Below are 57,671 nucleotides of genomic sequence, written 5' to 3'. Positions count from 1 at the left end.
TTGTCATTCGGCGATATTTTTCATCTTTTTTGATCACATAAAGTGTCTCCATGATTGCAACAACGACACCAGTTCCGATCGAAAACGGTACAAAGAAAAAGTGAAAAATCGTCGTCATCGCGAACTGGATTCGTGCTAATGTTACAATATCCATTTTACATCCCCCTATTTCTAAAAAAATACATTAAAATCATTCTAAATAAAGAAAAATTCCAAATACGAATATACTCCTCTCTTAAGTAAAAAAGAAGCAACTTGCCTACTATTTTTATTTTTTAATCGCTTACTCTCCATTCTTTAAAATTGAAACGTTTTCACAAACAAAATGCTCTACATTTCTATGTTTTAATCTTATCACCATCATATGGTAAAGACCAATTATTCGAATAGATGAGGGGAAACAATTTTTCATACTCCGTTCTCTTACTTCTTTAATCGGCTCGAAATAATTTTTATTAATCCAAACGTTCTAAGAGAAACTCATCCGCTTCACAAAATAGAGTTGCTATTTTCGAAAATATTGCATTTGATGTAACTATCTTCTGTAAAAATGCTTCACGTGAAACATTTCAGAAGAAAACCACAACGCCCTTCTAAATTTGCAAAATTTTCCATATCATCAAAAATATGTTGGTCCCCTTTTAGTTGGAAAGAAAGAGTCAGCCATTCTTGGAAAATTTAGTTTTATTCCGCTTACCAAGTGCAATTATTAAAGTTTTTCTGATTAAAATTTTTATGATGTGTTATCTATTATTTTTAGATTTTTTACTCTATTCAGACAATCTATTTTTTCAGCAAAATAACCGCACAACGATAATCCGTGTTGTGCGGCTATAAAAAAACGAGTATTAATCTTACGCTAAATCTTCTCCATTTGAAGCAATCACTTGTTTATACCAATCGAAGGATTTTTTCTTTGATCGATCCATTGTGCCATTGCCTTCATCATCAAAGTCCACGTAGATAAAGCCATAGCGTTTGCTCATTTCTCCGGTTGACGCGCTAACGAGGTCAATACATCCCCATGGTGTATATCCCATCAGGTCAACACCATCTTCAATCGCTTCACCCATTGCTTCGATATGACGACGTAAGTAATCAATGCGGTAATCGTCTTCGATTTTGCCATCTTCACTAATAGTATCGATAGCTCCTAAACCATTTTCCACGATAAATAATGGTTTCTGGTACCGATCATACAATTCATTCAACGCAATGCGCAGTCCTTCTGGATCGATTTGCCAGCCCCATTCACTTGCTTCCAAGAATGGATTGCGGACACCACCCAACAAGTTACCTTGTACTTCATCAGCTTCTTCTGTTGTGATATCCACTGCAGAAGACATGTAATAGCTAAATCCAATATAATCGACGGTATACTTAGCAATCAATGCTAAATCTTCTTCGGTAATATCAAGATCTTCCTTCTTGACCCCATGCTCTTTATACAAGCGATCAGTAAATGCTGGATATTTCCCACGTACTTGCACGTCGGCACAGTAGTAGTTGAAGGCTTGGTTATGGATCATTGTTGCTACTTGGTTGACTGGGTTTGCATCAATGCTATAGGTCGTTGCATAAATGATCATGCAACCAATTTGTAACTCAGGATTCAATTCATGCCCAATTTTGACTGCTTTACTGCTGGCAACAAATTGGTTGTGCCACGCTTGGATCACGTTTGTAAAGTCGCTAGCACCCGTACTGTTGACCATTCCTTGGCTCAATGCGGAGAAATGGAAAGCTGAATTGATTTCATTGAAAGTCATCCAGTATTTGACTTTACTATGGAAACGTTCCAAAACGACTTTTGCAAAACGCTCATAGAAATCGATTAATGCTCGATTTTTCCAGCCACCGTATTCTTTGGCTAAATGCAAGGGCATTTCATAGTGGGAGATCGTAACCACTGGCTCGATCCCGTATTTCAAACATTCATCAATCAACGCATCGTAAAATGCTAAACCAGCTTCGTTCGGTGTCGTTTCATCACCTTTTGGAAAAATACGTGTCCAAGCGATTGAAAAACGATAGCTCTTGAAGCCCATTTCCGCAAACAACGCAATGTCTTCTTTGAAACGGTCATAATGGTCGATCCCGCGATGATTTGGGTAGGTGTATTTGTCCTCATCGATCGTCCAATCAAACGTATCACTGCCTAAAATCGCTAAACGCTGTTTGCCGCCAGGCATTGCATCCGCCACTGACAAGCCTTTGCCATCGCGATCGAACGCCCCTTCTAATTGATTCGCTGCGGTCGCGCCGCCCCATAAGAAATTTTCTGGAAATTTTGCCATTTGCTCGTTCTCCTTTGCCTAATTTATTTTAACAAAGTCATATGTTTGCAAGTAACTGAAACAATAACTTTGCTGCTTAACATTCTAAGAAATACCCGAAAAAAATAAAAAACCTAAATAAGAGCCGCTACAAAGAGCGTTTTCTCATTTAGGTTTTGCCTGATCGAGTCAGTAACAATCCAACTTGGGTTTTTCTGTTTTTACTATAGCATTAAGCAGTCAGATTGTCATCATAAAATCGGTTTCTTTTAAACCGTTCATGTTATGGTCCACCTGTACTTCTCTCATAACAGAAAATTATTCCTATCGCTTTATAAACATTCGTAATGGTTGTATTAAAATCCATTAAATATGGATTTTAATACAATTTAACTTTCTTCTTAATTTAAAAATTTTAAAAATAAAATAACTATTTAGCTAAAAGTAAAAGACTTTTGGCAGCGATGTTGATTTCACCCACGATCTCTCCACGTGGCTCTATACCTGCTCCAAAATTATCTGCAACGATCCACCATTTCTCTTGCTTGAATTCTTCCCTATTTACCAAAATGTCTTTATTGCTGCTGTTCACCAAAACAGCTAATGATTGCCACGTATCATTGTAACCATTATTCGGAATAATATATGCAAGGAAATTTTCATTGTTACTCTCAATAAACTGAATACTTTCAGCTGTCCGAATCGTGGCATCTCTTAATGGAGGATAGAATTTACGGATCTGCCACATACCTTGATAAAATGACCGCAACTCATTAAAAGTTTGTGCGCGTTTCCAGTCTAGCTGATTAATTTCTATCGGTGAACGGAAAGAATTTTCGTCTCCTTGTTTGGTACGGCCAAACTCTTCGCCTGCTTGGGTCAATACTGCGCCTTGACTAGTAAACAAAATGGCTGCTGCTAGTTTGTTGCGGGCTAAAAGCTCAGGATCAAAATCATAATTTCTTTCCTTCGCTGAAGCCTGCATGGTTGCCACCAGTTTGTCCCATAAGGTCAAATTATCATGGACTGAAGCATAGGCGATCACTTGGCGGGGAGATTTTGCCCAGCGCTCGGCGCCTTCTTGTTCAGCAACTTTCGTATTTCCTTGAATCGCCGTTGCCAAATTTGCCGCATAAAAGGTTTGCTTGACTTGCGGTTGACCATTCATTCCTTGAATAAACGCTCCGTCTGTTTCTTCAAAGACATCACCTTTGATACTGTCTCTTAAATCATTGCTAAAAACCGCAACGCCTTCTGACAGTGCCCAGACATTACTTTTATTCGCTGGGATGTTTGGCTGGATGATACGATTGCTGCCGGCATCCCATGGTTCTCCGTATAGAATAACATGAGAGAAACCTTCCGAATCCAGACTTGCACGCAGTTGATTCATCGTCTCCACATCGATCAGTCCCATCAAATCAAAACGAAATCCATCAATTTTGTACTCCTTAGCCCAATAAAGGATTGAATCAATAATAAACTTGCGCATCATTTTACGTTCTGAGGCAATTTCATTGCCACAGGCAGAGCCATCAGCGAAATTTCCTTCTTCATCCTGACGGTAGTAATAGTTTGGCACAGTCTTATTAAACCAAGAAGATTCTGTGACTGCAGTGTGATTAAAAACGACATCCATTACTACACCAATAGATTCCTCATGGAGAGACTGAATCATTTGTTTGCATTCCCGAATGCGGGCTTTGGGATCCTTCGGGTCTGAAGAATACTTTCCTTCTGGAACGTTATAATTCTTAGGATCATATCCCCAGTTGTAGGCTGTAGACAGCTCGTCATTATCAAAATCAAAGATTGGCAACAGATGAACATAGTTAATCCCCTGTTCTTTCAAATAGGCGAGCCCTGTTGGCTGCCTTTCATCTCCTTCAAGATGCGTATTCTTTTCAGTAAACGCTAGATATTTTCCACGATTTTTTTCTGAGATGCCGCTAGTTTTAGAACTACTGAAATCTTCCACATGTAATTCCCAAATGTAAGCGTCTGTAATCGTATCTTGGCCAACACATTCTGTCTGCGACCATCCCTCAGGATCCGTTTCTTTTAAATCAACGATAGCCCCACGATCCCCATTGAGACCGACAGCTTTCGCATAAAGATCAACCACTTCAACCTTCTCTTGTCCTCGCTGGATTTCAAACGTATAGAACATTTCTTTGACTTCATCCGTAACTGTGACCTTCCAACAATTATTTTCTTGCTTCATTGGAACTGTCATCACACGATCCTTGTCTTTAACCTCTCCGCTTTGATAAATAATGACTGAAACTGCATCAGCCTCTGGCGTCCAGCATTTAAAGGTTATCGCATGCTCTTGAAAGGTTACGCCAAGGTCGTTTCCTTGGTAAGTATGCTCTTCCAAAAAACAGATTCGCTGATCGATTTGAGCTTTTTTATCTGAATAATTATCTGTTTGACCCATCAAGATTCCTCCATCACTTGTTTCTTTTTAGTCATAAAACACCTTACTTTTTGCTAATTCTACCTTCTCATATTTCTTGAAAATTGCCAACAATAAACCCATACTATTCGTTTACAAGAAAATGAATGAGCCAAGAATTTTTATAAAGCAAGAAGCCTATCAAGTAATGAAAAAAATCAAAAAACAGTTTATTGTTATTTTAAAAACCAGCTTCGATGACTGATTGTGGTAATATTTCTCGATAAATATACATAGGATCAATCAGTGTACGATAAAAATAGTCTTTAATATCTTGTAAAAATTCTTCTATTGCTTGCATATTCTCTCCCCGTACATAAGTAAGAACGAGACCAGAAAAGAAAATCAAACTTTCATTATGCAATTTTTCAATGTCTTCGCAATTTGCTTTTTGATATACTTCGGATTCAGCCATTGTCTCTATAAACAATGACAATGATTGATCTCTTAAATAGGAACCACACCCTATATCATTCAAAAATAACGCAAAAAATAAGTTCCTATTTTGGCTGGCAAACAAATAATAGTTAAGCCAAAACGTATACAATGGATCATCCTCTATCTCCTTTTTCAAAGAAAGCTCGTGAATCTCTGCCAAAACATCATCAATCATTGCCTGTTTATAATTTTGCATATTCGAAAATTGCAAATAGATCGGTTGTGTAGAAATCTTTGCATATTTCGCAATTTTTCTAACAGTGATGGGAGTATACAAATATTCTTCTAAATGACTGCGTAACCTATTGATTAAATATTTCTTTGTGATTGTTTGTTTTCTCATTATTAACTCCTTTCCTGATAAACACACACTCTCTTACTAACTTCTTTCGTAGCTGGACTGAGTATCGTGTGTTTTTTATCAAGCAACTTTTCCAACAGCAATTACCTAACACAACAACTATACGTTTGTCTAAAACCCTAACAACTTTTTATTAGTAATACTTTACCAAAAGAATCTAATATAAAATAATCAATATTTTCACCGTACGATGAATTTTAAGTAAGGAAAAATGACTGGAAGCAAAAAAAAATAGGAACAACCTGGAAGTTACTACGTCTTGAGACTGATTTCCACAAATCGACTTGCAAAACTATACTATGTTTTATATAGTATTATGTATAAGGTGGTGTAGTCATTGGATAGTCAATTGAAAAAAGGGATTATCGAATTCTGTGTGTTAGCTTTTTTACAAAGAGGAGACTCTTATGGATATGAAATCGTTAAAAATATTTCTCCTCTATTGCCAATCTCTGAATCAACTTTATACCCTATCTTGAAACGCTTAGAGGCAAATAAAAAAGTTTCGACTTATTCAAAAGAACATAATGGCCGGCTGAGAAAATATTATCAAATCACTGCTCATGGTCAAAATAGTATCCATGAATTTTTGACTATTGATTGGCCTCATTTAGAAAAAATTCATCATTATATTAAAGGAGACAATTGACATGGATCGCATAACATTTATTAAAAGTTTAGCAGCTGAATTAGCCTATAAGACCAAACCAAGTGAGATTCATCATCTTATTGATTATTATGATGAAATGATCCAAGATTTGATGGAAGAGGGACTCTCTGAAGTTGAAGCTGTAGCCAGATTAGGGACTCCTCAAAGTATTGCTCAAAGTGCTTTAGGTGCCGAAGAAATTGTCGTAAAAGTTCCTCGGCGTTTTCATCCATTCTTATTAGTGATAATTTTTCTAGGATTTCCTCTATGGGGAAGCTTACTGTTAACCGTTCTATTGTTGATGCTTAGTGGTTTGATAGTTATTTGGTGCCTTCCATTCAGTACAAGTGTTATTGGCATAACTTCACTGATTGGCGGCATTGCAAGTGTTGTTTTAAGCCCTTTACTACTATCTCAAGGTCTTCACTTTTCTATCACCCAGCTAGGTCTAGGCGTCACGATGTTCGGAATAGGGTTAGTATGTATGATTTTTACTTATATGCTTAGTAAACCCATCTTAGGTTGGACGCAACAGTTTATTCATTTGCCTAAAGCGATATACAAAAACTTTCAAAAGCAGGTGGTAAGATGATCAAAATAAATAAACGTTTGCTACTAATGATAGGCGGGGCATTCATTTTTCTAGGGCTATTCATTTGTTTTTTAGGGTATGCATCATCAGGTTTTTCTCCTGAAGCATACATCGTATCTGACCGTCCTTGGTACCAACTTTTCAATTTTTTACAGATTAAAATATGTTCAAAGCAATGATTTCACCGAGCAATGAAATTGTTGAACTATACTTTTCTTCCTATGCATACTATTATGTAAGTACATCCTGTATCCTATTTTATAGGGTAAACAAGAAACGCCATACCATCCTATGGTGTTTTTTGTTTGTTATTTAACAAATATATTTAGATAAAAAGCCACTTCTGAGTTCAACCTCAGAAGTGGCCCTTTGTATAAATTCTATTGAATTTCTTGTACCGTACCTATGGGAAATAATTTTCTAAATAATCGTCGTACAATTGGTCCGGCAATCAATAATTGTAACGGCAAAGCAACAACTACATTCTTACCAATATTAGATAACCATGTCATTAATAGTCCTTGATTTACATTCGGATGCATTACAGCACCAAAAAGTGACATAAAGAAAACCATGCCGGCAATCATCATTGATGAGATTAGACCAATCTTTTTCCAAGCTGGGGTATCTTTTTCAATAAAACGGAAAGCAAATGCTTTCGCAGGACCTGAGACAATAAACCAATCTAAAATAAACGCAATACATATAGCAAATGGCAGTTCATTCCAAGCCAATTGAAAAGCTATTGCAGTAATTCCCACCTCATACATTAAATTGTAGACACTCATGAAGTACACCATAAAAAAACACATAAATGTCGTATAGATCAAACTTTCTTTTTTGTTAATCGGCATTTAAAACTTCCTTTCTTTTTTACATACTTGATTATTCTAACAAAATAAAAATTTTGGTGTAAGAATTTTTTTGAAAAGTTTCAAATAAAATTCAGTTTTATTTTTCAAACATTTCTATTGACTCTTCAAAAAGAAGTCAGTACAATAGCTTTTAGATTAAATCGTACAGATAACAAGCAGTAATGCTTGTCGAGAGAGAGGCGGTTTCTATTTATTTAGAAACTGGCTCTTTTTTTATGAATTTTTTTAGAGGTGATAATATGGAGAAAAAAATAAAATTGTTAGGCGCTATTATAGCAACCGGTATTATGTCATTTGCTGGGGTATTGATCGAAACAGCTATGAATGTAACATTTCCGACTTTGATTAATCAATTCAATCTTTCTACTTCAAATGTGCAATGGGTTACAACAATCTATTTGCTGGTGATATCGATCATCGTACCAATTTCTACTTTTCTTTTGAAACAATTTCAAATTCGAACATTATTTTTGGCTGCCAACGGGTTGTTTTTAGCAGGATTACTGATTGATTTCCTCTCCCCTTCCTTTGCTATCCTATTACTTGGCCGTTTACTTCAAGGGGCAAGTACAGGAATTGCTTTACCGTTGATGTTTCATATCATCCTTACGTACTCTCCTTTGGAAAAAAGAGGAACTATGATTGGAATCGGAAATTTAACTACTTCAATTGCACCGGCGATTGGTCCTACTTACGGAGGTTTATTGACTTCTCTCTTGAACTGGAACTACATTTTCCTCTTCTTAATACCCGTCTTATTGGTCTCATTGGTTTTAGGTCTTTATTCAATACCTAAAATTGCAATTGAAAAAACTGGTCGTCTGGATTTGTGGAGTGTTTTGGGTATCACTTTTATGTTTAGTGGCTTTTTGCTTTTCTTAAACCAAATTGGTTCTCTTACGAGCATATTTCCATTAGCACTTGGCATTTTAGGTGTAGCTCTTTTCTATAAACGTTCCTTGCAATCTGAGCCTTTGATTCGCTTATCTGTATTCAAAAATCGTTCTTTCCGATTATTCTTATTCGGATTTCTTGTCTGCCAGTTTCTTTTACTTGGAATCTCATTTGTCTTGCCAAACTTTGTTCAAATAGTCCTTGGTCAGGACGCATTCACTGCTGGATTGGTTATGTTGCCTGGTGCGATTGTAGGTGCTGTTCTAGCTCCTCTTTCAGGCCGTATGTTGGATAGCATCGGACCTAAAAAACCGATTATGATTGGTCTTGTATTGATTACTTTTGGCTGGTTAGCGTTGGCCTTGCTATTGCACCTGACGTTTTTGTGGGCGTTTATTGCTGCCCATGTCTTTTATATGATCGGAATCGGTTGTTCGTATAGCAATATGATGACTATGGGGTTAAGTAAAATTGACCAACATTTGGCCGCCGATGGAAATGCCGTCTTCAACACACTGCAACAATTTTCTGGCGCTGTCGCAACAGCTTTAGTTGCGACAATGATCGACCTTGCTCAAAAAGTAAGTCCCGATTATATTTCCGGAACAATTTTAGGGTCACAAATCGCTTTATTCTTCCTATGGGTGCTAGTATTGCTAGTCGTATTTCTAACTTTGCGCTACTTTTATAAAGAACATGTACGCCAAACAAAATAACCCTTTAAGAAAAATAAAACAAAAAAATACGGCTCATGAATGGAATGATAGCTTCCTTTCATGAGCCTACTCTTTTTTATTTAGCGGACTTCAGCAGCCCCTACTCGATCATGCGCGTGTACACTGCCGGTTTTGTTGATTGTCAGCTGATTGATCTTTTCAGCGTTCGTAAGAACCGTAACAACATCTGTTTTCTTTCCAGCTTTGGTAACAGCTTCTAGATCCATCTCAGCAATCAATGTATCTACTGTGACAGCATCACCTTCCGACACTTTGACAGTGAATGGTGCGCCTTTTAATTCAACGGTATCTAATCCCATATGAACTAAAACCTCTGCCCCACCAGGAGTCAAAATTCCAATTGCATGTTTTGTTTCAAAAATACTTGAAACCGTCCCTGCAACAGGAGCATAGATTTTTCCGTTACTTGGACGAACTGCATAGCCATCACCCATCATTTTTTGTGAAAAAACAGGGTCTTCCACTTCACCGATTGCAATGATTTGACCATCTGCCGGTGCATAAAGCATTTCCTCAGTTACAGTAGTTGCTGCATTCGCAGAAGAAGTCATTGGGTCTACTGTTGTCGCTGTATCAGTAACACCTGTGTCTGCAAGAGCCAGTTCTGGTTCCAACTTATTTAAGACACTAACTTTTCTAAATATAAAAGTAAAGATGAACGTTACTACAATAGTCACACCCATCGAAAGGAAAACCATTGGGTAATCTTTAATTTGGAAAGATAAGAATCCTGGAAGTCCCCCGACACCAATACCTAGTGCTCTTGTATTTGTAGCAGTGATCAACATTCCGCCAAATGCAGAGCCAACCATAGCTGCAAGAAATGGATAGACATATTTCAAATTAATCCCGAACATAGCAGGTTCTGTTACACCCATATATGCAGAGATTGTTGCAGGTACGGATACTTGTTCTTCTTTTTTATTCCCACGATGAAGGAACCAAATAGCTAATACTGCTGTACCTTGGGCAATATTTGATAGCATAATCATTGGCCAAAGATTCGTTGTGCCATAATCTGCTACTAATTGTAAATCAATTGCTAGCGTAGTATGATGTAAGCCTGTGATAACGAGCGGCGCATAAAGACCACCAAAAATAAAACCAAATAACCAGTTTAATGATGATGTTAAACCAGCATTTACTACCCAGGAGATTCCTGAACCAATTTGCCAGCCGATCGGACCTAAAATCATATGAGCTGCTAAAATAGTTGGTAACAATGAAAATAGAGGAACAAAAATCATAGAGACTGCTTCTGGAATCCATTTTCTAAAGAATCTTTCCAAATAAACCAATAGGAACCCGGCTAACATAGCTGGGATAACTTGAGCTTGATAGCCAATTTTGTCAATTGTGAAAAAACCAAAATCCCATGTATAATTTTGAGCGATCTCCGCAGCACTGGTTGAACTTACAGAATAAGCATTTAATAATTGCGGTGATACTAAAGTAATCCCCAAAACGATCCCCAAAATTTGTGTAGCTCCCATTTTACGAGCAATACTCCAAGTAATACCTACAGGTAAAAAGTGAAAGATTGCTTCACAGGGTAACCATAAAAATCCATTGACCCCATTCCAAAAAGTAGAGGATTGCGTAATTGTTTGTCCACCTAAAGCCTCAAGAGGTACACCTTCTAGAAAATTTCTTAAACCCAACATTAAACCACCGACAATAATTGCTGGTAATAATGGCGTAAAAATTTCTGCTAATGTGCCAATGGCGCGTTGAACAATATTTTGGTTATTTTTTGCAATCGCTTTACTTTGTTCTTTAGAAACTCCTTCAATCCCAGATACCGCTGTAAAATCATTGTAAAACGTTGGAACATCATTTCCGATAATCACTTGAAACTGCCCAGCATTTGTAAACATCCCTTTAACACTTGGAATATCTTCAATGGCTTTCTCGTTTGCTTTCGACTGATCATTCAGTACAAATCGCATCCGCGTCGCACAGTGAGTCACAGCTGCAATATTTTCTTTACCGCCTACATACTCCAGCAATTTTTCAGCATCATCCCGATACTTCCCCATAATAATAAACCCCTTCCATTTAAACTTGTATATATATGTTTTTATTTCATGCTAATCATAACTTTATATTTACAATATTGCAAGCGTTTCATTCTATATTTTTTTCACTAAAGACATTTGTGAAAAATAATCATTCAGAACACGCTTTATTTTTGTTGGTACAAAAGGATTTTCATTCAAAAAGATAAACTTTGAGCAAATAAAAAAAACAAATCACTTTCATTTAACTTTACACAATAATTTAAAAAAACAGCCTTATTAAATTGAAAAAGCTTACAATATCGGTTATAATCATTTTGCCTGTATAGACAAGTAGAAAGGAGAGAATACTGTGAACAAAATTGAGATCACTAATGATCAATGGCTATTGGCCGACCACATGGGTGCTATATTCACGTTTACAGGGACCACCAATGAACGAATAGCAGCATTAAAGAAACAATTGGAAAAGAATCAAGAGGGAGGAATCCTTTCCGACTCATTCGTCTTTACTAACGAAGAAGGAACCTTTTCATTAGATCAATGGTTAACCGAAAAATTAAATCGAGCGTTTGTATGTGGAACTGAAGAAAGCTTTGAAGAGAAGCGTTTGGAGATTCCTTGGCAATTAGAATATTATGGCTATACTCCTGGCAAAGATGAGTACTCCGTTGAATCACTATTGACAGTAGGAAATGGCTTTATAGGGTTGCGTGGTACCACACCAGAAATGGAGATTTCCGATGCCAATTATCCTGGGCTTTATTTAGCAAGTCTCTATAATACGGCGGAGTCAGAGGTGTCTGATCGTACCATTACAAATGAGGACTTCGTCAATGCACCAAATCTGCAAAAAATTTATTTAGTCATTGACAACGAAAAAATCGATATCGCACAAAATACACTTTTATCTTTTAAGCGTCAATTAAATTTAAAAACTGGATTATTTACCTCCTTCGCTGAAATCGAAACACAAACTAAAAAGCAATTACGAATTGAAACACAAAAAATTGCTAATATGGAAAATAGTCATCACTACTCCATCCTTTACCGCTTTACTCCACTTAATTTTACCGGAGAAATCGACGTGATAAGTGAAGCAGATGGTTCGGTCTACAATTATAATGTCGCACGCTATCGAAGCTTGACAAACAAGCACTTGACCATTCAAACAACGGAGTATTTTAAGAGCAAAGCTCTGCTCATTGCCCGTACAAATCAGTCTGACATTACGGTTTGCCAAGCATCACAATTATTTTCTGATGACTTTTCTCTTGAAACATTAAAATCAGAAAAAACGGCAGAAAAAGTAATTCAAAAATTAACAATTTCTGCGGAGAAAAATAGAACTTATACTTTAGAAAAATCAGTTACTGTTGCTAAATATCAAATGGGAGAACAAACAACTACTAGCAAGCTGGCACTTCTTTCACTACCACGGTTTAAAGAAATGTATGCTGAATCCAAAGAAGCTTGGCGCAAACTATGGGAGAATGCAGCCATTACCATTGATGGGGATCTCATGTCACAAAAAATGCTGAATCTTCACACATACCATCTATTAGTGTCAGCAGCACCCAACGCCTATGAGCAATCTCTTGATGCTAGTATCACAGCCCGTGGTCTCCATGGCGAGGCTTACCGTGGTCATATTTTTTGGGATGAATTATTCATCATACCTTTTTATATTCTTCATTTTCCTAAAACCGCCAGAGAGATCTTACTTTACCGCTATCAGCGCTTAACGGCAGCCAAGAAAGCAGCCAAAGAAGCCGGATACCAAGGCGCAATGTTTCCATGGCAATCTGGTTTAGATGGAACAGAACAGTCACAAGAACTTCATTTGAATCCTATCAGTGGTGAGTGGAAAGAAGACCATAGCCGATTGCAACGTCACGTTTCTTTAGCGATTGCCTATAATGTATGGCAGTACTGGCATAACGTTCGTGACCGATCTTTTATGGAGCAATACGGTTTAGAATTAATTTTAGAAATTGCTCATTTTTGGCAGAGTGCTGCTACTTTGAATTCTGTCACAGGCCGTTACTCAATCGAAGGTGTCATGGGACCGGATGAATTTCATGAAAGCTATCCCAACAGTCAAAAAGGTGGGTTGAAAAATAATGCATATACCAATATGATGGTAGTGTGGTTGTTTGAAGAAGTGGAAAAATTACGCAACCAACTTTCACCAGAAATCTTTCAAAGTGTAGCAGCTAAAGTGCAGCTTTCAGAGGACAATTTCTCACAAATGACCGATATTCGTAAAAATTTAAGTTTAGAAATTAATCCCGAAGGAATTATTGCACAATTTGAAGGCTATTTTGATTTAAAAGACTTAGACTGGGATCATTATAGAGAAAAATATGGGAACATTTATCGTATGGATCGTATTTTAAATGCTGAAGGAAAAAGCGCCGATGCATACAAAGTTGCCAAACAAGCTGACAGCCTAATGATTTTTTACAATTTTTCAACAGCGCAAGTGCATCAAATCTTAGATGATCTTACTTACCGCTTACCCGAAGATTATGTAGAAAAAAACTTGCATTATTATTTGGCCAGAACTTCTCATGGCTCTACACTCTCTCGAGTTGTACATGCTCAATTGGCAGCAATGGTTGATCAGCAAGATCTCGCTTGGTCTTTATATCAAGAGGCTCTCTATTCAGATTACCGCGATATTCAAGGAGGAACCACCGCCGAAGGAATTCATGCGGGTGTAATGGCGGCAACTCTCTATATTCCGCTAACGACATTTGCGGGAATCGATTTTCGGGAAGATGTGATGCGTATTGATCCAAATCTGCCTAAGCAATGGCAAAATATTCAATTTAATATTCAAGTCAGAGGTATTAATTATCACTTTAATGTTACACATGAAACATTGACAGTTGTAGCTGACCAAAATACAACGATCATTCTTTCTGGCGCTACTCATGAATTAAAAGCCAATAAAGAACAATCTATCAACTATTAAAGGAGAGTAACATAATGAAAAAAGGGTTTGTTTTTGATTTAGATGGTGTGATTACAGACACAGCCAAATATCACTATATCGCATGGAAAGAACTAGCCGCTGAAATCGGTATTGAAATCGACTTAAAATTCAACGAACAACTAAAAGGGATTAGTCGTATGGATTCCTTAGAGCGTATTTTAACATTAGGAAATAAAAATGATGCTTATAGTTCAGAAGAAAAAGATGCTTTAGCAAGCAAAAAAAACACTCACTATGTTCAATTACTTCAAAGTCTGACTCCGGATGACCTTCTTCCGGGTGTCAAAACTTTTCTAGAAGAAGCAAAACACAAGGGGATTCCTTGTGCTATCGCATCGGCATCTAAAAATGCGCCATTTATTTTAGATAAATTGGGTGTCATGCAGGATTTTGATGTAATCGTTGACCCAGCCACACTTTCTAAAGGTAAACCAGATCCAGAAATCTTTATCCAAGCTGCAAAAGGGCTGAACATTAAACCTAGTGATGCAGTTGGTTTTGAAGATGCCCAAGCAGGTATTGATGGCATTAAGGCAGCTGGCATGTATGCAGTTGGTGTCTATTCTGGTGAAGAACTGCATGGAGCTGACACAATCGTCGAAAAACTGACGGATCTTTCAATTGATGAATTATTGGCCAAATAGCCGATTGCTTTTCAAAAATGCCCTCGCTATAATAGGCAAGAGGAGGCAATCCCATGAATAAATTCAAAGAGATATTTTTGGATCTTGAACAAAAGATACTGTCAAACGAATACCCGCCACACTCTCTTTTACCTAGTGAGAACCAATTAATCAAAATGTACAGTGTTTCTCGTGAAACGGTTCGAAAAGCCTTGAATCTTTTAAAAAATGCTGGCTACATTCAAAAAAAACAAGGAAAAGGTTCAATCGTTTTAGATCTGAATCGTTTTGACTTTCCTATTTCTGGTCTAACTAGTTTTAAAGAATTACAAGATACTCAACGTATTCCTAGTGAAACAAAAGTAGTTGAAATTCGTAAGATCGCCGTTTCACCAAAATTACATGGTATTACTGATTGGCCAGTTGCTTCTGAAGCTTGGAAATTGGTACGTCAAAGAAAGATTGATGGTGAAGTTGTCATTCTAGATAAAGATTATTTAGATGCTTCGATTATTGAAGAATTGCCTGAACGTCGAGCACAAGACTCGATCTATGATTACTTTGAAAATGATCTTGGACTTGAAATTGCCTATGCACAAAAAGAAATTACCGTGGATCCAGTCAATAAAGAATTAAGAGATTTAATGGACCTTCATCCTGATGATCAACATGTTGTTACTGTACGTAGTTTGGTTTATCTTGAAGACACACGCTGTTTTGAATACACTGAATCGATACATCGCTTAGATAAGTTTCGATTTGTAGACTTTGCGCGCAGAAGAAAAATCTAACCTCTCTTAAGTACTAGGCGGCTTTGATTAATTTTAATCCTGCTAACGAGGGCTAAACTATTTGATAAAAAAGAACCTTGGCTTTAAAAGCCAAGGTTCTTTTTTATGCTATTTAGCGTAATCAGTTGCTCGCGTTTCACGAATAACCGTTACTTTAATATGTCCTGGATAATCAAGATCATCTTCAATTTTTTTACGGATATCACGTACTAGACGAACCGCATCTAAATCGGAAATCTCTTCTGGCTTAACCATAACTCGTACTTCTCGACCTGCTTGTACAGCAAAACTTGAATCTACACCTTTGAAGCCATTCGCAATATTTTCTAAGTTTTGTAAACGACGGATATAGTTTTCCAACGATTCGCTACGTGCACCTGGTCTAGCAGCGGATAAAGCATCTGCTGCAGCTACCAGCACAGAGATAACTGAAGTAGCTTCTACGTCTCCATGGTGGGATGCAATTGCGTTAATGACTACAGGATTTTCTTTATATTTGGCAGCAAGTTCAGCACCAATCTCAACGTGTGAGCCTTCAATTTCATGATCAAGTGCTTTTCCAATATCATGCAGCAGTCCAGCACGTTTTGCTAACTGAATGTCTTCACCTAATTCAGCAGCTAGAACACCCGAAAGTTTTGCCACTTCAATTGAGTGATTCAATACGTTTTGTCCATAACTGGTTCTAAAGCGTAAACGTCCCAATATCTTGATCAAATCAGGATGTAGGGTATGTGCACCGACTTCAAAGGCTGCTTGTTCCCCATATTCACGGATGTGTTCATCCATTTCTTTGCGGGATTTCTCAACCATCTCTTCAATACGTGCAGGATGGATCCGTCCATCTTGGATCAGTTTCTCTAATGTCATTCGTGCAATCTCTCGACGGATTGGATCGAATCCTGATAGTACAACTGCTTCTGGTGTGTCATCGATAATCAGATCAATACCGGTCAATGTTTCCAATGTCCGAATATTGCGTCCTTCTCGTCCAATGATTCGACCTTTCATCTCGTCATTTGGTAATGATACGACAGATACTGTTGTTTCTGATACTTGATCTGCAGCACAACGTTGAATTGCTAGTGACAATAAGTTTTTCGCTTTACGATCTGCTTCTTCTTTTGCACGTTGCTCTGATTCTTTTACCATAATCGTTAATTCATGATTCAACTCTTCTTCCGTTGATTTCATGATCAACTCTTTGGCTTCCTCTCTAGACAAAGCCGCAATACGCTCTAATTCTTGCTGTTGCCCATCGATTAGTTTTTCTACTTCTTTTTCTCGCTCGTCAATTAATTGTTGTTTCTCACTAAGTCTGTTTTCTTTTTCTTCCAGTGAGTGCTCTCGTTTTTCCAAAGAATCATCTTTGCGATCAAGTACTTGTTCTCTTTGGAGCAAGCGATTTTCTTGTGATTTTAAATCAAGTTTGCTTTCTTTCAACTCACTTTCAATCTCTGACCGATAACGCTGATTTTCTTCCTTAGCTTCTAACAATGCTTCTTTTTTTAGAGTTTCTGCTTCTTTTTTAGCGCTTTCGATAATTCCAGTTGCAGAATTTTGCGCGCCATTGATCTCTTTTTCGTGACGAGATTTGGTCACAAAAACTCCTAATCCAAGACCGACAATTAAACCGATGATAGCGAGGAGAATGTAAAGTAGTTCCAATGAATCCACCTCCATACTATCTTTTACAATATTTTGTAGTTTTGATAAACAAATTAAAATAAATTATCAAGTTGCCTACTGCTATGTGGAAACCCACATAAGTTTATTCTAATGTTTGTACACAAGAGTGTCAACTTTAAATCCTATGTATATCACCTCCTGTAGGTTTCATTTTAACGTGCAGTTTTTATGAGCAGATCTGTTATTACTGTACAAAAAAAGCCAAACACTTGAATGTTTGGCTTCTTCTTTATCGTTAAACGATCTTATTCGTCTAATGGTAGTTCTTCTTGCGCATCTTCTGTTTCAATGACCGTTTCTCCGGTACCAATGCCGTACGCATCGCGAACACGAGCAGAAACTTCCATCATCATTTCTTGATGTTCACGCATATAGTTTTTCGCGTTTTCCCGCCCCTGACCAATGCGATCTCCTTTATAAGCATACCAAGCACCGCTCTTATCAACAATGTCTTGCTCTACTGCCATATCAAGCAACTCTCCCTCTTGAGAGATTCCTTGTCCATACATCATGTCTACTTCAGCAACTTTAAAAGGTGGCGCTACTTTATTTTTGACAACTTTGATTTTTGTCCGGTTTCCGATAATGTCTGTCCCGGATTTTAATTGTTCTGCACGTCGTACCTCTAATCGAATCGTCGAATAGAATTTAAGCGCACGTCCACCAGGAGTTGTTTCAGGATTACCGAACATGATCCCAACTTTTTCACGAATTTGATTGATAAAAATCGCAATTGTTTTGGTCTTATTGATTGATCCAGATAATTTACGCAATGCTTGAGACATCAACCGGGCTTGAAGACCAACGTGGGTATCACCCATCTCACCATCGATCTCAGCTCTTGGTACCAAAGCGGCAACCGAGTCGATAACAACAATATCGACAGCTCCACTTGATACTAAAGCATCAGCGATCTCAAGACCTTGCTCACCTGTATCGGGCTGAGATAGCAGCAAATCATCGATATTTACACCCAATTTTTGTGCATATTGAGGATCTAATGCATGTTCTGCATCAATAAAGGCTGCTGTTCCGCCACCTTTTTGAACTTCAGCGATTGCGTGTAAAGCAACTGTCGTTTTACCAGAACTTTCTGGTCCATATACTTCAACAATACGTCCACGTGGATAACCACCCACACCTAAAGCAACATCCAAAGCCAATGAACCACTTGGAATCGTCGAAATTTGTTGATCGACTTTCTCACCAAGTTTCATAATGGCACCTTTACCATAGTTCTTTTCAATCTTTTTCAGTGCAGCATCTAAAGCTGCTTTACGATCATCTGCCAAACGGATAATCCCCCTTATTTTCTTCACTTTCGTGTGTCAATTACTATGTTAATAATAGTCCTTCTTTTAAAAAAATGCAAGAAAAAACGAACAAACATTCGCATTATCTTAACAATTCCTTACGTAATAGATCTAATCCTGCCATTACTGCACTATGACGAACGTATGCACGATCTCTGGAAAAATGATAGCACTTGCTTTTCACACCTTCATTGGTTGCTAAAGCAATCCAGACCGTTCCTGGGCGTTGATTCTCAAGCTCATCTGGTCCAGCTACCCCGGTAAAAGAAAGGGCATAATCCGCTTTTTCTTTGGCTTGGGCAGCAAGCGCCATCGCTTCTGCACATTCCTTGCTGACAGTTCCATAAGCTGTTAGCAAGTCTTCATTGATTCCTAGCATCTTACTTTTTGTCTCTTTAGCATAAGTCACATAACCACCAGAAAATACACGGGACACGCCTGAGATGTCTCCCAGCGTCGCTTGAAAGAGTCCCGCTGTCAAACTCTCCGCAGCCGTCACAGTTTTTTTCTTTTCTTTCAGCATATCAACAACTACTTCAGCTAATGATGTATGCTCTCCATATCCATAAAAATATTCGCCCACTCTTGCTTGGATTTGTTGTTCTAATTCATCTAGTTTGGCTTGTCCTGCCGATTCATCCGTAGTTTTCACCGTCAAACGCAAGGTTACTTCATTGGGTTTAGCGTACGGTGCGACCGTTGGGTTCTTCTGAGAATCAATTAGATCGGCAAGTTCAGTTACTAGTGCGGATTCTCCAATTCCATAAAATCGCAATACTCGAGAAATCAACTGTTCTTCTGATGAAAACTCTGTCTGCAAAATTGGACGGGCTTGTTGGATAAACATAGGTTTCAGTTCACTTGGTGGTCCAGGCAACAGGAGATATGCCGCTGTAGCTGTTCGGTAGAAGATACCGATTGCTAACCCAGTTGCATTAGGTAACGCTGTACCATCTTTGAATACCAACGTCTGTCTCAAATTATTTTCTGTCATAAAACGCTGACCATTTTTGAAAAAGGTCAGCATTTGCTCATACCCTGCTTCGTCACGAACGAGCTCTTGACCGACATGCTGTGCAACGATTTGTTTGGTTAAATCATCTTCTGTAGGTCCGAGACCGCCGCAAAATACGATCAAGTCACTGCGATTCTCGGCAAGTGTTACTAGCTCTTCCAAACGCTTTGGATTGTCCCCTACAACACTATGATAGTAAACTTCGATTCCTAAACTAGCTAATTCTTCTGATAAGAAAGTTGCATTGGTATTCACCACCTGTCCCAAAAGCAATTCGGTCCCTACTGCAATAATCTCTGCCTTCATTTCATTACTCCTTCATTATCAACTACGTTGTAATTGATTTTTTTTACAAAAAAAGTTCAGAATTCCTCTGAACTTTTAGAAATTACATTGAACCTTTAAAAACACTGGCATTTTTAATGAAATAATCGATTCCAGAATAAATTGTAAAGATCAAACATACATACAACATGATTTGATCCAATGGAATGCCTATGAGTGAAAAAGGAAGATTGTTAATAAATAAGAAAATAATGGCAACCATTTGTGTTGCTGTTTTGATTTTACCAGGCCAAGCAGCAGCAAGAACTTCACCATGATGCTCTACTAACAAGAGCCTTAAACCGGTGACTGCTAACTCTCGACAAATGATGATAGAGACTACCCAAGCTGGAGCCTTATCCAATTCGACTAACATAATAAATGCAGTCATTACCAGCATTTTGTCCGCTAAGGGATCGGCAAATTTCCCAAAATTGGTAACCAATCCTCTGGAACGAGCAATCTTACCATCCAGCCAATCCGTAATGCTTGCAACAGCAAATAGAATGGCTGCTATCAGATGTGTTGTGAGTAAATCGACGCCTCCAACGTCCAATGTTCCTAAATCGAATGGCAACGCCAAAACTAAAATAAATATAGGAATCATTATGATGCGTAATACAGTTAATTGATTAGGTAAATTCAAAAAATTTGCTCCTCTCTGACAAATATTGTACGAAAAAAACGGAAATCATGCTACTACAGCACTTGCCATAGGAACAATGTTATCTTTCTAACTAATTAATCGTTCTTCTGATCAGTTTGTTTCTTGATACTCAATCGCTAAATGCACATTTTTTTGGAGCAATTTATACTGAGGATCATCGAAATCAATTTTTTGCCCGTTTGCCGCAATCTGGATATTTTGACTTGCACCAAGTACAATGGTTGCATTGGTTGCATTTTCTGGCAATGTCGTCGATTGGACTTCGCCCGCTTGTAAAGTATATTGGTAGACATACGCATTGTCTACAAGAATGCCTACCCAACACGAGGCATCTAATCCAGTTAACTCTAATTTAATTGGATTCGCCGCATCTTTAATTGAAATGCTGATATCTGATTGGGAAGATTCCCCTTTGGTCATAGTCATTTCTTTCTCACTAGATTCTGTGCTGCTAGAAGATTGAGTCTCTGACTCGCTCGTTTCTTTGCTTGCTGTCGATTCCACCGTGCTTGAGGTTGATGTATAGGCTGAATTCTCAACCACCGGTGCCGAACTACCTTGAATCATAGGGGTTGAATGTCTGTCTTGCCAAGCCATATACCCAACAATACAGATAATAGTGACTGCTACTAATCCTAATAAAATCATTGGTAAGTAGCGGGATAAAAACGTTCCGCCTTTTTCCTCTACATGCAAAGCTTTTCTCGATCCGCTTACGGTCTCAGGTTGAGGTCTTTTAGGCAGTGGTTCTGCCAATGTATCTTTTCCATCAAATACAGAAACTAACTTATCTCCGTCCTCACCTACAGCGGCGGCATATTGACGAATAAATGCACGAACATAAAAAGTTCCTGGTAATTGTTCAAAACGATCGGCTTCGATTGCCTCCAAATACCTTTTTTGAACTTTTGTCATTTGCTGTAATTCATCTAATGAAATATGTTTATCTAAACGGGCTTGCCGTAATTTTGCTCCAATCGTAGTTTCGTTGGCCACTCGATCATCTACTCCAGTCTTTACTATTCATTTTATGGAAGGCAAACACTTGGATCGGAAATCCACTTCGTTTCTCCTTGTCATCCTTGGATTGCTTAATTGATAGGTTGTTTATTAAATATAACATTTTTACTCTTGATTTTTCATCATAAATGAAAATTGTTCAATCAGTATCATTTAAAGAATACCATAAAAAAAATTGACTGAGGATAACATTCAAACAAGTCGCAAACAAAATTTAATACTTTTTGATCTCATTACTCATTCTTCTACAAAAACAAGAGCCATCTATCAGAAAATGCATAGACGGCATCTTACACAATGACGATTAATCAGTTAGTTTTAGTTGGTAGCAAGTAAAACCGACTGAATGCTTTTTGATCAATGAATACTTTAGCAGCAGATCGAACATCATTGAGCGTGATTGAACGTATAACATCTGGCAAATCAAAGAGTGTTGTTTCGCCAAATAAGCTTTGTGTAAATTGATTAGCAATAAATTCTAATGAATTGAGAGATTGAAAATATTTACCCAGCATTTTTTTCTTAAGTAACTCAAGATTCTTCTCGTTCATTTCAGGATCATTTTCATAATTCAATAAAATTTCTTCAACCGCTTGAAGCATCTCTTCAGGGTATTCTGCATCTCCAGAAAAATCAGCAAAGTAAAAACTTCGATCCAAACTTACTTCGAAACCAAACGTATCATCAATAATTCCTTGATCATACAACCTTAAGTAATTAGCTGAAGTATTACCTAAAAGTAATTGGAACAATAAATTCAAAGATTGTTTATATCGTAGCAACTCCCGACCTTCCGTCGGACGTTTCTCCATATTCCCTTTGATACCCAAAACACCTTTTGGTCGCGTAACGGGCATCCTCATAATACTTTCTGGAATAATTTCTTGAACGGTTTCTTCCGGAAATTGACGCTTAATTTCTTTTGCTGCAGAAAAAGTTTTTTCTGCCTGGTTTTCTCTGATCCAGTTCATTGTCTCTTCTGGATCGATGTTTCCAACTATGAACAAAGTCATATTGCTTGGGTGGTAGAATGTATGGTAGCACAGATAAAGATCTTCTGCTGTGATGGCTGCTATACTTTCAACAGTCCCAGCAATATCAATGTGAAGCGGATGCTTTGGATATAGATTCTTAATGACACCAAAAAATTGTTGCCAGTTAGGATCATCATCATACATCTGAATTTCTTGCCCAATGATCCCTTTCTCTTTCTCAACCGTTTCTTTCGTAAAATAAGGCATCTGTACAAAATCTAAAAGGGTTTCTAAATTTTTTTGAATTTGATTGGTAGCCGAAAAAAGATAACTCGTTTTTGTGAAGCTAGTAAATGCATTGGCTGATGCTCCATGTTGCCCAAATTTTTGAAAGACATCACCGTCTTCTTTTTCAAAAAGTTTATGCTCTAAGAAATGGGCAATACCATCTGGTACAGTATGCATCGTTTCATTCGCATAACCAAAATGATTATCGATAGAACCATAATCTGTACTAAAAAGACCGTATGTTTTATGAAACCCTTCTTTAGGTAATAAATAAACTGTTAATCCATTGGGTAATATCTCTTTATACAAGACTTCATTTATTTGATTATAATGTTTTTTATTCATGATCAAGCTCCTTATCTAAAAAGAATACGGCTTGAAGTTCGATCTTTTGAGCAATTTTTTGAACATCTGTGACCGATACCTCTTCCAAACGCTGTATAAATTGCTCTTCACTCATTTTAGTATTCGGTACCCACTGATTAAGATATTCTGTTTCAATCAAAGACTGTGGACTATCCAACGATAACAAAAACTGATTTTTAAGCATAGCTTTTGTCTGTGCCAATTCAGCCTCTGTAATTTCTCCTCTTTGTAAACTTTGAAGTTGTTGTTCAATCAAAGTAAAGACTTGATCCCGGTTACTGCCATCAATTCCTGTTTGAACAGATAAATAACCTCGAAATGTATCCACATTACTTGATGCATAGTAAGCTAAGCTCTCTTTTTCTCTAACATTCATAAATAGTTTTGAATGAGGAAATCCGCCAAATAATCCATTAAAAACCATGAGAGAGAAACGTTCCGGTTGATTATAATAAACACCCGTACGATAACCTAAGTTCAGTTTTGCCTGAGTCACAGGCTCTCTAACGATTTTCTCGCGGATAATATTTTCCAAATCTTGACGATAAAAAACAGAAAGATCTTTTTCAGGACGATTTTCAAAGGGGAGATCCTTCATAACTTCAATTACTTGATCTTCTTCGACATCCCCAATCACAAAAATATCTACAGCATCTTCTTTAATCATAGAACTATATGTTTCTGTTAGTTCTTTTGCCGTCACATCTTCCAAATCTTCAGGACGACCAAAACTTGGAAATTTTTGATTGTCACTTTTTGAAAAAAATAATTCTTGTAAGCTTAATGAAGCAAACGCCTGTTTATCCTCAGCAATACTTCTCATATAAGCAATCAAATTGCTTTTTTCGATCGTAAAATTTTTTGATTCAAATTCATCTTGAACAATATTTGGGAAAAAAAGCACTTCTTTCAAAAAAGAAACAGCTTGGGTAAATAGTTCTTCATCAGCAACATATTTTCCGTTGACGAACGACATCGCTGCATTGACTTGATGAAGATCCCCTTTTTTATTAACATTCATGCCAAAGCTTGCTCCATACAATTCTGCCAGTTGCGTACTAAAGGCTGTTTGAGTGGGATAACGCAAACTAGTTGTCTCTAATAAACTCGTCAATAATGTGCGTTTCGCAGCCGTTTCAGCCGCTAATTGCGAAGTAAATCGAATAAAAACACGGATTGTTTTATATTTTTTAGTCGGCAAAACCGTAAGTCGAACATTTTTTTTTAGTTCAATTGCCATAATGCACCTCTTATCCTCTCAAAAATCATCTCTTCAATTATAGCATAATGCAGAATTTTTCCAGAAAAATTACTCATTTTACGGGCGTATATTTTTATAAATCATCGTTTATTCGTTATACTAAGAATAAATTTAAAGGAGGTTTGTTTATGATCAAGGAATTTAAAGAATTTATTTTGCGCGGAAATGTGATTGACTTAGCTGTTGGGGTTGTCATCGGGAGTGCCTTCACAGCGATTGTCACCAGTTTGGTAGAAGGTCTTTTAACACCATTAGTTTCGCTGGTATTTTCATTTTTCGGCAGCGAAGATGCATTTTCAGGGCTTGTTTGGGAGCCTAAAAAAAATGTCGTCTTTAATTTCGGTCAAGTGATTACTGCAATTATTACATTCTTGATTACTGCTTTTGTTCTATTCTTAATCGTTAAAGCTGTGAATAAATTGCGCAATCTTCATCAAAAACCAGTTGAAGAAGAAGAACCAGAAGTTACTGCCGAAGACTATCTTCAAGAAATTCGTGACTTATTGAAAGTACAAACAGAATCCCGTACCAATATCACAACTAATGATATAAACCGTGATCCTTTTAACTAGATAGTTTTTTAGAATGATTCGAACAATAATGGATAGCTCTTGAAATCAGAAAAGCTCTGGCAAATACATGTCAGAGCAGAGAGTTATTCATGATTTGTTCATCTTTTTTTTTATAAGTAATGACTGCTTTTATTTCTCTTTTCTCATAACCACATGTAAAATTCCATCTTCATCAAAAGGATCGGAAACAGTGACAAAATTATATTTCCCGTAAAATTTCTGCAAATGCGCTTGAGCTTCGATTTCAATCGGAGCATTTGGATAGAAACGATTTAGTTGTTTGATGATTTCTTGTAGCAATTGATCCCCATGCCCTTGTCCACGGAACAGAGGATTTACTAAAACTCGACCAAAATGAACCGTACCTTCGATAAAATATATCCTTGCATAAGAAACAAGTTGTTGCTGTTCATCAAAAATACAAAGATGTTTAGCAATCAAATCAATTGCATCTACTTCTTGATAGGGACAATTTTGTTCTACGACAAACACTTGAGTACGTAAAGCAGCGATTTGGTGAAATTCTAATCCGGTCATCTCATGCAACTCTTTTATCATAACAATCATTCTACTATCTCCTAACTAATCAATAATAAAAAATACAAAAAAAGAGCTAACATTTTGTCAGCCCTTTTCTGATCAAACAGCTTTTGTTAAAAATTCAATCTCAACCGTTCGAGTAAGAATATCCGAATAACTATAGGAAACACGTTCGAACGAATTTTCGTTTGGATCTAAATCCACGACAAACACAGAAGGGTATGTTTCTGTCAAAACACCACGGCGTTCCGTTTGACGTTTACGCCCAGTTTGAGCAACTAGCATGATTTCACTGCCTATACGACCTTCTAAATCTTTTTTGATTGTTGCTAAAGTTGTTGGCATCGCATTCACCTCAAGCAACAGTATACTATAATTTACAGAAAATTTCAAGTTTACCATAAAATAATTATTCTTTCAATAAGATTTTCTCTAAGGGTTCATAAGAAGCGCTCTCAATTTCTTTTTGCCGCGGTTGTAAGCGCTTTTAATTTGTTGCAGTGGAAGTTCTGTTTGTTCTGCAATTTGTTCAAGTTCTAATCCTTTCAAGTAATTCATTATAACGATTTGCTCTAACTTCGAAAATGGCGAATCGTATTTATTCATAGTTTCTTGAAGCATTAAATACTTCTCCGCTTTTTCAGTTTGTTCATTTTGATCGGAGAGAAAATTTGGTCCTTCATGAGAAATTTTTTCTTCAAGAGAAGAAGAATTTAATTGTGCTTTTCTTTTTTGTGCTTGTTGCAACCGTAATAAACTGCAGACGCGATTTTCAAACGAGCGTTTGAACAAAACTCCTAGTGTTGTTCCACGGTTTTCATCATAAGCTTGCAGACATTTGTTAAAAACAATACGGCCTTCTTGCATCCAATCATCTAAATCATAATCTTTGAGATAATATTTTTTGTACATAATCTCGACGATAGGGCGATACTTGAAAAACATTGCTTCAAATTCTTCTGAACTCCTACTGATTGATTCGTTTGATTTCATTTTGTTACGCTCCTTTTATGCTTAATTTTTGGTACAAAAAGAGCGTAACATATTCTTGTTCATTAGTTTCTCATTTAACGAACCATCTTTGTCCCTAACTCAAATCATGCAGTTTTTTTTCTAATTCAGCTAATTGTTCAGGCGTCCAAGGAGAGTTTCTGCGAAAATTTTCAAATTTGATGTCTGTTTGATGCTGATGGATTGCTTCTTCTGTTTTTTCAATACTTTTATAAAGCTCTCGAGCAGAAGTTCGCAACGCACCTTGAGAAAACACAACCCATTGTTCTGCTAAGTCACTCGTTGCAACTGTTACTTGAGTCAAACGGTCATTCAATTCTCCAGCGATGCGTTCGATATAGCTGTCAGCAGTTTCACCTTCTTCAGTAAAGATGACTTGTAACTGATATTTACTATAGCTTTGAGTAACACCGGGAACCAATTGCGCATCAAATACAACAATAATCTTTAATCCTTCGTATTTTGAATAATTGGATAATCGATGCAATAACGCCTCTCTTGCATCTTCTAAACGATCTTGGTTTTTTAATAAGACTAATTCAGGCCAAGCACCAATCATATTATAGCCATCGACGATTAGCAGGGGCGTTTTCATTGCGGCGCCCCATTTCGACTAGTAAAAGCTTGATACATTAATAACCCAGCTGCCACACTAGCATTCAAACTTTGTACATGACCAGTCATCGGAATAGTCAACATCTCATCAACATCTTTTTTCAATCCTTCACTCATTCCTCGACCTTCATTGCCGATAATCAATCCCGCTGCCCCTTGAGCATTCCACAAACGGTAATCAGTTCCTTTCATATCCGTTCCAAAAATCCAAAAACCAGCTTGTTTTAGTTGTTGAATCGCTTGGCTTAAATTGGTGACACGAGCAATCGGAATATGTTCTACAGCACCAGTAGAAGTCTTCACGACTACAGGAGTGATTCCTACTGCACGGTGTTTCGGAATAATGATTCCGTCTACCCCACTAGCATCCGCTGTTCTCAGGATTGAACCAAAATTATGTGGATCCTCTAAATTGTCTAAAATCAAATAGAATGACTGCTCTTTTGTTTGTGCCAATAATTCATCCAGAGATAGGTATTCATAAGGGGTGATCGCTAAAATCACACTTTGATGGACGCCTTGATTGCTCATTTGATCGAGCTTTTGTTTTGGCACCCACTTGACTGGGACAGACTGTGCACGAGCAGCTTCTTTTAACCCATCGATTTTTTCCCCTCTGGCATCCTCTGCCATAAATAATTTATTCCCGCGTCCTTCTTTCAACGCTTCAATTACCGCATGATAACCGAATACAAAATTCTCATCTATCAATTCAGTTGTTTCTTCACGAAAATTCTTTCTAGTGTGCTGTTTATTTTTTACCGTGTTTTGACGCGACGGTTTTCTTTGTTTCTTTTCCCTCATCTTCTTCCCCTACTTTCTTGATACACCAAGCTACGAGCGTGTCTAAACGATCCTGTTGCTTTGTTAAGTGTAGATACCCAATTAAGGATTCAAAGCCTGTAGCAATGCGATAGGTGGTTACATCAGCATTTTTTGCACTGGTATGGCTTTTACTATTTCGTCCACGACGGTAAAAATCATATTCTTCTTCAGTCATTATTTCTTCATCAAGCATCTTTTGGATCAATGCCGCCTGAGCTTTTGCTGATACATAGTGTGTCGCCATATGATGAAGCTGATTAGGTCTTGTTTGTCCTTGTTCAATCAAATAGTCCCGAATGTATACTTCATAGACCGCGTCCCCAATATAGGCTAACGCTAGTCCGTTCAACTGTTTGTAATCTCTCATGCGTCTCTTCTCCACCGGGTACCTTGCGCTGTGTCTTCCAAGATAATCCCTTTTTCTTTTAGCACATCCCGGATTTCATCGCTTCGGGCAAAATCTCTTGCTTGTCTTGCTTGGATACGTTCTTCGATTAGTTGTTCGATCTCTTCATCTAAAAGTTCCTCACCCACAAAGTAAATCCCAAAGATGGCTAGCCATTCCTTGAATTTTTCAACTGCAGCAGTCAATAATTCTATATCGATTGAAGCACTTTCGCTGTAAGTGTTCAACCATTTTGCAAGTTCATATACTACTGTGATACCATTTGCTGCATTAAAATCGTCATCCATTTCTTGTACAAAACGCTGTTCAAATTCTGCTAAGATGGCATGGTCGGTTCCTTCTGGGGATCCTTCTTTACTATTTTGCAAACGAAATTGTGCATTTTCTAAGGCTGTTCTCAATTTTTGCAGATTTGTTTCTGCCTCTTTCAATGTCGTTTCACTGTATTTGATTGGACGCCGATATTGGGTAGTAGCCAAAAAGAAGCGCAAAACTTGAGGATCAATTTTTTGAACCATTTCATGGACAGTAACGAAATTGCCCAAAGATTTACTCATTTTTTCTTCTTCTTCACCAATCGTGACATAACCATTGTGCATCCAATAATTAGCAAACGTCTTACCCGTTTTCGCTTCACTCTGTGCAATTTCATTTTCATGATGAGGGAAAGTCAGGTCCTGTCCACCTCCATGAATATCTATTGTTTCTCCTAAATGTTTGGTTGCCATAACGGAGCACTCGATGTGCCAACCGGGACGTCCTAGTCCCCATGGTGAATCCCAAGCGATTTCGTTTTCCTTAGCCGCTTTCCACAAAGCAAAATCTAACGGATCTTCTTTGATCTTTTGTTCTTCACCCGTTCGTTGACTGGCCCCAACTTCTAATTCATCAATTGATTGATCACTTAACTGACCATAGTGCTTGAATTTACGTGTACGGTAATACACATCATTATTTGCCATATAGGCGTAACCTTTATCTACTAATACTTGAATAAACGCAATAATGTCTTCGATGTGATCCATTACTCGCGGATTTAATGTAGCTGGTTGAACATTTAAAGCCGCAGTATCTTTATTGAATGCTTCGATAAAACGATCTGCTATTTCTGGAGCAGAAGTTTTCAATTCTTTGGCGGTCCGAATAATTTTGTCGTCAACATCGGTGAAGTTCATTACGTAATCGACTTCATACCCTCTATATTCTAAGTATCTGCGAATCGTGTCAAAAGATACTACACTACGTCCGTTGCCGACGTGGATATAATTGTAAACTGTTGGCCCGCAAACATACATTTTCACCCTACCTTGTTCGAGAGGTTGGAAAACTTCTTTTTTACGTGTTAACGTATTATAAATTTTGATCATCTTGGCTAACCTTCTTTCCTTTGATTCTTACGACTTTGGCTGGTATTCCTACAGCAGTCGCTTCATTTGGGATATCACTAAGAACCACTGCACTAGCACCGATTCTGGCGCTTTCCCCTATTGTGACAGGGCCAAGAATTTGTGCATGAGCTGAAATGAATGCCCCTTTTTTTATGGTCGGGTGGCGCTTCCCTTTTTCTTTACCAGTCCCGCCTAGTGTTACACCGTGAAATAATACGACGTCATCTTCAATAATAGCTGTTTCTCCAATTACAACACCCATCCCGTGATCGATAAAAACCCCTTCGCCAATCTGAGCACCAGGATGAATCTCGATGCCTGTCAGAAAACGCCAAAACTGGGATGTGAGTCTAGCTAGAAGAAAGAGTTTTTTTTGAAATAAAAAATGCGACCAGCGATGCCAAAACAATGCGTGAAAGCCCGGATAAGACAATACGATTTCCAGCGTTGATCGAGCTGAAGGGTCATTTTTTTTCGCTGCTGCAATTGCTTTTTGGGTCCAAGTCATCTTCTCACCTGCTTCCCCTATTGATTACTTACATACAAAAAAGCATCTTTCAAATAAGTTTCCTTATTCAAAAGACGCTCAACCACGTGGTTCCACTTTTGTTCACAGAATTTTCTGCCTTGGTGCAGGTAACGTCTGCTGCCGTTTTTGACTTGCGCCAAAACCACTCCTAGGTGCATTTCCTTACTTTTTTTAATCACTCTCACCACCCGTGATCTCTCTTCAAAAAAAAGGTAAGTACTTCGTCTATTCTTCGTGTTTATAATACATTATTTAAATGATCAAGTGCTTTTTCTTTTCCTAGTAATTCTACTGTATCCGGTAATTCTGGTCCGTGCGTTTGTCCTGAGACAGCAACACGAATTGGCATAAACAAGTTTTTGCCTTTGATTCCTGTTTCTTTTTGGATCTCTTTGATTGCAGCTTTTACTGTTGGTGCGTCAACTGTAGTCATTGCAGTCAATTTTTCTTTAAAGGCATTGAGTACAGTTGGAACAGTTTCACCCGCCAAGACTTCTTGCGCAGCAGCATCCAATTCAGGATGTTCATTAAAGAATAACTCAGAAACTTCCACAATTTGTGCAGCATAACTCATTTGTGGTTGATATAGTGAGACGATTTTTTTCAGCCATTCTCTTTTTTCTGCGGAAGGCTCTTCTTCAATTCGACCTGCTTTGATTAAATATGGCAAACACATTTCTGTCAACTGATCCAGGTCCATTTGACGCATATAGTGGTTGTTGACCCACTCCAATTTTTTAGCATCAAAAGCCGCTGGTGATTTGCTCAAGCGTTCTGGATCAAACATTTGGATCAATTCAGATTGAGAAAATAACTCATCTTCTCCTACTGGGGACCAACCCAACAATGCGATAAAATTGAACATTGCTTCTGGTAAGTATCCTAATTCACGATACTGCTCAATAAATTGTAAAATTGATTCATCGCGTTTGCTTAGCTTTTTACCAGTTTCGCTGTTGATGATCAGTGTCATGTGTCCAAATTGTGGCGCTTGCCAACCAAATGCTTCATAGATCATCAATTGTTTTGGTGTATTAGCAATATGGTCATCGCCCCGCAATACATGTGTGATTTTCATATGATGATCATCAACTGCCACTGCAAAGTTATATGTTGGCATCCCATCGCGCTTTTGAATGACAAAATCGCCGCCTACATTATCTGACTCAAAAACGATCTCACCTTTTACCATATCATGAAACTTATACTCTGTATTTCTAGGAACTCGGAAACGAATAACTGGTTGGATACCTTGTGCTTCTTTTTCCGCTTGCTCCTCTGGTGTTAGATTAGCGCATTTTCCGCCATAATGAGGCATTTCGCCACGTTCGCGTTGTTCTTCACGCTCTGCTTCTAGCTCTTCTTCTGTACAATAACACTTATAGGCACGATTGCTTGCTAGCAACTGATCAATCAATGGTTGGTACAACTCACCGCGTTCTGATTGGCGGTACGGTCCGTACTCTCCAGGGTTTGCAGGGGATTCATCCCAATCAATACCCAACCAAGCGAGATTCTCTAGCTGGCTCTTCTCACCATCTTCAATGTTTCTTTTTTGATCCGTATCCTCAATACGGATAATAAATTCGCCATCGTTATGACGTGCAAATAAATAGTTAAACAATGCTGTTCGGGCATTTCCGATGTGTAGATGTCCAGTTGGACTTGGAGCATAACGTACTCGCACTTTAGTCATCTTTTTCCTCTTCCTTCATCTGATTTGCAAACAATCCTTTGCTGTTCGGTTTTTACCTTCTAGCTTATAGGGAAAATCTCCGATAATAAAATAGTTCGCTCAGCTAGAATTGTACAATCATTAAGCAAAATAGTAAAGGCAACCGGCGTAAAATCCGCCAATTGCCATTGATTATTGCTAATTTTTTGTGTCTTCCTGATTATCGATTCCACGACTTGAATGAGCCGGTTTAGCAAATATCATTCGTCCCGCAGCTGTCTGCAGTGCGCTCGTAACAACTACTTGGATATGTTCATTCATGTAATGCTGTCCATCTTCAACAACAACCATCGTTCCGTCATCCAAATAAGCGACACCTTGTTGTCTTTCCGTTCCAGCTTTTACAACAAGTACATTCATTGTTTCTCCAGGAATCACTACTGGTTTAACTGCATTCGCAAGAGCGTTGATATTTAACACAGGAACATTTTGAAATTCTGAAACTTTGTTTAAATTATAGTCATTTGTAACCACAATACCATCAAGGATCTTTGCTAATTTGATCAATTTGCTGTCGACCTCAGAAATATCATCGAAGTCACCCTCATACATTTCAACAGCGATACCTTCTTCTTTTTGCAAAGCATTCAAAATATCCAATCCACGTCGACCTCGTACACGTTTCAAGCTGTCTCCTGAATCTGCAATATATTGTAATTCATATAAAACAAAATTGGGAATTAATAGGACCCCTTCAAGAAAACCTGTCTTAGCAATGTCGTAGATACGTCCATCGATGATAACACTCGTATCGAGAATTTTATACTTATGAAAATGATCAGCTATTTTACGATCAAGCATCTGTTGTTCTTCAACAGGTTCTGTTTTCTTGCTTTTAGAAGAAAAGATTTTTTTCCATTCTTCGATTCGAGTCGTGCCAATTTGAAAGCCAAGATATCCCAACAACGCCATTACTAAAATAGGCGCGATTCCGTTAATAAAAGGAATATCCCAATTATAAAAAGGAATCGATACAATGACCCCGATCATTAAACCAATAATTGATCCGATTGCTCCAAATAATAAATAAGTTAGACTCAATTCACTCAATTTTTCTTCAATTTTACGAATTCCAGCTGCAATATATTTCGCTAATAGCAAAGATAATAAAAAGAAAATAAGGGCTCCAAGCAAACTATTAGTGATATTATTGTTCAGCCATTCATTTTTTGATTGACCAATGGTTTGCCATGCAACAGGCATTAATGAGATACCTAAACTTGCTCCAGCAAGAACCATTAGCGCAGTAATGACTCGTTTCTGCATACACGTTCCTCCAAACTAATTTAGTACGAAGCTGAGACTCATAAACGAAAAAATCTTTTTTAGAAAGAGCTGGACAAAGATAGCACCTTCTGATGCAAATAGTTCTCAATAAACAGTCTTCATTCATTCTTGTTCTGATAATTTCGTTATTTTCGTCTCACCTTCGAATTTATTCTTTTTTTTAACTAAGACCTTATCAGAATTAACGAAAAACTTTTCGTAGGGTTTCCGATAAAGTTGACACACCTTCTACTTCGATACCTTTGGGCGGTTGCCACCCAGTAAGATTATTTTTAGGTAAATATACTTTAGTAAATCCTAATTTTTGCACTTCTTTTACCCGTTGTTCGATCGCATTGACACGTCGAATCTCACCAGTCAACCCAATTTCACCGATAAAACATTCCGTAGGACTCGTACCTTTTTCCTTATAACTTGAGGCTATGCTGACTGCAATTGCTAAATCGATTGCAGGTTCATTTAATTTTACACCACCAGCTGCTTTTAAATAAGCATCTTGATTCTGTAGAAGCAACCCAGCCCGTTTTTCAAGGACCGCCATGATTAATGAAACACGATTAAAATCCAATCCGGTAGTCGTTCGTTTAGCGTTACCAAACATAGTTGGTGTCACCAAAGCTTGGATCTCTACTAAAATCGGTCGACTGCCTTCCATTGCAACAACGATGGCAGAACCCGTAGCGCCTTCTAATCGCTCCTCAAGAAAGACTTGAGAGGGGTTGGCTACTTCTTTCAATCCGCCTGCTTCCATTTCAAAAATCCCAATCTCATTTGTCGAACCAAATCGATTTTTGACGGCACGCAAAATACGGAAGCTGTGATGCTTTTCACCTTCAAAATATAAAACGGTGTCCACCATGTGCTCTAGCATTCGTGGACCAGCAATTGAACCTTCTTTGGTTACATGTCCCACAATAAAAATAGCAATCCCGTTGGTTTTAGCCAGTTTTAGAAGTTCGGCAGTCGTTTCTCGAACCTGACTCACGCTTCCTGCCACACTAGTGATATCTGGTTGTGTCATCGTTTGTATCGAATCTATGATGACATAATCCGGTGTTAGATTTTCGATTGCCTTGCTTATCTCAGACATATCCGTTTCTGGATATAAATAAAATTCCGTATCAATGGCTCCTAAACGCTGGGCACGCATTTTTATCTGCTCTGCACTTTCCTCACCCGAAACATACAATACTTTGCCGCCAATAGCTGCAAGCTGCTGTGAGACTTGCAGTAAAAGAGTCGACTTGCCGATCCCTGGATCACCACCAATCAAAATCAATGATCCCGGAACAACACCACCACCCAAAACTCGGTTTAGCTCTGCTAGCTTGGTCTGTACTCGTGGTTCTTTCTTTGGTATGACATCAGCAATTTTTGTTGGTTGCATCCGTTGTCCCGTAAGAGTGGTCCGTACTCGCCGATCCGTTGTTTCTTGAATCACTTCTTCTACCATCGAATTCCAACTACCACAATTAGGGCACTTCCCTAAATACTTTGGTGAAGAATATCCGCAATTTTGGCAGACAAACTGACTCTTTGCTTTCTTAGCCATTGCAAACCTCCAATTCGTTATCTAGGACTGACTGCATGCGTATATCGAACAATCACAGGTCTGAGGAACCAAATCCTCCAGAGCGTGATTGACTGGTTACATCTTGATCCGCTTTTAAAAACGGCAAGAAGATCCCTTGACCAATTCGTTCACCTTTTTTGATGGTCAAATCACTGGGACCAAAATTCGTAAATTGAAACATGATATGCCCTTCATTATCAGAATTATTGTAATAATCACTGTCAATGACTCCGACACCATTTGTTAGTAACAAAAAACGTTTGAGAGGATTGCTCGAACGATTCGTTAATTGTAAATACTCTTCTTTTCCCATATATGATTTGATTCCAGTCGGAACCAGTGTCGGTTTGATTGCTTTTTGAACATCTTTAGCTGTCAACGCTTGGATGCCATTCATCAACCCCGCTTTCCATATACTAGGTATTACGACTTCTTCTGCCGCTTCAAAATCATACCCTGCCGCATGGTGTGTTGCGCGTTGCGGAAGAGCTATATCCTTATCTGCATATGTTGAAACAATTTCAAATCCACGTGTCTTCATCTTTTCCTCCAATTAATAAACATATAGTCATTTTAGCATAGTAACCCTTGTTTTCTTTAATGAAAACAAAATTAACAGAAACTCTTTATATTTTCTTCGCTTCCGCAGTCAAAAAAACGAAGAAAATAGAAAAAGGACATGACGAAAGGCTATTTTGCTAGTACAATAGAAAAAATATTATTTACTGAATTCAGAAGAGGTGGTTACATCCATGCGAGAGAAACTAAAAAAAGCGAATCGAGTCGTTATCAAAATTGGGACCAGTTCCCTCGTCTATCCCAATGGAAATATCAACTTCTCGAGTATTGATGAACTGGCTTTTGTTCTGTCCGATCTAAAGAATCAAAACAAAGAGATTATTCTCGTTTCTTCTGGTGCTATTGGTGTAGGGATGAATAAACTAAACATTCCACAACGTCCTGTAGAAATCCCCCAGCAACAAGCTGTTGCAGCCGTGGGGCAAGCCGAATTAATGAATATTTACAATCACCGTTTTCAAGTTTACAATCAAAAAACTGCTCAATTATTGTTGACTCGAGATATTATTGAGTTTCCTCAAAGTCGAGAAAATGTATGTAATACATTGGAGCAGCTCTTAGCGATGGGAATTATCCCAATAATCAACGAGAATGATACAGTTGCCATAGATGAGTTGGACCATCTTACTAAATTTGGTGATAATGATCAATTATCTGCAATTGTAGCGCAGTTAGTCCATGCGGATCTGTTGATTATGCTATCCGACATCGATGGGTTTTATACTGCTAATCCGCTACATCATAAAACTGCTAAACTTTATGATGAAATTACTGAGATTACACCTGATTTAATGAAACAAGCAACCGGAAAAGGAAGTCCGTATGGAACTGGTGGCATGTCAAGCAAATTAAAAGCTGCGGATCGTATTCTCAAAACAGATGCCACAATGATCTTGGCGAATGGGAAACAGCCTAAAATCATTTTTGATATCTTAGCTGGCAAAAAGGTTGGCACTTACTTTTACAAGGAGGAAACATTATGATCGATTTAATGCAATTGGGAAAGCAAGCAAAAAAAAGTGCGGCCTCACTTAGCTTACTAACCGCTACTGAGAAAAATCACTTACTATCAGCTATGGCCGATACACTTGAAAGAAATCGTTCACGAATTTTAACAGAAAATAAAAAAGACCTTGCTGCTGCAAAAAAAAATGCATTAAATTCAACTTTAATTGATCGCCTAGAATTAACTGATGAACGAATCAAGGAGATGGCAACTGGTATTCGAAAAATCGTTCAGCTCCCTGATCCACTTGGAATCGTGGACAAAATGTGGCGCAATAGTGATAATCTCTTAATTGGTAAACAACGTGTACCATTAGGTGTTGTGGGAATTATTTATGAAGCAAGACCCAATGTTACAACAGATGCTGCCGGTCTATGTTTCAAATCTGGGAATGCTGTCATTCTGCGAGGAGGTAAAGAAGCCTTCTACTCAAATCAAATCCTTGTAAATCTTTTGCAAGAAACATTAAGCGCCAATGGATATTCACCCTATTCTATTCAATTTGTTGATGACACCAGTCATGCAGTGGCTGATCAAATGATGCGCTTGAACAAGTACTTGGATGTACTGATTCCACGAGGCGGTGCTAACCTCATTCGTCGTGTCAAAGAAACAGCAACAGTTCCTGTCATTGAAACAGGAACAGGTAACAACCATATCTTTATTGACAAAGCTGCACAGCTTCCGATGGCTGTCGACATTGTTGTCAATGCCAAAACTCAGCGACCTTCTGTTTGCAATGCAATCGAAACGATCCTCGTTCATAAAAGTTGTGCAGCAGAATTTCTACCTTTACTAGAAAAAGAACTAAAAAATAAAGTAGAGTTGCGTGCTGATACTAACGCGCGTAACTATTTAATAAATGCGCAACCTGCTACTGAAGAAGATTGGCAAACCGAATTTCTAGATTATATTGTAGCCATCAAAGTTGTAGATTCCATCGATGAAGCAATTGCCCACATCAATCATTACAACACTAAGCATTCTGAAGCTATCGTCACGGATAACTACTTTGCCTCTCAGAAATTCTTACAAGAAGTAGATGCTGCTGCAGTATATGTCAATGCATCTACACGATTCACGGATGGGTTTGTTTTTGGTTTTGGAGCAGAAATCGGCATTTCAACTCAGAAATTGCATGCTAGAGGCCCAATGGGACTTGAAGCTCTGACTTCCACCAAATATATTATCTATGGAGAAGGTCAAATACGTAAATAAAAAAGCTGCTTGATTCCGGAGACTTCAATCTTTAAGTGATTTTCACTTTTGATTGAAAGTTTCTTTTTCAAGCTGCTTTTCTAATTGATTATGCTTGTTCAATTACAAATTCAACTGGTTCCATAGCGAAGAGTTGCTGTAAAACTGCATTTGCTTCTGTAAACAATTCCTGATCACAGGCTTTTTTCTGACAAACAATTCTTTGTTCTTTTGAAACAAATACTTGTGTAGCATCATTATCCACAAATTTCACTTCTTGATTCTCTTTTCGAAAAATGTAGCCCTCTTCTTCGTCTAATAATAGCTCTGTCTGCCAATGCTCATTTTGGATAAGTGGCATTACTAAAGATGCTACGTCCAGATTTTCTACAGAAACTTCTTTACCATTCTCTAAGTGCATCGTAAACGTTTCTAACTCAAAGGCCTGGCAAGCATTGCACCCTCCTTCCGTAATAAAATGTTTACTTTTGATAATTGCTTTCATGTTCTCACCTGCTTTTTTTTACCAGTTTACCTCACTAACATCTCTTTGACTACCGACGGAGAAAAAATTCCGCCTTAAGATGGATGTTCCACCTCTTCTTTCTTGATAAAATAAATTTAAGAAAAAGGCATAGGAGGATTTATTATGAATACACAAAGTTTGTTAGGTAAAATCGTAACTGTTGTAGCAGTTTTAGTTCTGGCTTCATTGCTCTTATCTCTCGTCTTAGGATTAATTGGCGGATTGATTGGTTTAATTTTTCGTTTTGGTATTCCTTTATTGTTAGCTGTTCTAATTGTTCGGTGGCTGACAAACGTTCGACAACGACCAAAAAAATACTATAACTAACAAAAAGACTTGGAGCATTATCTGTTCCAAGTCTTTTTTGATTATCCTAAAGCAACATCCAAAACCATCATCAGAATGAAGCCTGTCATAACACCAAAAACTGCAAAATGCCGTCGACTACTAGCTGTTTGTTGTGCTTCAGGTATTAGTTCCTCTACCACTACATAAATCATCGCTCCCGCTGCAAATGCTAAAGCATATGGCAAAACGGCTGTCATACTTGTTACCAGCAAAGCGCCTATAACACCGGCAATCGGTTCAACGATCCCAGAAGCTTGTCCATAGACAAAGGCCTTATTACGACTCAATCCTTCCTGTCTTAAAGGAATGGATACAGCAGCTCCTTCGGGAAAATTTTGGATCCCAATACCTATAGCTACTGAAATAGCTGCCAAAACTGCTGCCCGAGGATCTTCCGAGCTGGCGGCTGCTCCAAAAGCCACACCAACTGCCAAGCCTTCAGGAATATTGTGTAATGTGATGGAGAATACCAACAGAATCGTTCGTTTTAAATGGCTTGGAAAGCCTTCTGTTTCATGGTTAGGACCAAAGTGCATATGCGGTAATGTTTTGTCTGCAGCATATAAAAATAGTCCACCCAATCCAAAACCAATACTAACCACAAGCCATGGGATATCCCCATTTTCTTCCGCACGAGCGATAGCAGGGTCTAGTAATGACCAAAAACTCGCAGCAATCATTACACCGGAAGCGAATCCCAACATCGTATTCAGAACATTTTTATTGATATCCTTAAAAAAATAAACAAGTGCCGCACCTAGAGCAGTCATGGCGTATGTAAATAAAGTACCAGCCAAAGCCTGCTGCCACGGGGACAGTTGCATTAACCATTCAACCAAAACATTTCTCTCCTCCTATCTTCTCCCTTTACTCTAGCATAGGAAAACGCTTGATTCTAGCCTTTTGTTTTACTCAAAATAATTCTAAGCTCCTTGTTTGATTGTAGGGAAATCCTTGAGTTTACTTGAAACTTTCAACATTCATCGCTATAATGCTAGGAGACTCAATGTCAATATATATAAAGTGAGGAAAAGAATTGATTACAGTAAGTGATGTAAGTTTGCATTTTTCAGATCGCAAACTGTTCGACGATGTTAATATTAAGTTTACGCCTGGCAATTGCTATGGTTTGATTGGTGCAAATGGTGCTGGTAAATCAACTTTCTTAAAAATATTATCTGGAGAAATCCAACCATCTACAGGAAATGTTTCATTAGGACCCGATGAACGAATGGCTGTTTTGAAACAAAATCATTTTGACTTCGAAGAATACCCAGTTATTGAAACTGTTATCATGGGTCACAAACGATTATACGATGTAATGAAAGAAAAAGATGCGATCTACATGAAAGAAGACTTTAGTGACGAAGATGGTATCCGTGCTGCTGAACTAGAAGGAGAGTTTGCTGAACTGGATGGTTGGGAAGCTGAACCTGAAGCCGCAGTTCTCTTACAAGGGTTGAATATCCCTGATGAATTACACCATGTCCAAATGAAAGAATTAACAGCTGGTCAACGTGTGAAAGTGTTGTTAGCACAAGCTCTTTTCGGAAAACCAGACGTCTTGCTCTTGGATGAGCCGACTAATGGATTGGATATCCAATCTATTAACTGGTTAGAAGAATTTTTAATCAACTTTGATAATACCGTTATCGTAGTTTCCCATGACCGTCACTTCTTAAATAAAGTATGTACCCATATGGCAGATCTAGATTTTGGGAAGATCAAACTGTATGTCGGAAACTATGATTTTTGGTTAGAATCAAGTCAATTAGCAGCAAAATTGCAATCACAATCAAATGCGAAAAAAGAAGAACAAATCAAAGAACTGCAAGAATTTATTGCCCGCTTTAGTGCAAACGCATCAAAATCAAAGCAAGCCACTTCTCGAAAGAAAATGTTGGATAAAATCACACTTGATGATATTCAACCTTCTTCACGCCGCTATCCTTTTGTAGGATTTAAACCAGAACGGGAAATTGGGAATGACTTGTTGCAAGTAGATAATGTCAGTGTGACTATTGACGGTAAAAAGATTTTAGATAATATCTCATTCACTTTGAATAAAGATGACAAAGTTGCTTTTATTGCCAACAACGACATCACAACGACTACACTATTCAAAGTTATTATGGGCGAGATCGTGCCAGATACTGGTAGTGTACGCTGGGGTGTTACAACACAACACGCTTACTTGCCAAAAGATACTACTGGTGAATTTGATACGGATACACCAATTGTTGATTGGTTGCGTCAGTATGCTAGTAAAGAAGAGGATGATAATACATTCTTACGTAGTTTCTTAGGTCGGATGCTGTTTTCAGGTGATGAAGTCTTAAAACCAGTCAATGTTCTATCGGGTGGCGAAAAAGTTCGTTGTATGTTATCAAAACTAATGCTATCAAAAGCTAATGTTCTTGTCTTAGACGATCCAACAAATCACTTAGATTTAGAATCGATTACTGCATTGAATGATGGCCTTATGGCTTTTACCGGCTCTTTACTTTTTGCCTCTCATGACCATCAATTTATTCAAACGCTCGCAAATCGAATTATCGCCGTTTCAAATAAAGGTGTTGTTGATCGTGCAGAGACTACCTATGATGAGTTCTTAGACAACAAAGATGTACAACAAAGAATTCAAGAATTATATAATTGATCTCCAAATGAAAAAGCCAAATGCAAGAACTCTTGCATTTGGCTTTTATATTTAAGAGAAAATCAATCACTGATCAAACGTGTTTTTCCGAATGAAAAAAGTGCCAAACAACCATATCCTGTATGGCTGGCAATTGTTGGTCCTAAAGGATAATGATAAATAATTAATGCTGGAAATTGCTCTTTCAAGAGTCTTAACACTTTTTCTGCTGCTTCGTCATCACCTGCATTTGCAAGATAAACCGTCTCTATTTGAGATTCACGCAGATTCGCTACTGTTTTATCAACAATTTTTTGAATTGATTTATTTCGACCTCTCACTTTATCGACATTTTTCAACTTTCCTTCTGTATCTACAGTAATAATTGGTTTAACATTTAATAGTCCGCCAATGGCCGCTGCTGTTTTAGATATTCTACCGCCTCTTTCAAGATGTCGAAGATCATCAACTGTCACCCAAGAATCTAGAGATAATTTATGTTCTTCTACCCACTGGCTGACCTCATGAAGAGACCAACCTTCACTTTGTCTTTTTGCTGCTTCCGCTACTAAAAAACCCTCTCCCAAACTAGCAGATTTTGTATCAATGAGTGTGATTTCAGCATGAGGGTATTCTTCTTTAAGAATAGCAACAGCTTGAACAGCGCTTTGAAAAGAACCGCTCATTCCAGACGAAAAACCTAGATAAAGTATCGGTGTGTGCGATTCTACATATGGACGAAAAAATTCAACATAACGTCCGACGTTGATTTGAGAAGTTGTCGGTTGTGCATTTTCTTTTAATTTTTCTAAAAACCACTTGGCATCAAATTGTTCACCCATATCATCGATATATTCTTTTCCTTCAAGTTCAATTGTCATAGATATATATTGAACACCCAATTCAGCTAATCTTTTTGCTGGTAGATCACAACATGAATCTGTAATGATTTGATACATAGGTACACCCCCCTTGATAACCTTATTATAGCAAAAAAAGAACAAGGCAGAAGAAATCATACTTGAAGACGGGAAAATCATCGATTTTCTTCTAAAATACTCTGCCTTGTTCTTTCTACTATTCAATTCTACTAATTAATTCTACCCACTGATTAGATTTGTGCCCAAACACTCTCTAATATATTCGTTTGATTACGATCTGGCCCTACTGAAAATGTTGAGATACGAACCCCAACTAATTCAGAGATACGATGTACATAGTTACGTGCATTTTCAGGAAGATCAGCTAATGTTTTGCATCCAGTAATATCTTCTGACCAGCCTGGTAACTCTTCATAGACTGGTTTACAACGATTCAATTCTTTTAGACTTGCAGGATAATGATAAATCAATTCTCCATCTAATTCATAAGCAGTACAAATTTTTACAGTTTCCAAGCCGCTCAAAACATCAATTGAATTTAGAGACAGATTCGTGATACCAGAAACACGTTTTGAATGACGCATGACAACAGAGTCAAACCAACCAACACGACGTGGACGACCAGTTGTCGTACCATATTCACGGCCAACTTCACGAATTTGATTGCCTGTTTCATCAAAAAGTTCTGTTGGGAATGGGCCATCACCAACTCTTGAAGTATATGCTTTACAAACACCAACTACTTTATTGATTTTAGAAGGACCCACTCCACTACCAATGGTTACTCCACCAGCTACTGGATTTGAGGATGTTACGAACGGATATGTTCCTTGATCAATATCTAGCATAACTCCTTGAGCACCTTCAAACAGTACGCGTTTTCCTTGATCTAGCGCATCGTTTAGAATAACTGAAGTATCCGTTACATATTTCTTGATTTGTTGACCATATTCATAATACTCTTCAAAAATATCTTCAAAAGCAATCGGCTCATCATCAAACATTTTAACAAATTGACGATTTTTTTCTTCAAGATTGATACGTAATCTTTCTTCAAAAATTTCTTTATCAAGAAGATCAGCAATTCGAATACCTACACGAGCGGCTTTATCCATATAAGCTGGACCAATCCCTTTGATCGTTGTTCCGATTTTATTGTCACCTTTAGCATCTTCTTGTAACTGATCTAATTTGATATGATACGGTAAAATAACATGGGCACGGTCAGAAATTTTCAAATTATCTGTTATTATATTATTCTCTTTTAGATAGGCAAGTTCCTTAACAAGAGATTTTGGATTCACAACTACGCCATTTCCGATCACGCTAATTTTATCTTTATAAAAAATACCGGATGGAATCAAGTGTAATTTATATGTCACTCCATCAAACTTAATAGTATGTCCTGCATTGTCTCCACCTTGATAACGTGCAATCACTTCCGCATTTTCACTCAAAAAGTCGGTAATCTTCCCTTTTCCTTCATCGCCCCATTGGGTACCTACTACTACTACAGATGACATTTAATGACCTCTTTCTTTATATATTGCACTCCATAAGTATTGTACCAGTATTCGATCATGGATTCAATCTAAAATCGAATGATTGAATCGATTAAAATGAAAAAAAGCAGAAAAAAACGAACTATATTTTATTTATTTTTTTTATACAAAGCTAAATACGAATAAAAAAAGCGACCGGCAATAGTACCAGTCGCAACCTATCCTATGCAAACTCAACTCTTGGAGATAGAGAGGAAAACTTATTGTATTCCTTGATAAACAATAATTCAACTGTTCCCCGTGCTCCACTTCTGTTCTTTTCAATAATCACTTCAATGACATTATTGTTTTGCGGCTCTTCACCGCCATCCTCTTCGTCACCTTCACGTTGATAGTAATCGTCTCGATAGAGAAATGCAACAATGTCTGCATCTTGCTCAATAGATCCAGATTCACGAATATCACTTAAAACTGGACGTTTATCTTGGCGTTGTTCCACCCCTCGTGATAATTGAGAAAGCGCAATAACTGGAACTTTTAATTCTTTGGCTAATTTCTTCAATTGCCGAGAAATCTCAGAGACCTCTTGTTGACGGTTTTCTCTTCCTGTACCTTCAATCAATTGCAAATAATCAATCAATATCAAACCCAAATTCCCTTTTTCCTGTGCTAATTTACGACAACGTGCTCGAATCTCGGAAATTTTGATTCCAGGTGTATCATCAATATAAATACTAGCATTCGACAAACTTCCCATGGCCACGATCAAATTGCGCCACTCTTCTTCTGACAGTTGACCGGTCCGTAAATGGCTGGCTTCAATAGATCCTTCCGCACATAGCATTCGATTGACTAATGATTCTGCACCCATCTCTAAGCTGAAGATGGCGACAGAACGATCTGTTTTTGTTCCTACATTTTGTGCTATATTTAGTGCAAAAGCTGTTTTACCAACAGCAGGACGTGCTGCTAAAATAATTAGCTCTTCTTTTTGAAGTCCAGCTGTCATTTTATCTAAAGCTGCATAGCCAGTAGGCAATCCGGTAATTTCTTCGTTATTTTGCGCTAACTGATCAATATTTTCAATTGTTCGATTTAACACATCAGCAATAGACTGAAATCCGTTGCTATTTCTTTTTTCTGAAACCTCTAAAATGCTTTTCTCTGCTTGATCGACAATCGATTGAACATCTTCATCTTGTTCAAACCCCTTTGTCACGATACGACTAGCGGTTTGAATCAAGTTGCGTAAAGTCGCTTTGTCGTCCACGATTTTTGCATAATAAGCAATACTAGCGGCCGAAGGAGAAGCTTGGCTAAGTTCTGTTAAATAAGTAAGCCCGCCGATATCTTCCAGACTATTACTTTTTTCTATTTCTGCTTTCAATGTGATTAGGTCGATGGATTCATTACGATCATTGAGTTGAATCATCGCTTGAAAGATAATCTGATGGCTGCGCCGATAAAAATCTTGTGGTTCAATAATTTCCATCGCATCAATAATTGAATCCGCTTCTAAAAAGATTGCTCCTAAAACCGCTTGCTCAGCTTCAATGTCTTGAGGCGGAATTTGATTTTGCCATACTTCATTCATGACTTTCGCTCCTAATCTAGTGTTCATTTATTCTACAGGATATCAAATCAAAGCACAAGAGAACCTCGATTACAAAAATATCCGCTTAAAAAATCCCAACATTTTACTGTTGGGAAACTTTTTATTCTTGTACCGTTTGGACGGTAATTGTAGCAGTTACTTTAGAATGTAATTTGACGGGCACCTTTGTATAACCTAATGCCCGAATGGGTTGTTCTAACTCAATTTTCCGCTTGTCCAATTTTATACTATATTGTTTGTTCAAAGCATCAGCAATTTGTTTTGATGGAATAGAACCAAACAACCGACCATCTTCTCCTGCTTTCGCTTTAATTCTAACAACTGTTTCTTCCTTTTCAAGGACTGTTTTTAGTTCTTCAGCCTCCGCCAGTAATTCCGCTTCATGTTTTTCTTGTGCTTTTTGTTTTCCTTTTAATTCGGCCATGCTTTCATTATTAGCTGGTTTAGCTAAGTTGTTTTTAATTAAGAAGTTTTGTGCATACCCATTTGGTACATCCTTAATATCTCCTTTTTTTCCTTTTCCTTTAACATCTTGCAAGAAAATAACTTTCATCTGTGGTCACTCCTCATTCTCTTTCTAACTTGTTAAGTTCTTGAATTAACATTTTTTTGACTTCATCCAAGCTTTTATCCTTGATTTGAGTAGCTGCATTTGTGAAGTGGCCTCCTCCACCAAGTGCTTCCATTAAAACTTGCACGTTGATTTTGCCAGTGCTTCGAGCACTAATACCGATCAACTTACTAGGCTGCCTTGTGATCACAAAAGCAGCATGAATCCCATTGATTGATAAAAGCGTATCCGCTGCCTTAGCGACTGTCACACTGTCATATACTCGTTTATCATCAGCTACTGCGATAACGATATCTTCTTTGTAATGTTTGCTTTTAGAAACTAGTTCACTAATCATTAAATAGGAATCTAAATCCGTACTAAGCATATATTGAACAAGTGAAGTATCCGCACCTTGATTTTTGAGGTATCCAGCTATATCAAAAGTTCTACCAGTTGTTCGAACAGAGAAATTCTTTGTATCGACATAAATTCCCGCCAATAAAGAAGTAGTGATAAATTTGGGAATTTGTGTTTTGCGAGTAGAACGATATTGTATCAACTCAGCGACTAACTCTGATGCCGAAGATGCTGTTGATTCAATATAAGTCAACAACGGCTTATCTGGAAACTCATCTCCGCGACGGTGATGATCAATTACAGCAATTTTATCAAATACATCATAAACTTTTTGTGAGATTGACATAGACGGTTTATGATAATCAACCATTACTAAGACACTTTCCTCATTGGATAAAGTTACAGCTTCCTCACCTGAAATAACAATTCGTTCTAAATCAGGATATTTCTTCAATTCTTCTAATACCCGTTCAATATCCGCAGTAATTTCTTTAGGATTTAAAATGATGTAACATTCACGTTCACTCATCATTGCCATATAAGCAACTCCAAAGGCTGCACCTAAAGCATCCATATCAGGGTACCTGTGTCCCATGATAAATACCTTTTTATTATCAGCAAATATTTTTTTTAATGTAGTACTCATAGCCCGAGAGCGAACACGAGTTCTCTTGGGCGTACCATCTGTATTCCCCCCAAAAAACTGTGGTTTTGCTTCCTCATCAGCTTTCTTCAGTACCACTTGATCCCCACCACGTACCAAGGCGATATCTAAATTATTTTGAGCTACTTCGCCTATTGTCTCTAGCGATTCTTCTCCGTAAGAGATTCCCATACTAATGGTTAAGGCTAAGTCATTCTTTTCAGCAATATTACGAACACGTGTCAAAAATTCAAAATTCCCTTTTTTCATCTTCTCAATATCTTCAATCTTGGCAACAAAAAGAAAGCGTTCAGAATTAATCCGCTTATAAAAGATATGATTTTCACTGGCCCAATCTGAAATTAGCGTCGTGATCAAAGAGTTCAAGTAGGATATTTGTTTGTCATCTTTTTTGTCAATTAGATCATCATAGTTATCAATTGAAATAAGTCCGATTGCTGACATAATTTAACTCCTCAATAAACTGCTATAGAAATATTAAACACTTTTATATTTTACCACATCTTATACGAATAAGCGATTTCCTAAATAAAGTTTCACGTGAAACTTTATTTAGGAAACCACAAATCAAATACCGGCAAAGATTTTTTCGTTATTTAAAGACAGAATTAAATAACAAATACACTAAATGTTTTTAGTAATAGTATATACAAAAAAAGTTGACAACTGTCAAAAACAGTTGTCAACTTTTGAATAGTAAAAATTATTCTTCGCCTACAAATGGAAGTAATCCCATGATACGTGCGCGTTTAATTGCAACAGTTAGTTTACGTTGGTTTTTAGCCCCTGTACCTGTTACACGACGTGGCAAAATTTTTCCACGTTCAGAAATGAAACGTTTTAACAATTCTGTATCTTTATAATCGATGTGTTCGATATGATTTGCAGCAATATAGTCTACTTTGCGACGTTTACGTCCGCCTCTTCTTTGTTGTGCCATTCTATTTCCCTCCTATCAATTTATTAGAATGGTAAATCATCGTCTGAAATGTCAATTGACGAGTTTCCGAATGGATCAGAATTATCTCGATCAAAGTTAGGCATTCCTGATGGTTGAGAGGATTGATTTTGATTTGTGCTATTGTTTCCGAATCCAGAAGAACCACTAGTATTATACGAAGTATTTCCACCGCTTTCGGTAGTGCGTCGTTGTTCAGAAGCATTACGAGATTCTAACAATTGAAAATTGTCTGCTACAACTTCAGTTACATATACACGTTGTCCTTGTTGATTGTCATAAGAACGTGTTTGGATTCTTCCAGTCACACCAAGTAATGTACCCTTACGAGCATAATTAGCCAGTGTTTCTGCAGGTTTTCTCCAAATCACACAATTGATGAAATCAGCTTCACGTTCTCCACTTTGGTTCGTAAAATTACGATTTACAGCCAATGTAAAAGACGCGACGCCAGTGCCGTTAGCAGTGTATCGTAAATCAGGATCTTTGGTTAATCTTCCTACTAATACAACATTATTAATCAAAGTTCATCATCTCCTCATCGCTTTGTTTCATGTGAAACAATTTTATTCTTCTTCTTTGACAATCATGTGACGGATAATATCGTCATTGATTTTAGCAAGACGGTCAAATTCATTGATTGCACTTGCATTTGATGGAGAAGAAACTTTAACGATGTGATAGATACCCTCACGGAATCCATCCATTTCATACGCTAGACGGCGTTTTTGCCAATCTTTAGACTCGATAACTTCAGCTCCGTTATCTGTCAAGATCGTGTCAAAACGTGCGATCAATGCAGATTTTGCTTCTTCATCAATGTTTGGACGAATGATGTATAAGATCTCATATTTCGTATTTTCCATTGATTATTCACCTCCCTGTGGTCTTAGGCCCCTAGTATATTCTAGGAGCAGAGAGAGTCGCCTGATTAGACTACTCACAAATACCAATTATACTTTTTTTTCATCCATAATACAAGATTAATTTTTTGACTTTTGACAGTAAAATTGCTTGCATCAATAAGTACGCACAAAATATTTTCATTTATTAAAAAAACTCCAACAACATCGTGTTGGAGTTACATTACTATTCATCATTCTGACTTTCAGAAGATATTTCTTCTTCTGTTTCAGAAACTTCCGGATCTACAGTGGCCATCGTGACTACTTTCGCTCCGTTTTCCATCTTCATTAAGCGAACGCCTAAAGTTGCACGTCCAGTTTGAGATACTGTTTCAACGTTAAATCGGATAATGACACCTTTGTCTGTAATTAGCATGATATCTTCTTTACCTGAAACTGTAGTCAATCCAGCTAACGGTCCATTTTTCGCAGTAATATTCGCAGTTTTTATTCCTTTACCACCACGCCCTTTTATTGGGTATTCTGAACCTTTTGTACGTTTTCCGTAGCCATTCTCTGTGATAACTAATACTTCACTATCTTCTTTGATCACAGAAGCGCCGACAACATAGTCATCTTCTCTTAAACGGATGCCTCGAACGCCTGCAGCAGTTCGTCCCATATCTCGAACCAGCTCTTCTTTAAATGTAACTGAATAGCCATTGTGTGTACCAATAATCATCACATCTTGCCCATTGGTTTCTACTACATTAACTAATTCATCATTTTCGCGTAACCCAATAGCAATCAATCCATTGGCCCGAATATTGGAGAAAGCAGTAACTGATGTACGTTTTACTATACCTAGCCGTGTCGTGAAGAACAGATAACGTCCTTCTTGAGGTCCTCCAGAAGCAGAGATAATCGCTTCGATGCGTTCGTTTGAATCAATACCTAAAAGATTGATCACAGGAATACCTTTAGCAGCTCGTCCGTATTCAGGAATTTCGTATCCTTTAGCTTTATAAACTTTCCCCATGTTAGTAAAGAAAAGTAAAGTATCATGAGTTGAACAAGAAATCAACGTTTTAACAAAGTCTTCATCGTGAATCCCCATGCCTTGAACACCACGACCTCCACGACGTTGAGCCCGAAATTCAGAATTTGCTACTCGTTTGATATACCCATTATTTGTCAGCGTAATGACAATTTCTTCTTCTTCAATCAAATCTTCATCTTCAAGACTCAATACTTCTCCAACAAGTAATTCTGTTCGGCGCTCATCACCAAAGCGTTGACCTAATTCTTGCAATTCTGTTTGGATAATTTCTAAAACTCGCTGAGGATTAGCTAAAATATCTTTTAAGTCAGCAATCAATTCCAACAAACTTTGATATTCATTTTCAATCTTGTCTCTTTCTAATCCTGTTAAACGACGCAAACGCATATCTAGAATCGCTTGCGCTTGTCGATCTGATAGACTGAAACGTTCCATCATTGTGTTTTTTGCTTCATCATCTGAATTAGATGCTCTAATCAATGCAATGATTTCATCAATATGATCAAGAGCAATCCGTAATCCTTCCAAGATGTGAGCACGTGCTTCTGCTTTGTTTTTGTCAAATTGAGTACGACGCGTTACTACCTCTTTTTGATGCTCGATATAATTTTCTAAAATTCGTTTCAAACTTAAAATTTTTGGTACGCCTTTTTCAATCGCCAGCATATTAAAGCCAAAAGATGATTGAAGAGCCGTCATTTTATAAAGGTTGTTCAAAATAACTGAAGCACTAACGTCACGACGAACATCGATCACAATACGCATACCTTCTCGAGAAGATTCATCGCGCAAGTCCGTAATACCTTCGATACGTTTGTCTCGATGAAGTTCTGAAATCCGCTCAATTAATTTTGCTTTATTGACCATGTACGGCAATTCGGTGACTAGAATTCTTTCTTTACCATTAGGCATCTCAGTAACTTCAACTTTTCCTCGTACCGTAATGGACCCTTTACCTGTCTCATAGGCCCGTCGAATACCTGATTTACCCATAACTAGGCCGCCCGTTGGAAAATCAGGTCCGGGCAAAACTTCCATCAATTCATTCGTTGTTACTTCAGGATTTTCCATTAGCAGCTCAATAGCCGCAATTACTTCATTCAAATTATGTGGTGGAATGTTCGTTGCCATACCTACCGCAATACCTGTTGTACCATTGACTAAGAGATTAGGAAAACGAGCAGGCAATACTGCAGGTTCTCTTTCAGTATCGTCGTAATTACTTTGAAAATCGACGGTATCTTTATTAATGTCTCTTAGCATTTCCATTGCTAATTTGCTCATGCGGGCTTCAGTATACCGCATCGCGGCAGCACCATCACCATCGACTGAACCAAAGTTACCATGACCATCCACTAACATATAACGATAACTAAACGGTTGCGCCATCCGCACCATTGATTCGTAAATCGCACTATCACCATGAGGGTGATATTTACCCATTACATCACCGACGATACGGGCTGATTTTTTATGAGGTTTGTCTGGTGTAACCCCTAATTCATTCATTCCATATAAAATTCTACGATGAACTGGTTTTAGTCCATCTCGAACATCTGGCAAGGCCCTTGCAACAATAACACTCATCGCATAATCGATAAAGGACTCACGCATTTCACTTGTCAGATTGACATCATGAATATTTTGTTTTGCTTCACTCAAGCTATTTCCTCCTTTACGATTGGCTAGATATCAAGATTTTTAACATAATGTGCATTCTCTTCAATAAAGGCACGCCTTGGTTCTACACGATCGCCCATTAGCATTTCAAAAATTTGATCTGCTTCAATTGCATCGTCTACACTTACACGGAGCATCATCCGGTTTTCCGGATCCATTGTTGTTTCCCAAAGCTGATGGTCATCCATCTCACCTAAACCTTTGTATCGTTGAACACTTGGTTTAGGCGTTGCAGGCAATGACTCGATTGTATTCTTCAAATCTTGTTCTGCGTTTTTGCCTGGTTGGATATAATGGATATTTTTTCCTTGTTTTACCCCATAAAGTGGTGGTTGAGCAATATAAACATATCCAGCTTCAACAATTGGTCGCATATAGCGATAGAATAAAGTTAATAGCAATGTTCGGATATGTGCGCCATCGACGTCGGCATCAGTCATAATTACTAATTTATGATAACGTGCCTTAGAAACATCAAAGTCTGCTCCAAATCCTGTGCCCATCGCTGTAAATAGTGAACGGATTTCTTCATTTGCCAAAATTTTATCCATGCTTGCTTTTTCGACATTTAAAATTTTCCCTCGAATAGGCAGAATCGCTTGGAATTCACGACTTCGTCCTTGTTTAGCTGATCCTCCAGCTGAGTCTCCTTCGACAATAAATAATTCGCATTTCTCAGGATCATTACTTGAACAATCTGCTAGCTTACCTGGCAGATTACTAATTTCAAGAGCACCTTTACGTCGAGTCATCTCACGCGCACGCTTAGCTGCTTGACGTGCTTTAGAGGCTAACAGTCCTTTTTCAACTACTTGGCGCCCAACTGCTGGATTCTCCATCAAAAATTTTGTGAAATGTTCTGAAAATAAACGATCAGTTACAGTCCGCACTTCTGAGTTCCCTAATTTTGTTTTTGTTTGTCCTTCAAACTGAGGATCTGGATGTTTGATGGAAATAACCGCTGTAAGACCTTCTCGAACATCTTCACCTGTTAGATTCTCATCATTTTCTTTCATTAGCTTAGATTTACGTGCATAGTCATTGATAACCCGAGTCAAAGCTGTCTTGAATCCAGACTCATGTGTACCACCTTCATACGTATGAATATTATTAGCAAAACTTAGCAAATTGTTATGATAGCTATCTGTGTATTGTAGAGAAACTTCAACCGTGATGCCCTGTTGTTCCCCTTCAAGATAGATTGGTTCAGGAAAAATAACTGTCTTACTTGCATTTAAGTGTTCAACGTAGCTTTTAATTCCGCCGTCATAATGATATTCCTTCAGAACAGGATGTTCTTCTCGTTTATCTTCAATTGAAATTTTTAAGCCGCGATTCAGAAAAGCTAATTCTCGAACACGTGTAGCCAACTTATCAAAGTTAAAAACAGTAGTTTCTGTAAATATTTCAGGATCCGGTACAAAGTGAACAGTGGTCCCATGACGATCTGTTTCACCAATCACTTTTAGATCTTCGACAACAGCTCCCCGATGGTATTCTTGATAATAAACTTTGCCTTCTTTGAATACTTTAACATCTAATGTGGTAGATAATGCGTTTACCACTGAAGAGCCTACCCCATGCAAGCCTCCTGAAACTTTATATCCGCCACCGCCAAATTTTCCCCCTGCATGAAGAATAGTAAATACGGTTTCAACAGCAGGTCTGCCAGTTTTTGCTTGAATATCTACAGGAATTCCCCGACCGTCATCGACAACAGTAATACTATTGTCTTCTTCGATAATTACTTGAATCGCTGTAGCAAAACCAGCAAGTGCTTCATCAATCGAATTATCTACGATTTCCCACACAAGGTGATGGAGCCCTTCTGAACTGGTCGATCCGATATACATTCCTGGACGCTTGCGTACCGCTTCTAAACCTTCTAAGACTTGAATCTGACTGGCGTCATATTCTTTGGCACGTTCAACTAAACTTTTTTCTTCTTCTGTCATTCAGTCTATTCTCCTTTTATGTGTCCTTTGTCTACGTAAAAAATCTCTGCTTCAACAGACATTTTATCTTTTACATGTTCAAGTGTGGTTGTAGTAATAAATGTTTGTACTTTTCCTTCAATTGTTTCTAGTAAGTGTAACTGACGAGAATCGTCTAATTCACTCATGACATCATCTAACAAAAGAACCGGATATTCTCCCGTTTCTTCTTTCATCAAATCAATCTCTGCCAATTTTACACTTAATGCAGTGGTTCGCTGTTGACCTTGGGATCCGAATGTTTGAACATTCCTATCATTGATTAAAAAGTTGAGATCATCTCGGTGTGGACCCACTAGAGAAATCTGTCTCATTTTTTCACGTGTTTTCACTTGATCCAGTGCATCTTTGAATTGTTGTTGAACTTGTTCTAGAGATGCACTTACAGTACCAACACTAGACAAGTATTCTATTTGTAAAACTTCTTTTTCATCACTTATTTTTTGATGGAGTTGATTGGCCCAAAATGCTAATCGTTTTACAAAACGTTGTCGTGCAAAAATGATCTTGCTGCCAAATTCAATCAATTGTTCAGTCAACACAGTGAGATAGAGCTCATCATTTTGCTTTTTTTCAAATAATTGCTTCAAATACTGATTTCGCTGTTTCAAAACACTTTGATATTGCACAAGATCATACAAATAAATCGGATCAATCTGTCCAATTTCCATATCGATAAATTTTCTTCTTACTTGAGGACTTCCTTTAACAAGTGAAAGATCTTCGGGGGCAAAAAGAATTACATTCAATTGCCCTATGTAACTACTAAGTTTTTTTTGCTCAATATGATTGACTTTCGTTTTACGACCTTTTTTAGTTAAAAATAATTCTAATGGTATGGTAGAATGCCCTCGAGACACAGCTCCGCTAACTTGAGCCCCAGCTGTATCCCAACGAATCAACTCTTGTTCACTTGTAGTTCGATGACTTTTTGTCATCGCTAAAACATAAATACTTTCTAAAACGTTGGTTTTTCCTTGAGCATTCTCGCCTAAAAAAATGACAAGATTTTTATCGAAAGATAACTCCAAAGATTCATAGTTGCGATAATTATTTAGCTGAAGATTATTCAGACGCATCTGAGGCTTCCTTCTTTACCATAAAAAAAGTACCCTCATCAGGTATCTCAATCCTCATTCCCGCATATAATTTGCGGCCTCGTCTATTCTCTGGCTCTCCGTCTACAAGTACCGTATGTTCAGCTAGGAACCATTTTGCTTGTCCTCCACTGCTGATTACGCTGACTTCTTTCAACATTTGTCCTAACGTCATATATTCAGTTTCTAAAGGTATTTGCATTTTCATATTATCCCTCGATTCTATAGAAGAACGTATACCATTATTATACTCTTTTTTAAGGAATAAAACAAATTTATCCGTATAATTTTCATTCTGAGAAGTTTTGATTGTTTTAGATAAAAAATAAGCAAAAACAAAAAGAAGGGCTTAAAATCGATTTTAAGCCCTTCTAAACTATTTTTGTATTTTCAGACGTTTGTTTCATGCATTTACAATAAACATGAAAAATTCTAATTTGTGCGGACTGGTGTAATCAATTGAATAAAGCTTCCTTGACTTTCAGTTGGTTCCAAAGTGAATGGTCTGATAGCAGAAATAAAGCGAATCGTGATGCTTGTATCTCCAAAAGCTCTTAGAGCCGCCTTCATGTAATCAGGATTGAAAGAGATTTCCAATGGTTCTCCTGAAACTTGCTCGTAGGATAGATCTTCTTCTACTTTACCAATCTCAGGAGAATTCCCATATAAAATAACAGAATCTTCATTTATTGACAAACGAACAATGTTATTTCTTCCTTCATGTGAAAGTAAAGATGCGCGTTCGATGGCTGACAACAATTCTGGAACTGAAAATTCAATTTCTGTGTTAAAGCTTGATGGTATCAATCGATTTGTATCTGGGTAAGTCCCTTCTAATAGGCGTGAATAGAACTTCATTGTATTGGTTTGGAACAATACTTGATTATCCATGATACTGATTTGAATAGCTTCTTCTTCATCTGTTAAAGAACGGGACAATTCAGTCAAACTTTTCCCAGGAATAACGATGTTGAAATTCGCTTCCCCACTTTCTAATGGAATTACTCGTTGACTTAATCGATGGGAATCTGTAGCTACAGCTAATAATTTCTTATTTTCAAGAACAAAATGAACACCGGTTAGAATTGGACGACTTTCGTGCTGTGAAACAGCAAAAACTGTTTCGTTAACAATTTTATTTAGAATGTGAGCAGGAACTTCGATGCGATCTTGACTTTCGACAACTGGTAAATGTGGATAACTATCAGCATCTAATCCATTTACAGTAAAGTTAGCTTTCCCTGAAGTTATTGCTACTTGGTTATTTTCTATCACTTCCAGCGTAACAGTATTATCCGGTAAGCGACGAATGATTTCACTAAAAAATCGTGCTTGTAAAACAATTGCTCCTGTTTGTTCAATTTTCATTTGAACTTTTTCTTTCTCTACGCTTAAAAAAGTCTCAATTGAAATATCAGCATTACTTCCTGTCAGAGTTAAACCTTTATCAGTTAGAACTAATTTAACACCTGTAAGGATCGGTATGGTTGTTTTTGATGAAATGGCACGTTGAACGGTTTGTAATTCTTGCATGAACTCTGTTCGATTTAAAGTTACTTTCATTAGGAGCACTCCTTTTATTTATAGTTATTAAATAAGGTAATAGTAGTAATAGGCTTGTTAGTATTGTGGATAACTAGAAAATATCATTGAGACGTCAACGAAAACGCCTGTGTATAACCTGTGCATAACTTTTTGACATGTTTTTGCTTTATCCACAACTCAACTAAAGAGAATGTTTTTGATTTCTGAAATTTCATTCTTAATGGTAGGATCTGTTTCTGAGAGATGTTGGATTTTTTCATGAGCATGAATGACTGTAGTATGATCTTTACCTCCGAATTCAGCTCCAATTTTAGGTAAAGAGTTATCCGTTAGTTCACGAGAAAGAAACATGGCGATTTGCCGAGGTACGACAATTCCTTTGACACGTTTTTTTCCTTTGAGATCATTTATATGGATATGGTAGTATTTTGCAACTTCCTCTTGGATTTGCAATATAGAAACTTGAGTGCTTCCATGACTTGACTTTAATGCTTTGATTGCTTCTGCAGCTAAGCTTGTTGTAATATCCGAATTTTGCATAGTTGCAAATGCTTGTACACGCACTAATGCGCCTTCTAATTCCCGAATATTCGAATCAATTTGTCCTGCGATATAACTCAGTGTATCGTCAGGGATTTCGAGGCGTTCAGCTTCTGCTTTTTTTCTTAAAATCGCTGTTCTAGTTTCTAGATCTGGAGGTGTAATATCTACAGATAACCCCCATGCGAAACGTGAAACCAATCGTTCAGGTAACGTGGGTATTTCATTTGGTAAGCGATCACTTGTCAAAACGATCTGCTTGTTATTTCGATAAAGCTCTTCAAATGTATTAAAGAATTCTTCTTGTGTCCCTTCTTTATTGACCAAAAACTGAATATCATCAACAAGTAAGAGATCAACATTTCGGTATTCATTCCGAAAATCTTCCATTTTATTCTTTTGGATCGAAGTAATAAAATCATTAGTGAAGTTCTCACTGCTCACATATTTGATTTTTGCATTTGGTCTTTTTAACAGCATTTGATGTCCGATAGCATGCATCAAGTGAGTTTTTCCTAGACCCACACCACCATAGAAGAATAACGGATTATAGATAGAACCGGGATCTTCAGCTACAACTAAAGCTGCAGCATGAGCCATCTGATTTCCTTTACCTATAACAAATGTATCAAAAGTATATTTTTCGTTTAGAATAGTTTTTCCTTTTTTTTCTGCTTTTTCAGTAACTGTTTGTTCAACAGAAGGCGATTTTTGCAGAGCTTCTGCTTCTTCAGCAGTGACAAAACTAGGAATTAGTTCTTCACCGGTCTTCATGAAGCCCATCTCAACAATTTTTGCAGCTAGATTTTTTTCCCAATAAGATTTATGAAGATCACTGGGTACTTCAATCAATAACTGATTTTTTTCAAAAGATAATATGTTGGCTGTTTCGATCCAAGCACTGTAACTTGCTGGATTAAGTTCTTCTTTAAAAGATTTCTGAAGATCTCGCCAAATGGAATCAGCAGATGACAT

Annotated in this window: 52 protein-coding genes and 1 other annotated feature (1 of these 53 running past the window's edge); of the genes, 11 read left to right on the top strand and 41 right to left on the bottom strand. The window is 37.6% G+C overall.

Features of this window, described 5'->3' with window-relative positions:
- From IGJ45_RS00260 to IGJ45_RS00245, 4 genes are all read right to left on the bottom strand, one after another.
- A protein-coding gene (locus tag IGJ45_RS00260; protein WP_003129000.1) for a cytochrome ubiquinol oxidase subunit I crosses the window boundary here: on the bottom strand, positions 1–154 show its 5' end (the start). It extends 1,265 nt beyond the left edge of the window; 154 of the gene's 1,419 nt are visible here — the first part of the coding sequence; the start codon lies at positions 152–154; its stop codon lies off the left edge, out of view.
- Positions 155–854: 700 nt separating this feature from the next.
- A complete protein-coding gene (locus IGJ45_RS00255) occupies positions 855–2,297 on the bottom strand; it encodes a glycoside hydrolase family 1 protein (protein ID WP_103300709.1) in 1,443 nt (480 codons plus the stop codon).
- 409 nt (positions 2,298–2,706) lie between these two features.
- Complete coding sequence (gene pulA / locus IGJ45_RS00250) at positions 2,707–4,716, bottom strand: type I pullulanase (RefSeq protein ID WP_113848995.1); 2,010 nt, start codon at positions 4,714–4,716, stop codon at positions 2,707–2,709.
- A gap of 199 nt (positions 4,717–4,915) precedes the next feature.
- Positions 4,916–5,515: a TetR/AcrR family transcriptional regulator gene (locus IGJ45_RS00245; protein ID WP_003128997.1), complete on the bottom strand. Its 600-nt coding sequence runs from the start codon at positions 5,513–5,515 to the stop codon at positions 4,916–4,918.
- A gap of 355 nt (positions 5,516–5,870) precedes the next feature.
- Between IGJ45_RS00245 and IGJ45_RS00240 the strand changes: the two genes are divergently transcribed.
- Entirely contained in the window at positions 5,871–6,182 is a 312-nt protein-coding gene (locus IGJ45_RS00240; RefSeq protein ID WP_003128996.1) for a PadR family transcriptional regulator, read from the top strand.
- Position 6,183: 1 nt separating this feature from the next.
- The gene (locus IGJ45_RS00235; RefSeq protein WP_113848996.1) at positions 6,184–6,774 is read left to right on the top strand and encodes a DUF1700 domain-containing protein; all 591 of its coding nucleotides are present in this window, start codon (positions 6,184–6,186) and stop codon (positions 6,772–6,774) included.
- 380 nt (positions 6,775–7,154) lie between these two features.
- Here IGJ45_RS00235 and IGJ45_RS00230 read toward each other — a convergent pair whose 3' ends face one another.
- Positions 7,155–7,628, bottom strand: a complete 474-nt coding sequence (locus tag IGJ45_RS00230; protein WP_005473035.1) for a DUF2798 domain-containing protein — start codon at positions 7,626–7,628, stop codon at positions 7,155–7,157.
- 260 nt (positions 7,629–7,888) lie between these two features.
- Here IGJ45_RS00230 and IGJ45_RS00225 point away from each other — a divergent pair, with 260 nt between their 5' ends.
- Entirely contained in the window at positions 7,889–9,259 is a 1,371-nt protein-coding gene (locus IGJ45_RS00225; protein ID WP_279282609.1) for an MFS transporter, read from the top strand.
- A gap of 80 nt (positions 9,260–9,339) precedes the next feature.
- Here the strand turns inward: IGJ45_RS00225 and treP are convergent, their stop codons facing one another.
- Positions 9,340–11,319, bottom strand: a complete 1,980-nt coding sequence (gene treP / locus IGJ45_RS00220; protein ID WP_438768647.1) for a PTS system trehalose-specific EIIBC component — start codon at positions 11,317–11,319, stop codon at positions 9,340–9,342.
- A 331-nt stretch (positions 11,320–11,650) separates the two neighbouring features.
- On the opposite strand from treP, the gene IGJ45_RS00215 reads away from it, so the two are divergent.
- The 3 genes from IGJ45_RS00215 to treR are packed head-to-tail and all read left to right on the top strand — an operon-like array spanning position 11,651 to position 15,713.
- Positions 11,651–14,278, top strand: coding sequence for a glycoside hydrolase family 65 protein (locus tag IGJ45_RS00215; protein ID WP_113848998.1), 2,628 nt, complete (start codon positions 11,651–11,653; stop codon positions 14,276–14,278).
- A gap of 14 nt (positions 14,279–14,292) precedes the next feature.
- Positions 14,293–14,943, top strand: a complete 651-nt coding sequence (gene pgmB, locus IGJ45_RS00210) for a beta-phosphoglucomutase (protein WP_003128987.1) — start codon at positions 14,293–14,295, stop codon at positions 14,941–14,943.
- A 53-nt stretch (positions 14,944–14,996) separates the two neighbouring features.
- Positions 14,997–15,713, top strand: a complete 717-nt coding sequence (gene treR, locus IGJ45_RS00205; protein ID WP_003128986.1) for a trehalose operon repressor — start codon at positions 14,997–14,999, stop codon at positions 15,711–15,713.
- A gap of 108 nt (positions 15,714–15,821) precedes the next feature.
- Here the strand turns inward: treR and rny are convergent, their stop codons facing one another.
- From rny to yfmF, 7 genes are all read right to left on the bottom strand, one after another.
- Entirely contained in the window at positions 15,822–17,396 is a 1,575-nt protein-coding gene (gene rny, locus IGJ45_RS00200; protein ID WP_029487351.1) for a ribonuclease Y, read from the bottom strand.
- 251 nt (positions 17,397–17,647) lie between these two features.
- Positions 17,648–18,694 (bottom strand): recombinase RecA, encoded by a 1,047-nt coding sequence (recA, locus tag IGJ45_RS00195; RefSeq protein WP_003128984.1) that lies wholly within the window; start codon positions 18,692–18,694, stop codon positions 17,648–17,650.
- A gap of 103 nt (positions 18,695–18,797) precedes the next feature.
- Positions 18,798–20,036 carry a competence/damage-inducible protein A gene (locus IGJ45_RS00190; RefSeq protein WP_003128983.1) on the bottom strand — a complete coding sequence of 413 codons (1,239 nt, stop codon included), beginning with the start codon at positions 20,034–20,036 and terminating at the stop codon, positions 18,798–18,800.
- Positions 20,037–20,118: 82 nt separating this feature from the next.
- Positions 20,119–20,700, bottom strand: a complete 582-nt coding sequence (gene pgsA, locus IGJ45_RS00185; protein WP_409531396.1) for a CDP-diacylglycerol--glycerol-3-phosphate 3-phosphatidyltransferase — start codon at positions 20,698–20,700, stop codon at positions 20,119–20,121.
- 111 nt (positions 20,701–20,811) lie between these two features.
- Positions 20,812–21,717 (bottom strand): helix-turn-helix domain-containing protein, encoded by a 906-nt coding sequence (locus tag IGJ45_RS00180; RefSeq protein WP_409531397.1) that lies wholly within the window; start codon positions 21,715–21,717, stop codon positions 20,812–20,814.
- A 332-nt stretch (positions 21,718–22,049) separates the two neighbouring features.
- Complete coding sequence (gene yfmH, locus IGJ45_RS00175) at positions 22,050–23,348, bottom strand: EF-P 5-aminopentanol modification-associated protein YfmH (RefSeq protein WP_081131856.1); 1,299 nt, start codon at positions 23,346–23,348, stop codon at positions 22,050–22,052.
- A complete protein-coding gene (gene yfmF / locus IGJ45_RS00170; RefSeq protein WP_003128975.1) occupies positions 23,341–24,609 on the bottom strand; it encodes an EF-P 5-aminopentanol modification-associated protein YfmF in 1,269 nt (422 codons plus the stop codon). The genes yfmH and yfmF overlap by 8 nt, the downstream gene beginning before the upstream one ends.
- A 149-nt stretch (positions 24,610–24,758) precedes the next feature.
- On the opposite strand from yfmF, the gene mscL reads away from it, so the two are divergent.
- Positions 24,759–25,202, top strand: a complete 444-nt coding sequence (mscL, locus tag IGJ45_RS00165; RefSeq protein ID WP_005473052.1) for a large conductance mechanosensitive channel protein MscL — start codon at positions 24,759–24,761, stop codon at positions 25,200–25,202.
- A 129-nt stretch (positions 25,203–25,331) separates the two neighbouring features.
- On the opposite strand, the gene IGJ45_RS00160 is transcribed toward mscL, so the two are convergent.
- The 12 genes from IGJ45_RS00160 to IGJ45_RS00105 form a co-directional block, all read right to left on the bottom strand.
- A complete protein-coding gene (locus tag IGJ45_RS00160; RefSeq protein WP_003128973.1) occupies positions 25,332–25,769 on the bottom strand; it encodes a GNAT family N-acetyltransferase in 438 nt (145 codons plus the stop codon).
- A 72-nt stretch (positions 25,770–25,841) separates the two neighbouring features.
- Positions 25,842–26,087: a Veg family protein gene (locus tag IGJ45_RS00155; protein WP_003128972.1), complete on the bottom strand. Its 246-nt coding sequence runs from the start codon at positions 26,085–26,087 to the stop codon at positions 25,842–25,844.
- 87 nt (positions 26,088–26,174) lie between these two features.
- The gene (locus IGJ45_RS00150; protein ID WP_003128971.1) at positions 26,175–26,735 is read right to left on the bottom strand and encodes a sigma-70 family RNA polymerase sigma factor; all 561 of its coding nucleotides are present in this window, start codon (positions 26,733–26,735) and stop codon (positions 26,175–26,177) included.
- A 94-nt stretch (positions 26,736–26,829) separates the two neighbouring features.
- Positions 26,830–27,348 carry an NYN domain-containing protein gene (locus IGJ45_RS00145; protein ID WP_005473058.1) on the bottom strand — a complete coding sequence of 173 codons (519 nt, stop codon included), beginning with the start codon at positions 27,346–27,348 and terminating at the stop codon, positions 26,830–26,832.
- Entirely contained in the window at positions 27,345–28,172 is an 828-nt protein-coding gene (rlmB, locus tag IGJ45_RS00140) for a 23S rRNA (guanosine(2251)-2'-O)-methyltransferase RlmB (RefSeq protein WP_003129276.1), read from the bottom strand. The genes IGJ45_RS00145 and rlmB overlap by 4 nt, the downstream gene beginning before the upstream one ends.
- Complete coding sequence (locus IGJ45_RS00135; protein WP_003129275.1) at positions 28,120–28,560, bottom strand: Mini-ribonuclease 3; 441 nt, start codon at positions 28,558–28,560, stop codon at positions 28,120–28,122. Before IGJ45_RS00135 ends, rlmB begins: the two co-directional genes overlap by 53 nt.
- The gene (cysS, locus tag IGJ45_RS00130) at positions 28,557–29,966 is read right to left on the bottom strand and encodes a cysteine--tRNA ligase (RefSeq protein WP_103300717.1); all 1,410 of its coding nucleotides are present in this window, start codon (positions 29,964–29,966) and stop codon (positions 28,557–28,559) included. The genes IGJ45_RS00135 and cysS overlap by 4 nt, the downstream gene beginning before the upstream one ends.
- Positions 29,950–30,495 carry a serine O-acetyltransferase EpsC gene (epsC, locus tag IGJ45_RS00125; RefSeq protein ID WP_003129273.1) on the bottom strand — a complete coding sequence of 182 codons (546 nt, stop codon included), beginning with the start codon at positions 30,493–30,495 and terminating at the stop codon, positions 29,950–29,952. The genes cysS and epsC overlap by 17 nt, the downstream gene beginning before the upstream one ends.
- Before the next feature lie 67 nt (positions 30,496–30,562).
- Positions 30,563–30,758, bottom strand: a binding site (T-box leader).
- On the bottom strand, positions 30,755–32,212 hold the full coding sequence (gene gltX / locus IGJ45_RS00120) for a glutamate--tRNA ligase (protein WP_103300718.1): 1,458 nt from the start codon (positions 32,210–32,212) through the stop codon (positions 30,755–30,757). Its footprint overlaps the feature before it by 4 nt.
- A 177-nt stretch (positions 32,213–32,389) precedes the next feature.
- A complete protein-coding gene (locus IGJ45_RS00115) occupies positions 32,390–33,517 on the bottom strand; it encodes a PIN/TRAM domain-containing protein (RefSeq protein ID WP_103300719.1) in 1,128 nt (375 codons plus the stop codon).
- A 202-nt stretch (positions 33,518–33,719) separates the two neighbouring features.
- The gene (radA, locus tag IGJ45_RS00110; RefSeq protein WP_003129268.1) at positions 33,720–35,090 is read right to left on the bottom strand and encodes a DNA repair protein RadA; all 1,371 of its coding nucleotides are present in this window, start codon (positions 35,088–35,090) and stop codon (positions 33,720–33,722) included.
- Positions 35,091–35,142: 52 nt separating this feature from the next.
- Positions 35,143–35,652 (bottom strand): dUTP diphosphatase, encoded by a 510-nt coding sequence (locus tag IGJ45_RS00105; protein ID WP_005473067.1) that lies wholly within the window; start codon positions 35,650–35,652, stop codon positions 35,143–35,145.
- A 211-nt stretch (positions 35,653–35,863) separates the two neighbouring features.
- Here IGJ45_RS00105 and proB point away from each other — a divergent pair, with 211 nt between their 5' ends.
- On the top strand, positions 35,864–36,673 hold the full coding sequence (gene proB, locus IGJ45_RS00100; protein WP_005473069.1) for a glutamate 5-kinase: 810 nt from the start codon (positions 35,864–35,866) through the stop codon (positions 36,671–36,673).
- A complete protein-coding gene (locus IGJ45_RS00095) occupies positions 36,670–37,914 on the top strand; it encodes a glutamate-5-semialdehyde dehydrogenase (RefSeq protein ID WP_103300720.1) in 1,245 nt (414 codons plus the stop codon). The genes proB and IGJ45_RS00095 overlap by 4 nt, the downstream gene beginning before the upstream one ends.
- Positions 37,915–38,002: 88 nt before the next feature.
- On the opposite strand, the gene IGJ45_RS00090 is transcribed toward IGJ45_RS00095, so the two are convergent.
- On the bottom strand, positions 38,003–38,398 hold the full coding sequence (locus IGJ45_RS00090; RefSeq protein ID WP_409531398.1) for a DUF4809 family protein: 396 nt from the start codon (positions 38,396–38,398) through the stop codon (positions 38,003–38,005).
- 144 nt (positions 38,399–38,542) lie between these two features.
- On the opposite strand from IGJ45_RS00090, the gene IGJ45_RS00085 reads away from it, so the two are divergent.
- Positions 38,543–38,746 (top strand): hypothetical protein, encoded by a 204-nt coding sequence (locus tag IGJ45_RS00085; protein ID WP_003129262.1) that lies wholly within the window; start codon positions 38,543–38,545, stop codon positions 38,744–38,746.
- Between the two features lie 41 nt (positions 38,747–38,787).
- Here IGJ45_RS00085 and IGJ45_RS00080 read toward each other — a convergent pair whose 3' ends face one another.
- Positions 38,788–39,606 (bottom strand): ZIP family metal transporter, encoded by an 819-nt coding sequence (locus IGJ45_RS00080; RefSeq protein ID WP_003129261.1) that lies wholly within the window; start codon positions 39,604–39,606, stop codon positions 38,788–38,790.
- A 197-nt stretch (positions 39,607–39,803) separates the two neighbouring features.
- Between IGJ45_RS00080 and IGJ45_RS00075 the strand changes: the two genes are divergently transcribed.
- Positions 39,804–41,426, top strand: a complete 1,623-nt coding sequence (locus IGJ45_RS00075) for an ABC-F family ATP-binding cassette domain-containing protein (protein WP_003129260.1) — start codon at positions 39,804–39,806, stop codon at positions 41,424–41,426.
- A gap of 62 nt (positions 41,427–41,488) precedes the next feature.
- Here IGJ45_RS00075 and IGJ45_RS00070 read toward each other — a convergent pair whose 3' ends face one another.
- From IGJ45_RS00070 to dnaA, 14 genes are all read right to left on the bottom strand, one after another.
- A complete protein-coding gene (locus IGJ45_RS00070; protein ID WP_060813749.1) occupies positions 41,489–42,364 on the bottom strand; it encodes a DegV family protein in 876 nt (291 codons plus the stop codon).
- A 152-nt stretch (positions 42,365–42,516) separates the two neighbouring features.
- A complete protein-coding gene (locus IGJ45_RS00065) occupies positions 42,517–43,809 on the bottom strand; it encodes an adenylosuccinate synthase (RefSeq protein WP_021148909.1) in 1,293 nt (430 codons plus the stop codon).
- Between the two features lie 202 nt (positions 43,810–44,011).
- Positions 44,012–45,382 carry a replicative DNA helicase gene (gene dnaB / locus IGJ45_RS00060; protein WP_138371394.1) on the bottom strand — a complete coding sequence of 457 codons (1,371 nt, stop codon included), beginning with the start codon at positions 45,380–45,382 and terminating at the stop codon, positions 44,012–44,014.
- 121 nt (positions 45,383–45,503) lie between these two features.
- Positions 45,504–45,956 carry a 50S ribosomal protein L9 gene (gene rplI / locus IGJ45_RS00055; RefSeq protein WP_003129255.1) on the bottom strand — a complete coding sequence of 151 codons (453 nt, stop codon included), beginning with the start codon at positions 45,954–45,956 and terminating at the stop codon, positions 45,504–45,506.
- A 13-nt stretch (positions 45,957–45,969) separates the two neighbouring features.
- The gene (locus IGJ45_RS00050) at positions 45,970–47,421 is read right to left on the bottom strand and encodes a DHH family phosphoesterase (protein ID WP_003129254.1); all 1,452 of its coding nucleotides are present in this window, start codon (positions 47,419–47,421) and stop codon (positions 45,970–45,972) included.
- 259 nt (positions 47,422–47,680) lie between these two features.
- Positions 47,681–47,917, bottom strand: coding sequence for a 30S ribosomal protein S18 (rpsR, locus tag IGJ45_RS00045; protein ID WP_003129253.1), 237 nt, complete (start codon positions 47,915–47,917; stop codon positions 47,681–47,683).
- 23 nt (positions 47,918–47,940) lie between these two features.
- Complete coding sequence (ssb, locus tag IGJ45_RS00040; protein ID WP_003129252.1) at positions 47,941–48,459, bottom strand: single-stranded DNA-binding protein; 519 nt, start codon at positions 48,457–48,459, stop codon at positions 47,941–47,943.
- A 42-nt stretch (positions 48,460–48,501) separates the two neighbouring features.
- Positions 48,502–48,801: a 30S ribosomal protein S6 gene (gene rpsF, locus IGJ45_RS00035; RefSeq protein WP_003129251.1), complete on the bottom strand. Its 300-nt coding sequence runs from the start codon at positions 48,799–48,801 to the stop codon at positions 48,502–48,504.
- 223 nt (positions 48,802–49,024) lie between these two features.
- Positions 49,025–51,502, bottom strand: a complete 2,478-nt coding sequence (gyrA, locus tag IGJ45_RS00030) for a DNA gyrase subunit A (RefSeq protein WP_409531399.1) — start codon at positions 51,500–51,502, stop codon at positions 49,025–49,027.
- A 23-nt stretch (positions 51,503–51,525) separates the two neighbouring features.
- Positions 51,526–53,475 (bottom strand): DNA topoisomerase (ATP-hydrolyzing) subunit B, encoded by a 1,950-nt coding sequence (gyrB, locus tag IGJ45_RS00025; protein ID WP_003129249.1) that lies wholly within the window; start codon positions 53,473–53,475, stop codon positions 51,526–51,528.
- Positions 53,476–53,480: 5 nt separating this feature from the next.
- Positions 53,481–54,593 carry a DNA replication/repair protein RecF gene (gene recF / locus IGJ45_RS00020; RefSeq protein WP_003129248.1) on the bottom strand — a complete coding sequence of 371 codons (1,113 nt, stop codon included), beginning with the start codon at positions 54,591–54,593 and terminating at the stop codon, positions 53,481–53,483.
- The gene (gene yaaA / locus IGJ45_RS00015; protein ID WP_003129246.1) at positions 54,580–54,819 is read right to left on the bottom strand and encodes a S4 domain-containing protein YaaA; all 240 of its coding nucleotides are present in this window, start codon (positions 54,817–54,819) and stop codon (positions 54,580–54,582) included. The genes recF and yaaA overlap by 14 nt, the downstream gene beginning before the upstream one ends.
- A 224-nt stretch (positions 54,820–55,043) precedes the next feature.
- Complete coding sequence (dnaN, locus tag IGJ45_RS00010; RefSeq protein ID WP_003129245.1) at positions 55,044–56,174, bottom strand: DNA polymerase III subunit beta; 1,131 nt, start codon at positions 56,172–56,174, stop codon at positions 55,044–55,046.
- 159 nt (positions 56,175–56,333) lie between these two features.
- Positions 56,334–57,671: a chromosomal replication initiator protein DnaA gene (gene dnaA / locus IGJ45_RS00005; RefSeq protein ID WP_003129244.1), complete on the bottom strand. Its 1,338-nt coding sequence runs from the start codon at positions 57,669–57,671 to the stop codon at positions 56,334–56,336.

This window comes from Enterococcus sp. DIV0574 (genome assembly GCF_051711125.1).
In the GTDB taxonomy this organism is placed as follows: domain Bacteria; phylum Bacillota; class Bacilli; order Lactobacillales; family Enterococcaceae; genus Enterococcus_D; species Enterococcus_D gallinarum.
This window is presented reverse-complemented; position numbering and strand designations above follow the sequence as displayed.

Bases quoted from the DNA above. Each gene is read 5' to 3' on its own strand.
- rplI (WP_003129255.1), bottom strand. From the start codon at position 45,956: ATGAAAGTTATTTTCTTGCAAGATGTTAAAGGAAAAGGAAAAAAAGGA.
- rpsF (WP_003129251.1), bottom strand. From the start codon at position 48,801: ATGGAAAATACGAAATATGAGATCTTATACATCATTCGTCCAAACATT.
- yfmF (WP_003128975.1), bottom strand. From the start codon at position 24,609: ATGGCAATTGAACTAAAAAAAAATGTTCGACTTACGGTTTTGCCGACT.
- IGJ45_RS00160 (WP_003128973.1), bottom strand. From the start codon at position 25,769: ATGATTGTTATGATAAAAGAGTTGCATGAGATGACCGGATTAGAATTT.
- yaaA (WP_003129246.1), bottom strand. From the start codon at position 54,819: ATGAAAATGCAAATACCTTTAGAAACTGAATATATGACGTTAGGACAA.
- IGJ45_RS00225 (WP_279282609.1), top strand. From the start codon at position 7,889: ATGGAGAAAAAAATAAAATTGTTAGGCGCTATTATAGCAACCGGTATT.
- IGJ45_RS00085 (WP_003129262.1), top strand. From the start codon at position 38,543: ATGAATACACAAAGTTTGTTAGGTAAAATCGTAACTGTTGTAGCAGTT.
- rlmB (WP_003129276.1), bottom strand. From the start codon at position 28,172: ATGAGGGAAAAGAAACAAAGAAAACCGTCGCGTCAAAACACGGTAAAA.
- IGJ45_RS00235 (WP_113848996.1), top strand. From the start codon at position 6,184: ATGGATCGCATAACATTTATTAAAAGTTTAGCAGCTGAATTAGCCTAT.
- IGJ45_RS00155 (WP_003128972.1), bottom strand. From the start codon at position 26,087: ATGCCAACAACTTTAGCAACAATCAAAAAAGATTTAGAAGGTCGTATA.
- pgmB (WP_003128987.1), top strand. From the start codon at position 14,293: ATGAAAAAAGGGTTTGTTTTTGATTTAGATGGTGTGATTACAGACACA.
- recF (WP_003129248.1), bottom strand. From the start codon at position 54,593: ATGCGTCTGAATAATCTTCAGCTAAATAATTATCGCAACTATGAATCT.
- proB (WP_005473069.1), top strand. From the start codon at position 35,864: ATGCGAGAGAAACTAAAAAAAGCGAATCGAGTCGTTATCAAAATTGGG.
- rny (WP_029487351.1), bottom strand. From the start codon at position 17,396: ATGGAGGTGGATTCATTGGAACTACTTTACATTCTCCTCGCTATCATC.
- gyrB (WP_003129249.1), bottom strand. From the start codon at position 53,475: ATGACAGAAGAAGAAAAAAGTTTAGTTGAACGTGCCAAAGAATATGAC.
- IGJ45_RS00105 (WP_005473067.1), bottom strand. From the start codon at position 35,652: ATGAAGACACGTGGATTTGAAATTGTTTCAACATATGCAGATAAGGAT.
- IGJ45_RS00190 (WP_003128983.1), bottom strand. From the start codon at position 20,036: ATGAAGGCAGAGATTATTGCAGTAGGGACCGAATTGCTTTTGGGACAG.
- treP (WP_438768647.1), bottom strand. From the start codon at position 11,319: ATGGGGAAGTATCGGGATGATGCTGAAAAATTGCTGGAGTATGTAGGC.
- IGJ45_RS00115 (WP_103300719.1), bottom strand. From the start codon at position 33,517: ATGCAGAAACGAGTCATTACTGCGCTAATGGTTCTTGCTGGAGCAAGT.
- yfmH (WP_081131856.1), bottom strand. From the start codon at position 23,348: ATGAATAAAAAACATTATAATCAAATAAATGAAGTCTTGTATAAAGAG.
- IGJ45_RS00050 (WP_003129254.1), bottom strand. From the start codon at position 47,421: ATGTCAGCAATCGGACTTATTTCAATTGATAACTATGATGATCTAATT.
- dnaN (WP_003129245.1), bottom strand. From the start codon at position 56,174: ATGAAAGTAACTTTAAATCGAACAGAGTTCATGCAAGAATTACAAACC.
- radA (WP_003129268.1), bottom strand. From the start codon at position 35,090: ATGGCTAAGAAAGCAAAGAGTCAGTTTGTCTGCCAAAATTGCGGATAT.
- IGJ45_RS00230 (WP_005473035.1), bottom strand. From the start codon at position 7,628: ATGCCGATTAACAAAAAAGAAAGTTTGATCTATACGACATTTATGTGT.
- IGJ45_RS00145 (WP_005473058.1), bottom strand. From the start codon at position 27,348: ATGAAAACGCCCCTGCTAATCGTCGATGGCTATAATATGATTGGTGCT.
- IGJ45_RS00095 (WP_103300720.1), top strand. From the start codon at position 36,670: ATGATCGATTTAATGCAATTGGGAAAGCAAGCAAAAAAAAGTGCGGCC.
- dnaB (WP_138371394.1), bottom strand. From the start codon at position 45,382: ATGAATGAAGTATGGCAAAATCAAATTCCGCCTCAAGACATTGAAGCT.
- pulA (WP_113848995.1), bottom strand. From the start codon at position 4,716: ATGGGTCAAACAGATAATTATTCAGATAAAAAAGCTCAAATCGATCAG.
- epsC (WP_003129273.1), bottom strand. From the start codon at position 30,495: ATGACTTGGACCCAAAAAGCAATTGCAGCAGCGAAAAAAAATGACCCT.
- treR (WP_003128986.1), top strand. From the start codon at position 14,997: ATGAATAAATTCAAAGAGATATTTTTGGATCTTGAACAAAAGATACTG.
- rpsR (WP_003129253.1), bottom strand. From the start codon at position 47,917: ATGGCACAACAAAGAAGAGGCGGACGTAAACGTCGCAAAGTAGACTAT.
- IGJ45_RS00150 (WP_003128971.1), bottom strand. From the start codon at position 26,735: ATGAAATCAAACGAATCAATCAGTAGGAGTTCAGAAGAATTTGAAGCA.
- IGJ45_RS00135 (WP_003129275.1), bottom strand. From the start codon at position 28,560: ATGAGAGATTACAAACAGTTGAACGGACTAGCGTTAGCCTATATTGGG.
- dnaA (WP_003129244.1), bottom strand. From the start codon at position 57,671: ATGTCATCTGCTGATTCCATTTGGCGAGATCTTCAGAAATCTTTTAAA.
- IGJ45_RS00245 (WP_003128997.1), bottom strand. From the start codon at position 5,515: ATGAGAAAACAAACAATCACAAAGAAATATTTAATCAATAGGTTACGC.
- gltX (WP_103300718.1), bottom strand. From the start codon at position 32,212: ATGACTAAAGTGCGAGTACGTTATGCTCCAAGTCCAACTGGACATCTA.
- cysS (WP_103300717.1), bottom strand. From the start codon at position 29,966: ATGATCAAAATTTATAATACGTTAACACGTAAAAAAGAAGTTTTCCAA.
- mscL (WP_005473052.1), top strand. From the start codon at position 24,759: ATGATCAAGGAATTTAAAGAATTTATTTTGCGCGGAAATGTGATTGAC.
- IGJ45_RS00065 (WP_021148909.1), bottom strand. From the start codon at position 43,809: ATGTCATCTGTAGTAGTAGTAGGTACCCAATGGGGCGATGAAGGAAAA.
- IGJ45_RS00070 (WP_060813749.1), bottom strand. From the start codon at position 42,364: ATGTATCAAATCATTACAGATTCATGTTGTGATCTACCAGCAAAAAGA.
- IGJ45_RS00255 (WP_103300709.1), bottom strand. From the start codon at position 2,297: ATGGCAAAATTTCCAGAAAATTTCTTATGGGGCGGCGCGACCGCAGCG.
- IGJ45_RS00090 (WP_409531398.1), bottom strand. From the start codon at position 38,398: ATGAAAGCAATTATCAAAAGTAAACATTTTATTACGGAAGGAGGGTGC.